Consider the following 57,671-nt stretch of genomic DNA (forward strand, 5'->3'; position numbering starts at 1 on the left):
CAACTGCTCGCGCGGACCGGCGTCACGCTCGACGAGATCGGCCTCTTCGAGCTGAACGAGCCGTTCGCGGTGCAGGTGCTCACCTGGTGCGACGGCGTCGGCGTCGCCCCGGACGACCCGCGGCTCAACCCCTACGGCGGCGCGATCGCCTGCGGCCACCCGCTCGCCGCGACCGGGGTCCGTCTGCTCGCGCAGCTCGCCTACGAGTTCGAGCGGCGGCCCGACGTCCGCTACGGGCTGACGGCGCTCTGCATCGGCCTCGGGATGGGCGCCGCGCTCCTCTGGGAGAACGCCCGCCATGGCTGAGGCGCCGGTTGCGCAGTTCCATCTCCAGCGGCTCGACAGCAGGGTCGGGCCGATCGCGCTCGTCACGATCGACAACGGCGCGGACTGGCGGAAGCCGACGACGCTCGGCGAGGACGCGCTCCGGTCGCTTGCGGAGGTCCTCGGCAGGCTGCGGACGCGCGACTGGCGCGGCCTCGTGCTCACCGGCAAGCCGCTGGTCTTCGCGGCGGGCGCCGACATCGCACAGTTCCCGGGGATCACTCCCGAGCGCGCACGCGAGGGCGGCAAGGCGGGCCACGAGCTCTTCGGGCGGCTCCGCGAGCTGCCGTTCCCGACGCTCGCCGCCGTGAACGGTGCGGCACTCGGTGGCGGGCTCGAGATCGCGCTCCACTGCGACGTCCGCACGCTCGCGGCGAACGTCCGGCACCTCGGCTTCCCGGAGGTCTTCCTCGGCCTCTTCCCCGCGTGGGGAGGGACGCAGCTCACCCCGCGCCTCGTCGGCGCGGCGGCGGCCGTGAAGCTGATCGTCGACAACCCTCTCGCGCAGAACCGGATGCTCTCCGCGCCCGACGCGCTCGAGCTCGGCCTCGTCGACCACGTGCTCGAGCCCGTCGAGTTCCTGGACGAGTCGATCGAGCTCCTCCTGCAGCATGTCGAGTCCGGCGACGGGAAGCGTCGGCTCGACGCGGACCTCTCCGACGCCGCCGAGGTGGTCCGGAAGGCCCGCGCGCGGGTCGACGACGCCGTCCACGGGCAGGCGCCGGCGCCGTACCGTGCGCTCGACCTGATCGAGGGCGCGGCGACGTGGAGCCTCGAGGAGGGATATGCCGCCGAGGAGGACGCGCTCGCGGAGCTGCTTCCGGGGCCGGAGGCCCAGGCCTCGATCTATGCGTTCGACGTCGTCGAGCGGCGGATCAAACGCCCGCAGGGTGTCCCGGATGCGACGCCGCGGAGGATCCAGCGGGTCGGCATCGTCGGTGCCGGCCTGATGGCGACGCAGCTCGCGACGCTCTTCCTGCGGCGGCTCGAGGTTCCGGTCGTCCTCACCGACGTCGACCGGGAGCGCGCCGGGAAGGCAGTCGAGTCGATCCGCGGGGACCTCGCCGGCCTCGTCGCCAAGGGCCGCCTCAGCGAGGGGAGAGCGCGGTTCCTCGGCTCGATCGCGACCGCGGGCGAGGCGATCGACGCGTACGCCGGCTGTGACCTCGTCCTCGAGGCGGTGTTCGAGGAGCTCCAGGTCAAGCGGGACGTCTTCTCCGCGCTCGAGCGAGTCGTCTCCCCCCAGTGTCTGCTCGTCACGAACACCTCGGCACTCTCGGTCGCCGCAATGGCGGAGGGCCTCGCTCATCCCGAGCGCGTGGTCGGGCTCCACTTCTTCAATCCCGTGGCGGTGCTGCCCCTCGTCGAGGTCGTCTCGACGCCGGCGACGGACGATGTGGCGCTCGCGACCGCGTGGGACGTCACCGGGAAGCTCGGGAAGCGCGGCGTGCTGGTGAAGGATGCCCCGGCGTTCGTCGTCAACCGGCTCCTGACACGCCAGTCGACGGTGCTGATGCAGGCGCTCGAGAGCGGCTCGACCTTCGAGGAGACCGACGAGGCGGCGCTGCGGCTCGGGATCCCGATGCCGCCGTCCGCCCTGCTCGCGATGGTCGGGCCGAAGGTCGCGAACCACGTGCTCGAGACGCTCCACGAGTCCTTCCCCGACCGGTTCCCGCTCTCGCCGACCCTCCAGGCACTCGCCGACGGCGAGTTTCCCGCGCTCGAGGCGAAGGACGACCGCCCGAGCGTCGACGAGATCCACGAGCGGATCCTCGAGGCGCTGGCCGACGAGGCGTGCCGGATTCTCGACGAGGGTGTCGTCGCCTCGGCGGCGGAGATCGACGCGTGCCTGATCCTCGGCGCCGGTTACCCGTTCTTCCGCGGCGGCATCACGAAGCACCTGGATCAGACCGGCGTCTCGCAACGCGCCTGCGGCCGGACGCTCGGCGAGGCCTGAGACCCTCCTCTCCGACCGCCGATTCCGCTAGTCTCCGGGGTGCAGCGACGCTGGCGCGGGAACGACGCCCGAGTGAGCTGCCTTCCTCGAACGGTTGCGTAGGGCAGGGCGGCGCGTTTCGAGGCTGCTGCGCACATGCAGGAATCCACGACCACTGAGAACGCGACGGCCGGGGAGCTCCCGGGCCTCGAACGAGCCGCGCATCGGGCCGAGCGCTGGTTCGGCGAGCCGTTCCTCCACCCGGGCGAGGACGCGGACGTCGCGCTCGCCCCGGGCGCGGCGCGGCGCCTCGCGCTCGACGACGCCATCGAGGAGATCGACGCCGGCAACCGCACGCCGTCGCCCGGCTGGAAGGTGCGCTACGGGCTGATGCTCGGCCTCGAACGCGTCCTCGCGGCCGAGAGCCCCTCGACCGCGGCGGGCACCGCACTCCGCCGGCACCAGATCGACGCGCTCGCTGGGATGCTCACCGAGCTGATCGCCGCGACGCAGAGGAGCGCCGAGGAGAACGGCAACGGCTCGAGCAACGGCAGCGTCGCCGAGCTCGTCGAGGAGAGCGAGCTCGAGGACGAGGAGGACGCCGAGCTCGTCGACGAGGAGCTCGACGAGCCGTCCTTCACGGGGGAGGATCCGGGCGCGTCGCGCCGCTACCGCTTCCGGCATCCGACCGCGTCCGGGAAGACCATCGCGGCGGCGGGGTTCGTCGAAGCCGCGCGTCACCTGGGCGTGCTGATCCTCACGCACCGCCGGCTGCTCGTCGACCAGTTCCGCCGCGACCTCACGACCGAGGGGTACGGCGACCGCCTCACCGAGACGATCGAGCGCGGCAAGGAGCCGCTGCGAGCTGACCCGATCACGATCCAGACGTATGCGTGGTTCGCCCGGCACGGCGACGAGCTCTCACGCACCGCGTACCAGCTCGTGATCTGCGACGAGGCGCACACCGCGCTCGGCGAGAAGACCTCGACCGCGATCCGCCGCTTCTCGGAGCCGCTCTACATCGGCATGACGGCGACGGAGCAGCTGATCGCGAAGCAGGTCTCCGACGTCTTCCCCGCTTCTGTCGACGACCTCCCGCTGACCGACGCCGCCCGTCGCGGCCTGATCGCGCCGCTCCGCTCTCTCCGCGTCCCACCGGTCGCCGCGATCAACTCCGTCCCGATCGTCGGCGGCGACTTCGAGGAGCGCGCGCTGGCCGCAGCACTCGACCACATCGCGCTCAACCAGGCGGCGGCCAGCCTCTACCGCGACCGCTTCGGCGCGACGCCGGGGATCGTCTACGCGGCCGGCGTCGACCACGCCTACAACCTCGCGCAGGAGTTCCGCGCAGCGGGGCTCAAGACCATGGCGGTCTCCGGCCGGACGCCACCACGCGAGCTGGCCGAGACGCTCGCCGCGTACGAGCGCGGCGAGATCAACGTCCTCATCAACGCCCAGCTCCTCGCCGAGGGCTGGAACTCTCCGCGCGCGACCGTCTGCATGCACCTCGCGCCGACCGCGTCGAAGCGCGTCTACCAGCAGCGCATCGGCCGGATCATGCGCACGCACCCACGCAAGGAAGCGGGGATCGTCGTGGACTTCGTGCCCAAGGGCGCGACACACTCGGAGCGGGTCGTGTCGCTCCACTCACTGCTCGACTCCGACTTCTACCGGGAGGGCGCCCGCGTCACCCCGGCCCCCCGCCGACGTTCCGCGCGACGCGCGCGCCGGCGCCTCTCGCCCGCTCCGTGGCTCGTCCCGGTCACGCAGGACGTCGCCCGCCGGCTCGCCGTCATCCAGCGCGAGTGGCAGCGCGTCGACCCGCGGTTCCTGGACGACGACGAGCAGCGGTTCTGGGCGACGATCGCCGGGCGCCAGATCCGGTTCGACCAGCGCGCGGAGTTCGCGCGAAAGTTTGCGGAGGGACGGGCCGACAAGGGCGCGCTCGAGACGTTTCTTTCCGTGTGCGCCGCCGAGAACCCGAACCGCCGCCTGCGGATGACCGCCCTCGCCGACCGGGTCGCGACCCGGGTCGAGCGCGCCGACTTCGACGATCTCGTCACTCTCGTCACGCAGGCGCCGCCGTGGGAGAAGGACCGCGCCGCGGGCGTCCGCATCCTCCTGCGGGCAATCGGAGACGGCAAGGCGGACGCGCCCGAGCAGATCCTCGGCCGCTGGACATGGCGGCTCGCGCGCTCGGTTCGCAAGACGCTCGATCGCAAGGCGAGCCAGGAGTTTCCGGAGGCGAAGCGGCTGCTCGGAGCGGTCGCGAACTCGCGTGGACACCGTCACGAGGACAACGTCGCGCAGCTCGTGCGGATCGCAGCCGCGCTCCCCTTGCCGGTCGGCGCGGCGCTGCTCGCCTCGGCCGAGGGATATACCCCGCGGGCCAACGGCGCGCTCGACCGTGCGCGCGAGGAGCTCGGCCCGATCCAGGAGATCGCGACGGCGCTCGCGGAGAGCCTGCCCGCCCCCAAGGCGCCCGCACGCAAGTCGCGTCGCCGCAGGCGCAAGCGGAAGCCCGCCGAGCCGAGCGCCGCTCAGGGCACGGCGCCGACGACGGAGCCGGCGAACGGCGGCGAGACGACGGAGCAGGCGCCCGAACCTCCGGTCGAGCCCGAGCGCGCCGCCTAGAGGCTTGATGCGGGTCGGAGGCGCGTGCGGGGAGGGCATGCGCCAAGCAGCGGCGTCGGCTCGGGCGACGTCGGGCCCCATCCGTGCGTGCCTGCAACCCGCATCAGGCCTCTAGCTCTGCTCGTCGGGCGGGTCGTCCTTCCGCCCGTGCTCACGCTCGCGCAGGAAGCGGGTCAGCTCGGCCGCGAGCGACTCCCCGCTCGGTAGCTCGCCGCCCTCGGCGAACGACTCGATCGTGTCCGCGCGCTGCTCGAGCTCCTCGACATAGGCCTGGGTGTCGGGGTCCGACGCGACCGCCTCGCTCACCTGGCTGGCGTAGTCCGCCTCCGCCTCGTCGAGCTCGGTCATGTCGATCGGCGTACCGAGGAGGTCGGCGAGACGCGTGCACAGGGCCTTCGCGGCCCGAGGGCTGGGGGCGAGGGAGACGTAGTGCGGAACGGCCGACCAGAGGCTGACGGAGCGCAGACCGGCAGCCCGGCAAGCGTCGTGGAGCACTCCGACGATCCCGGTCGGGCCTTCGTACCGTGAGAGCTGGAGGCCGAGCTCCTCGACCAGCTGGGGATCGGTCGCAGCACCCGTGACCGGCGCTGGCCGAGTGTGCGGCACGTCGGCGAGGAGGGCGCCGAGCGTGACCACGAGCTCGACGCCGACATCACGAGCGAGCCCGATCACGAGCTCGGTGAACGCGCGCCAGCGGTAGTTCGGCTCGACGCCGAGCAGGATCAGAGCATCGCGGTCGGCTCCCGGGATCGCCGCGTGGTAGAAGGCGTTCTCGGGCCACTCGATCCGGCGCGTCAGGCCTTCGTCGAGCGCCACGGTCGGCCGGACTGCCTGGAAGTCCATGAACGCCTCCGGATCGACATCCGCGAAGCGGGTCGCGTCCCACTGCTGGACGAGGTAACCGGCGGCAACGGTCGCAGCCTGGCCACCGTCGTTCCAGCCGCGGAACGCGGTGATCATCACCGGGCGGCGCAGCGTGGGCAGCTCGCCGATGCGGAGGTCGTCGGGGGCCATCGCGACAGCGTAACTGCGGTCAGCGAGAGCGCACCGGCTCGCCGAGCGCCTCGACCCGCGAGGCCGAGCGGGCGACGAGGGCGAGTGGCGGCCGCCAGAGTGTGTACGCCACCCCGATCGTGAGGGCCCAGAGCGTCGCCGCGAGCGTCACGTGCACGAGGACGAGGCCCCACGGGAGCGCGTTCCGGTACTGGATCTCACCGACGAGCATCTGCACGAGCAGCACGCCGAGCAACGCGAGCGCCAGGCGCACGACGCCGGGCGCAATCCTCCGCGCCCGAAGCAGCTGCCAGCCGACGAGCAGGAGGCCGATCCCGAAGACCGCCGTGGCGCGCACGTGGACGTAGACGGTGTCCCGGATCCCGAGCCCGAGCCGGTGGACGTCCTGGTCGGCGCCCGGATGCGGCCCGGACGCCGTGGCCACGGCGCCCGTCACGACCATCGCCGCGCAGGCGACGACACCGACGACCGCCACGAGCCGCAGCCAGCGCGGAACGACCGGCGGCGCGAGCCCCGTCGCGTTGCTCCACGCCTCGAACGCCACCACGACGGAGAGGGCGACGACGACGAGCGCGAGCAGGAAGTGCGACATCACGGCGAGCGGGTGGAGGTCGAGGATCACCGTCACCCCCCCGAGCGGGATCTGCGCGACCGTCCCGAGGAACGCCGCAAGCGCCACGTGCGCGACCCAACGCGGAAGGCCGGCGACGCGACGCCCGGCATGCCAGGTGGCGAGCGACGCGAGGATCCCACCCACCGCGATCACGCGGTTGCCGAACTCCACCATCGGGTGGAAGTCCATCGCGGGGAACGGCGTCGAGCCGCAGCGCGGCCAGTTGTCACAGCCGAGCCCCGAGCCGGTGAGCCGGACGAACGCGCCCGACGCGACGACGAGGCCGAGCATGGCGACGGTCCCGACGGCGAGCTGCAGGAAGCGGCGCGAGGAGACCGGCTCACGAAGGCGTTCGCGCACCCTCATCCGAGGCTCACTCCGCTTCCCGGCTCGACGTTGCCGACGACGTGAAGCGGGAGGCCGGCGCCCGCGAAGGTCGCCTCCAGCACGACTCGCTTGTCGCGCGGAAGCGTGACGAGCAGGCCCCCGGCCGTCTGCGGGTCGTAGGCGAGCGCCTCGACGGCCTCCGACGCCGTGCTCCGGACGTGGTCGCCCGCGAAGTCCCGGTTCCTGCGGTCGCCGCCCGTCCGCACGCCGGCCTCGGCGAGCTCCAGCGCCGCGGGCAGCGCGGGCAGCAGGTCCGCCTCGAGCGAGATGTGCACACCCGAGCGCTCGGCGGTCTCGTGTGCGTGCCCGAGCAACCCGAAGCCCGTCACATCCGTCACGGCGTGCGGCGTAAAGGGCCGCAGAACGTCCGCCGCCTGCTCGTTGAGCTCCGTCATCGCGGCGACGGCGGCGTCGAGCGCCCCGTCCGGCGCGCGGCCGTCACGCACGGCCTGCAGTACGAGCCCCGTCCCGAGCGGTTTCGTCAGCGCCACGAGGTCGCCCGCCTGCGCGCCGCTCTTTCGCCAGACACCGTCCGGGTGCACGGTCCCGACGACGGCGAGCCCGTACTTCGGCTCCTCGTCGCGGATCGTGTGACCGCCGGCAAGAATCGCCCCCGCGTCCCTCGTCGCCGCCCCCGCCCCGGCGAGGATCTCGCCGAGCACGCTGGTCGGCAGCTCTTCGGGAAAGGCCGTGACCGAGAGCGCGAGGAGCGGTCGGCCGCCCATCGCGTACACGTCGTTGAGGGCGTTCGTCGCGGCGATCCGCCCGAACGTCCACGGGTCGTCGACAACCGGTGGGAAGAAGTCGACCGTGAAGACGAGCGCCGTCGTGTCATCCAGCCGGTAGACCGCCGCGTCGTCGGCCGGATCGAGGCCGACGAGCAGGTCTGCCGTGTCCGCCGGGACGATGCCCGAGAGCAGCTCCTCGAGTCGCGCGGCCGAGTACTTCGCCGCGCACCCGCCGGCCTTCGCGAGGCTCGTCAGCGTCGGCTGGGTCACGTCCCGAGTGTAGAGACGACCTCGCGGGGCGACCGTCGGAAGGGCCCGGAAGGAGACGCCGCCGGAGGGCCGAACTGATCGGCCAGACGGAGTGGATCTCCCCCTTCCCCTCCCTCGTGCTCCGCGGAGGCCGCCGGACGTCTGGCGGCCTCCGTCTATGAAAGGATCGCCACGTGCGGAGCGCCCTCGTCACCGGCGGGTCGTCCGGCATCGGGCTCGCGATCGCGCGCATCCTCCGCGAGGAGGGCTACGCCCTCACGCTGGCCGCCAGAAACGTCGAGCGGCTCGAGACGGCCGCGCACGAGCTCGAGGCGAGGACGTTCGGCCTCGACGTCCGCGACGAGGAGCAATGCCGCCGTCTCGTGGCAGCGCACCTGGAGACCCACTCCGGACTCGACGTGCTCGTCAACTCGGCCGGCGTCGGCATCGCGGGGAGAATCGGGGACACGTCGACGAAGCACTTCGACCTTCAACAGTCCGTCAACCTGCGCGGTGCCTTCCTCGTCACGCGAGAGGCGCTCCCGGCGCTCCGCGAATCGCGGGGCTACGTCGTCAACCTCGCTTCGATCGCCGGGACGATCCCCACACCGGGGCTCGCGACGTACGGAGCCGCGAAGGCGGCGTTGATCGCGCTCACCCGCTCGCTCGTCAGGGAGGAGCGCGAGACGGGCGTGCGCGCGACGGCGCTCTGCCCAGCGTTCGTGGACACGCCCATGACGACGTGGACCGGCCTCGAGGGAGCCGAGATGATCCAGCCCGAGGACTGCGCCGAGGTCGTCCGCTCGCTGCTCCGGCTCAGCCCCGCCGCGCGCGTCCCGCTCGTCGTGATCGAGCGCGCGGGCGACGACGTCGTGTAGCCCGCAACCTGCCCTGCTCGCAAGCGGGGCGCCCGCTCGGTCAGTCGTCGCCCGGCGCGAGCCCGCCTGGCTGCGCGTCGTCACCGACCGCCAGCGCATCGAGTGAGCCGTCGCCGCCCGTCAGTCCGAGCCGGCCGTAGAGCGCCAGCTTGCCACGCGAGTCCTCGATGTCCAGGAGACGCATCGTGAGTTGCCCGATCCGGTCGAGCGGCCCGAAGGCGGCGTCCTCGACGCGTTCCATGGAAAGCCGCTCGGGGTGGTACGTCGCGTTCTCCGACACCGTGTCGAGGATCGTGTAGTCGTCTCCGCGACGGAGCTCGACCGTCACCTCGCCGGTCACCGCGCTGCCGATCCACCTCGACAGTCCCTCCCGCAGCATCAGCGCCTGCGGGTCGAACCACCGGCCCTCGTAGAGCAGGCGCCCGAGCCGTCGACCACCGGTGCGATACTCGTCGATCGTCGCCTCGTTGTGGATCGCGTTGACGAGCCGCTCGTAGGCGAGCCAGAGGAGCGCCATCCCCGGCGCCTCGTAGATGCCGCGGCTCTTGGCCTCGATGATCCGGTTCTCGATCTGATCGGACATGCCCAGCCCGTGCCGGCCGCCGATCGAGTTGGCCTCGAGAACGAGCTCCACCCGATCCTCGAAGCGGCGGCCGTTGAGCGAGACCGGCCACCCCTCCTCGAACCGCACGGTCGCCGTCTCGGGCGCGATCTCCAGAGCGGGGTCGCAGTGCGCGACCCCCATGATCGGGCTCACGATCGACATCGGCCGCGCGAGCTGCTCGAGCTCCTTGGCCTCGTGCGTCGCGCCCCAGATATTCGCGTCCGTGGAGTACGCGTGCTCGACCCCCGCCCGGTACGGCAGCCCTCGTTCGAGCAGCCACTCGCTCATCTCCTTCCGGCCGCCGAGCTCCTCGACGAACACGGGGTCGAGCCAGGGCTTGTAGATCCGAAGCGCCGGGTTGACGAGTAGGCCGTAACGAAAGAACCGTTCGACGTCGTTGCCCTTGTACGTCGAGCCGTCGCCCCAGATGTCGACGCCGTGCTCGTGCATCTCGTGGACGAGCATCGTCCCGGTGACCGCGCGGCCGAGGGGCGTGGTGTTGAAGTAGGTCTTGCCACCCGACGAGACGTGGAACGCCCCGCACCGGAGCGCGACGAGGCCTTCGTGCACGAGGTGCTGCCTGCAATCGACGAGCACGGCCTCTTCTGCGCCGACCTCGGCCGCGCGAGCGGGAATGCCGGCGACGTCGTGCTCGTCGTACTGGCCGAGGTCGGCCGTGAACGCGTACGGAATCGCGCCCTTCTCACGGATCCACGCGACGGCGACCGTCGTGTCGAGACCGCCGGAGAACGCGATTCCGACGCGTTCGCCGACGGGCAGCGACGTGAGGACGTGCGACACCCGGCGGCCCGGCTACCGCACCTTCGCGACGGCCCGCGCGAGCTCGTCGACCGAGAAGGCGCCCTCGAGTCTCGTCCGGATGATGCCGTCGCGGTCGACCACGAACGTGAACGGCTCGGTGGGCAGCCGCCACTGCGAGACCCACTGGTTCACGCCCTTCGCGGGATCGTTGTCCTTGTAGATCTCGACGTGGATGAAGCGCACCCCCGTCGACGCGGGTCGTCTCCGCACGGCCGAGACGGTGTCCACCACGGGGCCGCACGTCCGCGACTGGCAGTACTGCGGGGTCGCGAACGCGAGCACGAAGGGCTCGTGCGCGGCGAGCGCCTGGGCGACGGACGTGGTGTAGAGCGCACGGTCGGGCCGGCGCGACGTCGTCAGCGCAGAGAGGTCTCCGCCGGTGCTCGCGAGCGTCGGCGTCTTCGAGGCGATCGCCCGGCCGCCGACTCCGGGAGCCGCAGTGCGCTTGCGCACGACCATGTTCCCGAGCGCCTGGATCTTCCGACCGCCGACCGGCTCGGCGAGGTACCAGTACGTCCCCGCCGTCGGAGCGGTGACCGTGGCGACGTAGATGCCGTCGGCACCGGCGGAATCGCCGCCGGGGATGCCGATGGGCTCGAGCCGCGCCGTGGTCTCGGCGTACGGCGCCTGCTTGAGCCCGCGCGAGACCCACACGCGGGCGGTTGGGCGTTCGATCAACTTCGACTGCTTGTCGACGATCAAGAACGAGATGCGGTTGCTGCCGACCGCGTTGTCCGACGTTCCGGGCACGGCGGCGACGTCCTCGCCGGGGGCGCGCCAGAGCTCCTCGATCGTCGGCTCGGACGTCGACATGGTCTCCGCGCCGGTCGTGTCTCCGGCCGCCGCGCCGTCCGAGCTCCCCCCGCAGGACGCGGCGAGGAGCCCGGTGCCGAGCGCGACGACGATTGCAGCGGCAAGCGGGCGGCCCACGCCGCCCAATCTAGCCGCAGGACGCCGGCGTCAGTCGCCGTCCGAGAAGGTGCGGTTCGGCCTGAACTGACCGAGCCAGGCTGCGACCAGCGCAAGGTTGACGAGAGCCAGGATCACACGCGCTCTGCTCACCTCGATCCTCCTTTCTCAGAAGCGGACGACCCGAAGCGCTTCGGCAGCGTTCCGGTACAAGCGCGCCGCCTCGCGTGCGTCTCCCCGACGCTCCGCGAGGTCTCCAAGCGCGACCCACGCCCCCGTCCGGTGCGCGATGGACGCCATCTGCTCGAACGCAGCGTCCGCGGCCCGGAAGCACTCCTCCGCCTCGTCGAGACGGCCCCGCTCCAGCAACGAGCGGCCCAGCACCAGGTTGGACTGACCGATCTCGTCGAGGAAGTCCTCGCGCCCGTCGAGGAGCGCGAGCGCCTTACGTGCGTGCTCGTCGGCCGCGTCGTGCTCGCCCAGGTGCTCGTGGACGGCTGCCAGGCTCCCCAGGGCCTGAGCGGCGTCCGGCTGCGAGCCGGCCTCGACGGCGAGTGCGAACGACGTCGTGAGATGCTCGATCGCCTGCTCGGGATGGCCGAGCAGGAGCTGCAGGCCGCCGAGGTTGAGCATGAGGCGGCCCGTATTGCGTGCGTCGTTGAGCTCGGAGTAGATCTCTCTCGCCTGCATGGCGTACTGGCGGGCGAGGACCCAGTGCCCTGTCTTCTCCGCGACCCACGAGGCCTGGAAGTACGCCCCCGCGACGACGCGAGGATCGTCGACGGCGAGTGCAAGCTCGAGCGCGCGCTCGGCGTCCTCACGCGCGGCCTCGTAGTCGGCCTGACGCCGGCGGCAACGCGACCGCCACGCGAGTATCCGTGCCCGCAGCACGTCGCAGGGCAGGCCCGACCGCTCCGCCAGGTCGAGCGCCTCGTCGAGCAGCCCGATCGCCGAAGGAATGCTCGAGATGCGATAGCGACAGCACCCGAGCCGGAACAGCACGTCGGCGCGGTCGATGTCCGAGAACTCGGGCAACTCGGTCAGCTCGCGCGCCTGCTGCAGGACCGCGATCGCGTCATGTGCCGCGCCCAGCTCCTGGAGGGCCCAACCTTCGCCGGCGAGCGCGCGGAGCTCGAGCTCCGCCGAGCCGAGCGCGCGGATCTCCTCCCGCGCCGTCCGGAACGCCTCGACCGCCTCCTCGTCACGGTGGGCCTCCGAGAGCGCCTCGGCCTGCGCGAGCCTCGTCTCGACACGGCTCCGCGCGTCGGCGGAGACCCCGTGGCGGAGGAACTGCTCGTCGACGCCCAGGCGGTCTGCGAGCCAGGCAATCGTGTCGGCCGTCGGCCGGGTCTTCCCGCGCTCGATCTGGCTGACGTACTCCTTCGAGAAGCGATCGCCCGCCAGCTCGGTCTGCGTCAGGCCGGCCGCGACGCGCAACGCACGCACGCGCTCGCCGACGCTCCGGCTGCCGGCGTGCGTCGTCGACCGGAGAGTGGCGGCCGCATCGCGCATTCCGCTCGCACTGAACCCGCCACTCCCGCGGCCGCCCTCCCCCGATGGGGTGAATCGATCTTCGAAGCCGGGACCCATAGTGAAGTGAAGGATAGCGTGGATCACTTGACCGAGCTACTTGACTTTTTGGGACATGCCCCCTACAGTCAGGTCACCACGCACCTTCCAGACGCCAGGAAGGTGCACGGGGCGTTACCAGCGGGAACGGCGCGAGCACCGGAGAACAGCGTGACTGGGCCGCAGAGTCACGAGCTCCGCTCGAGCCTCCCACCAAGGGTCGCCTCCTTCTGAAACGCCCCCGGAAGCCGCAGCCGGGGGCGTTTCTCTTTGTGCGGGAACCCACGGTTCCCTACGACCCCCCTCCTTCTCGCTTGCAGCAAGACCAAGCGTTGACTGCGCTCCCGGCCGGCAAAGCCGGCCTCCGGCCGCGGAGCACAGCCCGCCGAGCATCGTTCGAACCCCCGCGCGCGGGTGAGGCCGGCGGCGACGCCGGGTGGTAGGGTCGCGGCGCATGGCAGCGGTCGACTACTTCATCAAGTTCGACGGCATCAAGGGCGAGAGCGCCGACGTCAAGCACAAGGACGAGATCGACGTCGAGTCCTGGAGCTGGGGCGAGACGAACGCCGCCGGCGGCGGTAGCGGTGGTGGCGCCGGGGCCGGCAAGGCCCAGGTGCAGGACTTCCAGTTCGTCATGCGCCTGAACAGGGCGAGCCCGTCGCTCATGAAGGCGTGCGCCACCGGCCAGCACATCAAGGTGGCGACGCTCTCGGCCCGCAAGGCCGGCAAGGGCCAGCAGGAGTACCTCACCTTCAAGTTTCGCGACGTCGTCATCAGCTCGTTCCAGACGGGCGGCTCTGAGGAGACGCCCGTCCCGACCGACGCCGTGTCGTTCTCCTTCGCCAAGCTCGAGGTCGAGTACAAGCCCGAGAAGTCCGACGGCTCGTTGGGAGCGGCTGTCGACTTCAGGTACGACCTGAAGACGAACAAGACGTTCTAGGGTCCCCCGGTCGGCCATCGAGCCGTGGAGCCCGTCCGCCCCGTCCCTCCCCCGCGGCGCCCCGATCCTCCGCGGGCCGAGAGCACCAAGGCGGCGGTCGAGCTCGCCTCGCTCCTGCGCGATGCCGGCTACGAGTCGCCGCGGATCCAGCAGCGCCTGGCAACGGGTGACGAGCTCCTTGCGCGCTCGCCCGAGCTGCCGTCCTACCTGCGCCGGCTGGGCGATGGGGACGAGCTCGCAGTGCTGTTGCGTCTGTTTCTCCTCGGCGTGCCGGTCGAACGGGCCCGCCTCGAGCTGCTCGTGCCCGAACGGCTCCGACAACGCCTCGCCGGCGCGGAGCTCCTCGTCGACGACGCCGGGCTCGTCCACGGGACGGCCCGCCTCGTCCCGCACGACGACCTGCTGATCGCCTCCGACCCCGCAGGTGCGGCGGAGGGGCACGCGGACCACGTCGCCGGCGTGCACCGCCCCTCCGTGGCCCTCGCGCACCTGACGGTCCGCGGCGAGGAGGAGCGCGCCCTCGACCTCTGCGCCGGGAACGGCATCCAGGCGATCCTCCTCGCCGCGCATGCGAGTCACGTCGTGGCGACGGACGTGAACACGAGGGCGCTCGCGTATGCGACGTTCAACGCGGCGCTCAACGACGTCGCCAACGTCGAGGTCCGGGCCGGCAGCTTCTTCGAGCCGGTAGAGGGAGAGCGGTTCGACCTCGTCGTCGCGAACCCGCCGTACGTCGTCTCGCCCGAGAGCGCCTACCTCTTCCGTGACAGTGGTCTGCGCGGCGACGCCGTGTCGGAGCTCGTCGTCCGAGGCACGCCCGCCCTCCTTGCTCCGGGCGCGTTCGCCTCCGTCCTGATCGCCTGGGCGCTCGATCCGGACGATCCGGCGGCGCGTCCCCGGCAGTGGCTGGAGGGCTCGGGGTGCGACGCGTTCCTGCTGCACACGTCGACGGACGACCCGCTCGAGACCGCGACCGTCTGGAATCGCGACCTTCTCGACCGGCCCGACGCCTACTCCGGGGCACTCGATCGCTGGCTCGCGTACTACCACGAGCTCGGGATCGAGCAGCTCGGCTACGCCTGCCTCGTGCTGCGCAAGCGCAACGACAGCCGTGACTCGTCAGCGGCGGGGTGGATGGAAGCGCTGCAGCTGCCGCGCGCGGCCCTCCGCCCCGCCGGCCGGCACGTGCGGCGGCTCTTCGAGACGCATGACCGGCTCGACGAGCTGGATTCCGACGCTGCGCTCCTCGGCCGCCGACTGCGCGTCGTCGACGACGCCGTCGTGAGCCAGGACACCCGCTTCAGCGGAGGTCGTTGGCAGTCCGAGCAGCTGACGCTCCGGCTCGAGCACGGGCTTCCGTTCTCCGCCGAGCTCGACCCGTCCACGGCGCGGCTCGTCCGTGAGCTCGACGGCTCGCGGACACTCGCGGAGGCGCTGGCGACCGCCGTCGGCGGCGACGCCGCAGGAGAGGGCCTCGGCCTCGCCCGCCGGATGCTCGAGGTCGGCTTTCTCGAGCTCGACTGAGGGCGGTCGTCGTCGGCGCCCGGGCTACGCCGTCGGCCCGCTCGTGGCGGGAGGCGGCACGGGGACCTGCACCCAGGCGACGATCTTGCCGTGACGCACGCGGAACACGGCGGCAGCCTTCTGCCCCGGCGCGTCGCAGTGGCGGTGCTTCCCGTTCGCGAGGCGAAACACGGCGGTCGCCAGCTCACCGTCGACGTCGATCGAGACGATCCGCCCGGCGCACGGAAGCAGGCGGTGCCAGAGGGCGATCTGCGCGGGGGTCTCGAGCCGGAGCGCCGAGCCGCCCTGCACGAACACCGCCGGGTGGGCAAAGAGTCGCGCGACGCCCGCGTTGTCGTACGCGTTGAGGCGGGCGCTCCACGCCCGCACGACCCGCTTCGTCGCCGTGGGCGAATCGGTCGCCTCCGCCGAGGCGACGGGAATCGCCAGCAAACCGACGGACACGACCAGGGCGAGCGTGCGCACGAGAACCACGATACGCCCACCAAGGTGGGATCGAAGATGGCGGCCCCGAGGACTAGTCGTCGTCCGCGGGATCGCCGAGCAGCCAGCGCATGCGCTCGTGCTGGATCGCGACGAGGTCGTCCTCGGAGAGGAGCCCGCCGACCCGGTGGGCGACGGAGCGCAGCAGGCCGCCCGCGATCATCACCCACGCTTCGGCGTCCGGGTCACGATCGGACGGGATCACACCGCTCTCCTGTCCGCGGCGAATCGCACCGGCGACGTGGTCGTGCACGACGCGCATGTGGCGCGCGACATGCCGGCGGATCTCGCGGTCCTCTCCGGCCTCGGTGATTCCCTGGATCCAGAGGTTCGGCATCAGGGCCTTCTTCCACCGCGAGGCCGACGGTGGGAGCGGGAGCCGAGCGCCCGGACCGCCCTGCGCCTCGCTTCCCGCGAACCAACTGCCGACGGCGCGGTCGAAGCCGTCACGGAAGTCTTCCCACGCCGCGTCGAGGCAGGCCGCCCAGAGATCCCGCTTCGAGGCGAAGTGGCGGTAGAGGACGGGCTCGCTCACGCCCGCCTCGCGTGCGATCTCGGCGGTGGTCGACCCCGCGTAGCTGCCTGCGGAGAAGACCCGCAGCGCGGCCTCGACGATCGCCCTCCGGCGCTCCTCGGCGGGAAGCCGTCGCGGTCGCGCAACCTCGGTCATGCCGCTTCGGCGGCCGGGAGCTGTTCCTCCTCGCCGCGCGTCCGGTCGTGCGGACGGATGAGGAGGGCGGCGACGACCGCGCCGACGAGGGCGATCGCCGAGGCCACGAGCAGCGCGTTCTCGAAACCGGCCATGAACGACGCCGGAGTCGGCGGCTCCGTGAGCTTCGCCGCCATGATCGCCCCCATCAGAGCGATCCCGGTCGAGCCACCCACCTGGCGGAAGGCGTTGAGCACGGCGGCGCCGACGCCCGCCTTCTCCACGGGCACGGCTCGGGTCGCGGCGGCCGTGCCCGGCGTCATCGTCATCGACATCCCGATGCCTCCGAGGGCAAGGCCCGGCAGCAGCGTCCAGAACGTCGAATCGGTGCCGAGCTGGCTGAAGTAGAGAAGCTGCGCCGCGAGGAGGAGCATTCCGGCCGTGATCAGGCCCCGTGACCCGAGGCGGTCGGAGAGACGCCCCGCGAGCGGCGCCACGATGATCACGAGGATGGTCATCGGCAGGAAGGCCGCGCCGGTCTCGACCGCGGAGTAGTGGAGGATGTTCTGCATGTACAGCGACATGAAGAAGAAGACGCCGAACATCGCGAGCGAGACGAGCAGGATCGCGAGGTTCGCGCCGACGTAGGTGCGGTTCCGGAACAGCGACAGGTCGAGCATCGGCGCCCGTTGGCGACGTTCCAGCACCACGAACGCCCCGAGCGCGACCACCGCGACGGCGAACGCCCCGACGATGCGAGGGGAGGTCCAGCCGTACGTGTTCGCCTCGATCAGGCCGTAGGTGAGCGCAAAGAGGCCGAGCGACGACGTCGCGAGCCCCGGCACGTCGAGCCGCTCGTGCGTCGGGTCGTGCGACTCGTCGATCAAGAGGAAGCTGGCGAACACGCCGAGGATCCCGAACGGGACGTTGACGAAGAAGATCCAGTTCCAGCTCGCGTGCTCGGTGAGCAGTCCCCCGACGAGCGGGCCGATCGCGAGCGCGAGCGCCGACACACCGGCCCAGATCCCGATCGCGGTCCCGCGCTGCCGCGGCGGGAAGGTCGCGGCGATGATCGAGAGCGTTGCGGGGTTCATCATCGCGGCGCCGGCGCCCTGGAGGACGCGCGACGCGATGAGCATGTCGCCGCTCGTCGACAGCCCGCACAGGAGCGAGGCCACGGTGAAGACGACGATCCCGATGACGAACACGAGCCGTCGCCCGTAGGCGTCCGCGAGCTTGCCGCCGATCAGCATCAGGGCCGCGAAGGTGAGCGCGTACCCGGAGACGATCCACTCGAGCTCCGACAGGCCGACGCCGAGGTCACGCTGGATCGAGGGCAGCGCGACGTTCACGACCGTGTTGTCGAGCATGATCATGAACAGCCCGAACGACACCGCCGCGAGCGTCCACCACTTCTTGTTCTCAGCGGTCATCAGCCGTGTCGGCATCTCTGCACCTCCTCGAAGTTAGCGTGGACTACGCTAGCTGCCGCGGCGAACCGGTTAACCGGCGGGCAACGTCCTCGCGCGTACGATCTCGCGGTGCCCGTCTACATCTGCCCCAACTGCCGTGAGCGCTCGATCGACACCGACGGCGTCGAGGGGTTCTCGATGCACGCGCCGCAGTGCCGCAGCTGTGGCTTCGGCTTTCTCTTCCAGCTGCTGGAGGACTACTACCCGGCACCGTCGACCGGCTTCGTCGTCTGCGACCAGGACGCGCGCGTGCTCGCCGTCGGCCGCGGTGTCTTCGAGCTGACCGGCTACCGCGAGACGGACCTGATCGGACGGGACGTCGCCGATGCGCTCGCCCTCTCGGACACGGCTCCCCTGCAGCTCGTGCGCGAGTGGGGCGTGCGGCGGCTCGGGGAGCAGCTCGAGCTCCGCACGCGGGCAGGGTTGACGAAGCCCGTGCTGGTCGACCTGTTCCCGGCGTACGACGACGACGGGGGCGTGCTCGTCGCGCTCTCGTCCCGCTGAGCCGCGGCCGTGGCCGTTTCGCTCTGGCTCGTTCGCCACGGCGAGACGAAGTGGAGCCGCGAGCGCCTCCACACCTCCGTCACGGACGTGCCGCTGACGGCGGCGGGTGCGGAGGCGGCACGCGGCGTGGGCGAGCGCCTCGTGGGCCGCTCGTTCTCGCTGGTCCTGACGAGCCCGCGTCAACGTGCACGTCGCAGCGCGGAGCTCGCCGGCTTCCCCGACGCCGAAGTCGACGACGACCTGGCCGAGTGGGGCTACGGACACTACGAGGGCGTCAGCACGGCCCAGATCCGGGAGACGGACCCCGACTGGACGGTGTGGTCCCACCCCGCTCCGGGAGGCGAGACCGCGGAGCAGGTCCGCACGCGCGTCGACCGGGTGCTCGCGCGCTGTGCGGGCGTCGAAGGCGACGTTCTGCTCTTCGGGCACGCGCACTGCCTGCGCGCGCTGACCGCGCGGTGGCTCGGCCAGTCCGTCGTCGACGGAAGGCTCTACCGGCTCGACACCGGGTCACTCTCCGTCCTCGCCTACGAGCGCGAGACGCCGGTGATCGTGCACTGGAACGCGACCGGCTCCGAGCCGCTCACGACGTAGCTGCCGAGGCTTCCGGCCGCGGAGCCGCCGTTCGCCGAGTGAAGCGGCCCGCGGTACGCCGGTCGGTGGTGACGCTGGGCGGGGGGCTGGGTTAGAGTGATGTTTGTGACCCAGAGGCGAAAACCTCCGGAACGTGTCTCTCCCGCCGGAGCGGCGAGGATGTGCCGGTGAGGATCGCGCTGGCCCAGCTGAACGTCGTCGTGGGCGATCTCGACGGGAACGTCGAACGCATCCTCGGCGCCCTCGGCGAGGCGAAGCGGACGTCATCGGACATCGTCGTCCTTCCAGAGCTCGCCGTGACCGGCTATCCGCCCGAGGACCTCCTGCTCCGGCCCGGGTTCGTCCGGGCCGCGCGCGACGCCGTCGACGAGGTGGCCCGCGCCTGCACGGACATCACGGCGCTGGTGGGCGGCCCGGCGTTCGACCGCGATCTGACCAATGCGGCCTTCGTCTGCGCGAACGGCGCGGTGCAGGGCATCTACCGCAAGCACTTCCTCCCGAACTACGGCGTGTTCGACGAGCACCGGTACTTCGCCCGCGGCCGCGACCTCCTCCTCCTCGAGCTGGGAGACGTGCTCGTCGCGCCGACGATCTGCGAGGACGTCTGGCAGCCCGGGCCGCCGGCGACCGACCTTGCCCTCGCGGGGGCGACGCTGCTCGTCAACCTCTCGGCCTCGCCCTTCCACGTCGGCAAGGCGGAGGACCGCGAGGAGATGCTCGTGACACGGGCGCGCGACAATGCCATCTACGTCGCGTTCTGCAACCTCGTCGGCGGACAGGACGAGCTCGTCTTCGACGGGCACTCGGTCGTCCTCGACGACGAGGGCGAGGTGGTCGCCCGCGCGCCGGGGTTCGAGGAGGCGTTGCTCGTCGTCGACGTCGACCCGACCGAGGCGATCGGCCGACGGCTCCGGGATGTGCGTCGGCGCGAGCTGGAGCGCTCGCGACCGTCGCCTCCTGTTGCGGCGACGATCCGACTTGCTGCGCCGCGCGAGGCCGGCGAGGCGCTCGCGCCGACGGTCGTGCCCTTCGCGGGTGAGCTCGAGCAGATGCGGCTCGGGCTCGGGCTGGGCCTCGGTGACTACGTCCGCAAGAACGGCTTCGCCGACGTCGTCATCGGCATCTCCGGCGGGATCGACTCGGCCCTCACGGCGGCCATCGCCGCCGACACGCTCGGCCCAGACCACGTGCATACGGTGTCGATGCCCTCACGGTTCTCCTCCGAGGGGACGCGCGACGACGCGCGAGAGGTGAGCGAGAACCTCGGCGCCGACTTCCGCGAGATCCCGATCGAAGGCGTCGTGGGCGCGTTCCAGGAGGCACTCGGCGCGCTCGACGGGCTTGCGGCGGAGAACCTCCAGGCGCGGATCCGCGGTGTGATGCTGATGGCGCTGTCGAACACGCACGGGTGGCTGGTGCTGGCGACTGGCAACAAGTCGGAGATGGCAGTCGGCTATTCGACGATCTACGGCGACATGGTGGGCGGGTACGCGCTGCTCAAGGACGTGTTCAAGACGGACGTCTTCCGCCTCGCCCGTCACCTGAACGAGCGCGCGGGCCGAGAGCTGATCCCCGTCACGACCATCGAGCGCCCGCCGAGCGCCGAGCTCCGCGCCGGGCAGCGCGACGACCAGTCGCTGCCGCCGTACGACGTCCTCGATCCGATCCTCGAGGCCTACGTCGAGCTCGACCGCTCGCGCGAGGAGCTCGAGGAGCAGTTCGACCCCGAGGTCGTCGCACGCACGCTCCGCCTCGTCGACGGCGCCGAGTACAAGCGCCGCCAGGCAGCGCCGGGGGTGAAGCTCCGGCCGCGCGCGTTCGGCCGCGACTGGCGGACGCCCATCACGAACCGCTGGCGGGGCTAGACCCCCGGGGCGTAACTTCAGCCTCGCCCCTCTTTCTTGCAGAGCTCGGCCAACGCCGTCACCGTCCGCCAGTTGCGCACGGTGAGCGTCGTCCGCAGCCGTCGCTTGACGAGCGCGTCCATCAGCTTCGACCGGCCCTGCCCGTTCGGCACGCTGACGTACACCTCCCGCCCGGCGACCGTGAGCTCGTCGGGCAGATAGCCGGAGAGGTCGCCGAGCTCCAGGTCGGCCAGCTCGACCGCGTCCGCGAGAAAGCCGACGACGACCTTGGTCGGGTCTCCAACGGGGTACGGGTTCGCCTCGACGACCCTGGCGAGCTCGTCGCCGGTCCGCGTGACCACGGCGATCTCGTGTCCTGTCGTCTTCTCGATCGCCGCCGCGAGCACGGGACCGGGATCCGTCCGTCCGCGCCGCGTGAAAACGACGTTCCCGGTCTGCAGGTACGTCTCGACGTCCGTGTGCCCGAGCGACTCGACGATCCCGCGCAGCGCCGGCATCGCGATGCGCTTGTGAGGACCGATGTTGATTCCGCGCAGGAGGGCGGCGACGCGCATCCGGGTAGTTTGACGCAGCCCGTCACGCTGTGAGCGCCCGGAGGGCGCGAAACCACCGCAGGCGCTCCTCCCATGGCACGGCCGCGTTCGCCGGGGAGGTCGACGGCAGCACGAAGAGGAGCGTCTCGCCGAGGCGGCGCTCCTGGAGGCCATGCTGTGGCCGACCGCCGAACGGGCCACGGTACGCCTCCTTGCCGACGAAGCCGATCGCGCCGGGACGGAGCTCCGAGGCAAGCCGCTCGAGCCGTGCGGCGCTGCCCGCGAAGTCGGGCTTTCGCAGGTCGGACGAGCCGCGCGTCGTCCGGTACGCCGCGTTCGTGATCCCGATCCCGTAGGCCAGCACGTCGGCCTGCTCGGACGGGTCGACGAGCCGTGGCGTGAACCCGGCGGCATGGAGCAGCCGCCAGAAGTCGTTTCGCGGGTTGGCGAAGTGGGCGGCCTTCGCGTCGGAATGAAAGCCGGGGTTGATGCCGCAGAAGACGACGTCGAGCCCCGGCGCGAGGACGTCGGGGACGGCGCTCGGCGTCGCCACGACCCGAGGCTACCCGCGGCTATGCCGCTTCGGGCTCGCGCTCCTCGAGCCGCGCCTCGAAGGCGAGACGGATCCGCTCCGTCAGTACCGATGTCGCCTCGGGGGCGTCCTCGCCGGGTCGCATGACCCGGACGGCGTCGTCGTCGCCCACCCAGCCGTAGCACCGGAGGTAGCACTCCTGCTCGTTCAACGGCCGCAACCGCTGCATGGGCCCCAACCGTAGGCCACGGACCGGACGGCGGCGCTTCTCTAAGCTCAGCCCGTGTCCACCAGGACGAAGTCCTTCGACTACGCGGTCTCCGTCGACGAGACGTGGGATGCGCGGTCGGACCGGGGCGGCGGCGTGCTGCCCGGTGCCGAGGAGGCGTCGTGGACGCCGGAGCACCTCCTGCTCGCGGCGCTCGTGCGCTGCACTCTCACGAGCCTCCGCCACCACTGCGTGCGGGCAGGGATCGTGCTGACGGCGAGCGCGTCCGCGCACGGGGTCGTCACCCGGCGCGAGGTCGACGGGAGGTACGCGTTCGTCCTCGTCTCGGTGGAGGCGAACGTGTCGTTCGACCCGAAGCCGGACGAGGCGGCGGTCGCGGAGCTGCTCGAGAAAGGCGAGCGCGACTGCTTCATCGGCGCTTCGCTGCTCCCGAGCCCGATCTACGCGTGGCGGGTGGCATGACGAGCGCGGCGGAGCCGACACCTCGCACGCTCGACGTCCCGGCCGTCCGCGCACGCTTCACCGCGCTCGATCGGCCGCTCGCCTTCTTCGACGGGCCCGGGGGGACGCAGTGCCCGGACGAGGTGATCGACGCGATCGCTGCGTACCTCCGCAGCTCGAACGCGAACGTCGGCGCGCCGTACGAGACGTCTCGGCGGACGGACGAGCTCGTGGCGGCCGCGCACGAGCGCGCCGCGTCGTTCCTCGGGTGCGACGCCGGCGAGGTCGCGTTCGGGCAGAGCATGACCGCCCTCAACTTCCTTTTCACGCGCGCGCTCGCGCGCGAGCTCGAGCCGGGGGACGAGGTGCTCGTCACGCGCCTCGACCACGATGCGAACGTTGCGCCCTGGCTGGCGCTCGCCGACGATCTCGGCATCGTCGTGCGCTTCGTCGACGTCACGGACGAGCTGGCGCTCGATCTCGACGACCTCGAGCGGAACCTTTCCGGCAGGACGAAGGTCGTGGCCTTCCCTGCCGCGGCGAACTCGGTCGGCACCGCCCCGGACGTCAGCCGCGTCGTCGAGCTCGCGCACGGCGCGGGCGCGCTCGCCTGGGTCGACGCGGTTCACTACGGTCCGCACGGGCCGATCGACGTCGCCGCCTGGGGGTGCGACGTGCTGATCTGCTCGCCGTACAAGTTCTTCGGGCCGCACATGGGTCTGGCGTTCGGCCGCGAGGAGCTTCTCCGGAGCTGGCGCCCCTACAAGGTCCGGCCCGCCGCCGACGAGCCGGTCGGGCACCGGTTCGAGCTCGGCACGAGCCAGCACGAGCTCCTGGCCGGATTCGTCGCCGCCGTCGACTACGTGGGCTCGGTCGGCTGGGAGGCGATCGTCTCGCACGAGCGAGAGCTCGGCGAGCGGTTCCTTGCCGGCCTCCCCGGCGAGGTGACGCTCCACGGGCTGCCGACGATGACGGGCCGCGTTCCGACGTTCTGCTTCAGCGTCGCGGGACACAGCGCACAGTCCGTGGCTGAGCACCTCGCGACCCGCGACGTGGCCGTCTGGTGGGGCAACTACTACGCCCTCGAGACGATGCGCCGGCTCGGCCTCGACGAGGTCGACGGCGCGGTCCGCGCAGGGATCGTTCACTACAACACCGCCGAGGAGGTCGACCGGCTTCTTGCGGGGATCGCGGAGCTGGCGTGAAGCTGCTCCTGCTCGGAGGCCCGAGGTTCGTCGGCAGGGCGGTGATCGACGCTGCGCTCGCGCGCGATCACGAGATCACGCTCTTCAACCGCGGAACGACCGGCGCCGATCTCTACCCCGAGCTCGAGCGGATCGTCGGCGATCGCGACGGCGGGCTCGAGGGCCTGCTCGGCCGCGACTGGGACGCCGTCGTCGACACGTCGGGATATGTGCCGCGCATCGTCGGCGCGAGCGCGAACCTGCTCGCCGCCGCGGTGGGCCACTACGTCTTCGTGTCGAGCATCTCCGTCTACGCGTCGTTCGCGGAGGTCGTGGACGAGGAGTCGCCGCTCGAGACGCTCGCCGAGCCCGGGTCCGAGGAGGTGAGCAAGCACTACGGCGCGCTCAAGGCGCTGTGCGAGCGGGAGGTCACGAGCGCGTTTCCGGGACACTCCGCACTGGTCCGTGCCGGCCTGATCGTCGGCCCGCACGACCCGACGGGCCGGTTCACGTACTGGCCGCACCGCATCGCGCGCGGCGGGGACGTCCTCGTCCCCGGTCCCGCGTGGCGCCAGGTGCAGTTCGTCGACGTCCGGGACCTCGCCGAGTGGATGGTGACCGCGGCCGAGACGGGTCTGCACGGCGCATTCAACGCCACGGGCCCGTCGACGATGGGAGCGGTCGTCGACGCCTCTCGCCGTGCGTCGGGCTCCACGGCGCGTGCGGTCGAGGTGGACGACGCGTTCCTCACCGCCCAGGGCGTCGGCGAGTGGATGGAGCTCCCGCTGTGGCTCGACCCTGGCAACGAGGAGACGCGTCACCTCCACGAGGTCGACACGAGCCGCGCGACGGCCGCTGGGCTCACGTTCCGACCGCTCGACGACACCGTCGCGGCAACGCTCGCCGACGCCGAGCTCGTCGACGGCGTCGGCCTTGCGCCCGAGCGCGAGCGCGAGCTGCTCGAAGCGTGGTGGTCGCGCGGCGCAACCGGCGACCCGGCCGCCTAGAAGAGCTCCCCCGGACGAGGGCCGGAATCACCCTGAGGAGGGGTTCCGCGACAACTGTCATGGGTGGTATCCACCCGGGACGCACCCGCGCGGGCAGGCCGCGCAGGCCTTTCGACCAGAGGGGGAGCACATGCACCGGATCGCGCGCCGCGTGATCATCGTCGTCGCGGCGACGGCCGCGCTGATGGCTGTCCAACCCGCGTTCGCAGGCACGGCGAGCTGCGGCGGGGACGCCAGGAGCACGCTCGCGTCGCGGAGCGGCCTTTCGCCGAGCGACATCGCGAAGCACGGCGGGACGAATGCGGGGGACGTCAACAAGCTCATCGCCGCCGTCTGCGACGACACGCACTCGGCGCCGACGGCCGCCGCTGCCGCGATGCAGGCCGCGAACTACACCCCGACCGAGATCGGCGACGTCCTCGTCGGCGGCTTCGAGCAAACCGTGCTCGAGAGCGCGGGGATCTTCGCCTACCTCGGCTTCGACGCGAGCGAGATCGCGTCGATGCTCCTCGGGTCGTACGCGCAGACACCGCTCGAGGGCGCACAGATCCTGAAGAGCCTCGGCTTCGGCGCCGTCGAAGTCGGCGTCGCGCTGAAGGACGTGTTCGGCCAGACGGCCTTCCAGGCGGCGGGAATCCTCAAGCAGGTCGTCTACACGGCCGTCGAAGTCGGCGAGGCGCTTCGCGACGCGTTCCTCCAGGGAGCCCAGGGCGCGGCGCAGATCCTGAAGGACGTCGCGTTCGGCGCCGTCGACGTGGGCCTCGCCTTGAAGAACGCCTTCCTCCAGAACGCCCAACAGGCGGCACAGATCCTGAAGACGATCGCGTTCGGCGTGGTCGACGTCGGCCTCGCGCTCAAGAACGCCTTCCTCCAAGGGGCGCAGGATGCCGCCCAGATCCTGAAGGCGATCGCCTACACGGCGCTCGACGTCGGCATGGCGCTGCGTGACGCCTTCCTGCAGACCGCGGAGCAGGCGGCACAGGTCCTGAAGACGGTCGCGTTCACCGTGGTCCAGGTCGCGGGGGCGCTGAAGGACGCCTTCCTCCAGTCGGCGCAGCAGGCGGCGCAGATCCTGAAGACGGTGGCGTACGGCGTCGTCGATGTCGCGAATGCGCTGAAGGACGCGTTCCTCCAGACGGCGCAGGACGCGGCCGCGATCCTGAAGGCGATCCTGTTCAGCCCGCTCGACGTAGGCACCGCGCTGCGCGACGCGTTCTTCCGCAGCGCCGAGCAGGCCGCGGCGATCATGAAGGCGGTGCTCTTCGCGGCCGCCGACGTGGCGGTTGCGTTGAAGGATGCGTTCCTCAAGGGCGCACAGGCGGCCGGCCAGATCCTCAAGGACATCGCCTTCGGCGTCGTCCAGGTCGCGGACGCGCTGAAGACCGCCTTCCTCCAGAGCGCGCAGGCGGCGGCGCAGATCCTGAAGGACATCGCCTACGGCGTCGTCGAGGTGGCGAACGCCCTGAAGAACGCGTTCTTCCAGGCAGCGCAGGACGCCGCTGCGGTGCTGAAGGCGATCGGCTACGCGGTCAACGAGGTGGCCCAGGCGCTCGAGACGGCGTTCTCGATGCTTGCGAACGAGGTCGGCAGCGTCCTCAAGGCGATCGGCTACGCGCTGGAGGACGTCGCGAAGGCGCTCGGCGCCGTGTTCGGGCTCGTCGAGGACGGCCTCAAGAGCGTCCTCGTGGGTATCGGGTTCGATCCCGGCGACGTGGACGACATCCTCGACACGATCGCCTGTCTCGTGTTCCCGCCGTCCTGCTTCTTCTGAGAGCTGATGGGCCGGGGGCGAACGGCGCGCCCCCGGCCCTCGACTACCATCGCGGCGTGGCGACCTTCCAGCGCACGACGCTCTCCAACGGCACCCGGGTGCTGACCGCGCCGATGTCGCACGCACAGTCGGTCTCCTGCTTCGTGATGTTCGCGGCCGGCTCGCGCTACGAACGGCGCGACGAGAGCGGGGTCGCGCACTTCGCCGAGCACATGTTCTTCAAGGGCACCGAACGGCGCCCGACCGCGCGGGACATAGCGACCGAGATCGATGCGATCGGCGGCGAGTTCAACGCCTTCACCGGCAAGGAGCTCACGGGCTACTACGTCAAGTGCGCCGCCGAGACGCGCGACGTCGCGCTCGATGTGCTCGTCGACATGCTGCGCAACTCGCGCTTCGACGCCGACGAGATCGAGCGCGAGAAGGGCGTGATCGTCGAGGAGATGAACATGTACGCCGACACGCCCCGCTCCTACGTCGGCAACGTCTGGGAGCGGCACGTCTACGGCGACCAGCCGCTCGGCTGGGACATCATCGGCACCGAGGAGACCGTCCGCGGAGCGACCCGCGAGACGTTCTTCGAGTACATCGACCGCTGGTACCGGCCCGAGCGTACGGTCGTCGGGCTGGGCGGGAAGGTCGGCGACGACGTGATCGAGCGGCTCGAGGAGCTCCTCGGCTCCGTCGCCGCCGCGCCGACCGGAGCACCGGAAGCCGTGGTCCTCCCCGAGAACGGCAGTCCGGTACGCCTGCACACGAAGCAGTCCGACCAGGCGCACGTCGTCGTCGGCGCGCGAAGCTATCCGCACGGGCATCCGGACCGGTACGTGGTGCAACTCCTCTCCACGGTGCTCGGCGGCGGCATGTCGTCGCGTCTCTTCACCGAGGTGCGGGAGCGCCGCGGGCTCGCCTACTACGTCTTCTGCGCGAACAACTCGTACGCCGATGCCGGCACGCTCTCGGCGCAGGGCGGCGTCGACCTCAACCGGATCGACGAGGCCGTCGAGACGATCGTCGCCGAGCTCCGGCGCGTCGTCGACGAGCCCGTACCGGCCGAGGAGCTCGAGAAGGCGCGCGCGTTCGCAAAGGGCCGCTTCGTGCTCGGCCTCGAGAGCCCGCACGCGACGATCATGTTCGGCCTCCGCCGCGAGCTCCTCGAAGGCCGCGCCGTCGAGCCCGAGGAGGTCATGGCCGGCCTCGACGCCGTCACCGTCGAGGACGTGCAGCGGGTCGCGGCCGACATCCTCGGCAGCGGGCTTCGCCTCGCCCTGATCGGGCCGTTCGACGATCCGGCGCGATTCGAGCCGCTGCTGGCTGCCTGACGCCGACTCGCTTCGACCGCACCGGTTAGGTCGTCGTGCTGACAAACGCACTGTCGGCCTGCTGACAGACGACCGTCGATGCGCGGCATAGCGTCACGGTCCGACAGCCGGGATCCGCGCCGTGCCGTGTCGCCCTCGACGCGGCCATCGGCCGGGGACGGGCAACGCACCTGCGGCGAGAAAAGGGGGAATCGAGATGGCGAGGTCGATCGATCCGAGCGGTGGGACGCCCGCTGGGCGGGGAACGCGACGATCCGGTGCGAGTCACCCGGGCTCGCGGCGACTGCTCGGGGCCGCGTTCGTCGCGGCGCTGCTCGCATTGACAGTGATTTCAGGCGCCTCGGCGGCGTCGATCGGGTCCGCCGGGCCCCTCACGGCAATCACCATCAGCACCGACCTGAACTGCGACGTCCGCCACGCCGGCGACACGGCCCCGGAGTGGTACGGCACCACGGCGTGCGGGACGTTCGCGGTCGACCAGTCGACGTCCACGCTCTACGGCCCGGCAACCATTCCGGCAGGCGGCTCGGCGAGCCCGAAGACCGCCTTCACGCCCGTCAGCCAGACTGGGCCGACGGGGTCCGGCACGAGTGCCGACCCGTACACGATCGTGACGGTGGTCACGCTCGGGACGAGCGGACTGACGATCACGCAGACGGACTCCTACGTCGTCGGTCAGGAGTCGTACCGCACCGACGTGCAGATCGCGAACGCAAACGCGTCGGCGCGGGCGGTGCGGCTGTACGCCGCCGGCGACTGCTTCCTCCAGAACTCCGACTACGGATACGGACGCGTCGACGGGTCGGCGGTCGCCTGCACGGCCACCCAGGACCCCGCGAGCCGCATCGAGCAGCTCTACCCGCTGACTGCAGGCAGCAGCTACATGGAGGCCGGCTACAACACCATCTGGGCGCGGATCGGCAGCCAGCTCGCCGGCCCGAACACCTGCGACTGCGCGATCAACGAGGACAACGGGATCCTCCTCAGCTGGGACGTCACCGTTCCGGCCGGGGGATCGACCGTCGTCTCGCATCTGACGACCTTCTCGCCGCTCGGCGTCGCGCCGCTCGCGACCACGAAGACCGCGGACTCGGCAGCGGTCGCTCCGGGCGGCGGCGACGGCTACACGATCACGATCCACAACCCGAACGCGGGCGCGGCGACGGTCACCTCGATCACCGACACGTTGCCGGCGGGCTTTGCGTACGTCGCGGGATCGACGACCGGCGCAACGACGTCGAACCCGTCGATCTCGGGTCAGACCCTCACCTGGAGCGGCTCGTTCGTCGCCGCGGGCGGCGGGGACGTCACCCTGCACTTCAACGTGACGGCCTCGAGCACGCCCGGGACGTACACGAACAACGCAGGTGGAGAGGCGGGTGCAGTGACGGTCGCACCGACGGGCGCCACGGCCCCGGTCACCGTGCAGGCGGTCGCTCGCCAGGCGACGTCGCTCACGGTGGCAGCGGCGACCGGCGACTTCGCGGACGCCACGACCGTGTCGGCGGTCCTCACGGTGTCGAGCACCTCGACGCCGATCCCGGGCAAGTCGGTGACGCTGACGCTGAACGGCGTGGAATCCTGCACCGCTACGACGGACGCGACCGGCAAGGCGTCGTGCGCCGTCACGCCCGGTGAGCCGGCGGGGTCGTACCCGCTGGCAGCCTCGTTCGCCGGCGACTCTGCCTACGAGGCGAGCACCGGATCGTCGACGTTCGTCGTCACCCTCGAGGAGACCGCGTTGTCCTACACGGGCGACGTGTCGGCGGTGAACGGCCTGCCCGCGACGCTGTCCGGCGTCCTGACGACGGACGACCCGGCCGCCGGCACGCCGATGGCAGGGCGAACGGTCACGTTCACGCTGGGTTCGGGAGCCACCGCCCAGTCGTGCTCGGGCACGACGAACGCGTCGGGTTCGGCATCGTGCTCCATCGCGTCGGTCGCTCAGACCCCGGGGGCGGTCGGGGTGGCCGGCCGGTTCGCGGGCGACACGTTCTACGAGGCGGCGAGCGTGTCCGCGAGCGTCAACGTGTTCCCGCCCCCGGCCACCGGCGCCTTCGTGATCGGGGACCGGTCTGCAGGGTCGCCGACCGTCGGCAATGCGGTGTACTTCTGGGGCTCTCAGTGGGCCAAGAAGAACTCGTTCAGCGGCGGTGCGCCGTCCGAGATGAAGGGCTTCGCGGACAGCCCGACGAGCGTCACGTGCGGCTCGCGGTGGGAGACGCGACCGGGCAACAGCTCGGCGCCACCGTCCACGCTTCCCGGACGGATCAACGTGATCGTGTCGACCAACGTGCAGAAGAACGGGTCGACGATCAGCGGCACGATCGAGCACATCGTCGTCGTCGAGGTCGCTCCCGGCTACGGCCCGGATCCAGGCCACGCCGGCACGGGCACGATCGTCGGGATCGTCTGCTAGGGCGGTCTGGGTGAGACGCGCGCCGTGGGGGTGGGACCACCCCACGGCGCCGTCGTCTCGGTGGGGCGTCTGCCGCGGGCTGACCGTGCCCCGTTGCAACCACTGCCGCGCGAGACGACAATCCGCGCGTGGCTGCGGCACAGCCGTCGGGGACGGTGACGCTGGTCTTCACGGACATCGAGGGGTCGACGCGACTGCTCGAGCGGCTCGGCCTGGTGCGATACCGGGCCGCGCTGGCCGAGCACCGCACGGCGATCCGGGACGCGTGCGGACGTCACGGGGGATACGAGGTCCACTACGAAGGCGACTCGTTCTTCTACGCGTTCGGGCAGGCGGCGGACGCCGTCACAGCCATGCGCGACGCCCTCGCCGCGCTCGACGAGGCCCCGGTGTCGGTCCGGGTCGGGATCCACACCGGCACACCGGCGCCCGACCCGCCGAAGTACGTCGGCATCGACGTCCACCGCGCGGCGCGGATCGTGGACTCGGCACACGGCGGGCAGATCGTCCTCTCGCGCGAGACGGTCGTCGCGCTCGACGGACACGGCGACCTCGAGCTCGTCGACCTGGGAGAGCATCGGTTCAAGGACATCCGACTTCCCGAGCGGCTCTACCAGCTCGGCTCCGCGAAGCATCCCCCGCTTCGATCTCTGTACCGGCTGACGCTCCCCGTCCCCGGAACGCCGTTCCTCGGCCGCGAAGCGGAGGTTGCGGAGGTCGTCGCGCGCCTCGCCGACCCGGACGTTCGGCTGCTCACCCTCACCGGCCCGGGCGGCACGGGCAAGACGCGTCTCGCGCTCCGCGCCGCCGAGGAGGCCTCGGCCCACTTCCCGGACGGGACGACGTGGACCGGCCTCGCGCCGCTCGGTGAGGCGGATCTCGTCCTCCCGGCGATCCTGCAGGGACTCGGAGCTCGCGACGAGCGGGGTGAGCCGCCGCTGACGGCGCTGACCGAGGCGCTGCTCGGCAGGCGCGCGCTGCTCGTGCTCGACAACGCGGAGCACCTCGTGGACGGCGTCGCCGATCTTGCGGCCGCGCTCATCGCCGCGTGCCCGACGATCGCGCTGCTCGTGACCAGCCGCGAGCGTCTCGAGCTCAGCGCTGAGACGGTCTGGCCCGTCCCGACCATGAGCGCGCGGGACGGCGAGGCGCTCTTCCTCGCCCGCGCCCGCGCCGCGGGCGTCTCGCTCGACGCCGACGACGCGATCTGCGAGCTCTGCGAACGGCTCGACCGCCTGCCTCTCGCAATCGAGCTCGCCGCGGCGCAGACACCCGTCCTCTCCCCGGACGAGATGCTCGACGAGCTCGCCGATCGGCTTCCGAGCCTCGCCACACGCGCGCGCGACGTCGACGAGCGCCAGCGGACGATCGAGTCCACCATCGCCTGGTCCTACGACCTGCTTGCGCCCGAGGAACAACGCGTCCTGCGCGCGCTCGGCGTCTTTGCGGGCGGGTGCACGACCGCCGCTGCCGTGGACGTCACCGGCGCCTCGGCGGATCTCCTCGAAGCGCTGGTCGCCAAGAGCCTTCTGGCGCGACGCACCGACGAGACCGGGACGGCGCGATACGCGATGCTCGAGACGATCCGGGACTTCGCGCGCCGCCGACTCGACGAGAGTGGCGACGCCGGAGAGGTCGCCGACCGGCACATCGACTGGCTGGAAGGCGTGGCGATGGCCCATGCGCGTGCCGCGCGGATCCGCGACGAGAATGCTCTGGCGGCGCTCCGCTCCGAATGGCCGAATGCGCGCGCCGCGCTCGTCCACTGCTCGGAGCGCGAGCGTCCAGCGCCCGCTCACCAGATCCTGTGCGGGTTCGCGTTCTCGTGGCTGACGGGCGGGGCGGTCGACGAGGGGGACAGCCTTGCCCGCATGGTCGTCGCCATCCCCTCGGAGCCGAGTCATGGGCTGGGCTGGTCGTATGCGCTTGCCGGGCAGTTCGCCCAGACGCGCGGCGAGCCGACGCGGGCGGCGGAGCTCGCCTGCAGAGCGGTCTCGATCCTCGAGGAGACGGGGCCGCCCGGCGACGTTGCCGCGGTGCACGCCGACCTGGGGATCCAGCTCGCCGATCTCGGTGACCTCGAATCGGCGGCACGCCACGCTCGTCGCGCGCTCGAGATCCGGCGGGAGGTGGGCGAGGAATCGGGGATCGGGCACGCACTGCAGACGGTTGCGTATGTCGAGAAGGCCGAGGGCGACCTCGCGGCATCCGTCGCCACGAATCACGAGGCCGTCGAGTACTGGGAGTCGAGCGGCTATCCGCTCGAGGCAATCTCCGCGCTGACGGAGGCGGGGCGGGCCGAGCGGCTTGTCGGCCACGCGGACGGCGCGGAAAGCACTCTCCGCATCGCACTCGGCCGCAGCCTTACGGCGCAGGACGGCCCGGTCACCGCTGCGATCGTGACCGAGCTCGGGCTCCTCGCGGCCGGACGCGGCGCTCACCGCCGCGCCGTCGAGCTGCTCGCGCACGGGACGACGCTCGCGGAGACGTCCGAGTCGGCAGCAGTCGACGTGACCGACGAGCTGGAGGCCCTTCGCGAGCTCCTTCCAGCCGACGAGTACGAGCGCGCCTGGGAGCGAGGGCGGGTCCGCACCATCGACGACGCGCGTGTGCTCCTCGGGGACGACCCGGCCGCGAGAGCGAACGACGAAGAAGTGTCAGCCGCCTGACCTTCGTCGTGTCGGCAGGCGGACAGACGCGCCGCGCCGGCCGTTCTACCGTCGTCCCACCTGTTCACGCGTCAGCGAGAGCAAGGAGCTGCGGTGGAGTTTCGGATTCTCGGCCCGATCGAGGTCGTCGGCGACGGCGGCGAAAGCCTCGCCCTCGGCGGCACCCGGTCGCGCGCGCTGCTCGCAGCGCTACTGCTCGAGCCGGGGCGGGCGGTTACGCGCGAGCGCCTCATCGACGGGCTGTGGGCCGCGCCGCCTGCCACTGCGTCGCACGCTCTCGAGGTATGTGCCTCCCGCCTCCGTCGGACGATCGGCCGCCAGCGGATCCGCTGCCAGGGTCACGCGTACCGCGCGGAGGTCGAGCCGGACGAGCTCGACCTCGTGCGGTTCCGGACGCTCGTGCGCATCGGACGCGACACAGCGGCGGCAGGAGACCTGGGAGGCGCCGCGATCGCACTCGCCGACGCGCTCGCGCTGTGGCGCGGCGAGCCCGTCGCATGCCTCAACGGCGAGCCTCTGGCCCGCGACGCGCGCAGCTTCCTCGAGGAGGAGCGTCTCACGGCCGTCGAGCAGGACCTCGACGTCCGACTCGCACTCGGCCGGCACGAGGAGCTCGTGCCGGAGCTGCGCAGGATCGCGGGCGCCCATCCGACACGCGAGCGGCTTTGGGCGCGGTTGATGCTGGCCCTCTACCGTTGCGACCGGCAGATCGATGCGCTCGACGTCTTCGCCGGCGTCCGCGCCCGGCTGCGGGACGAGCTGGGGATCGAGCCGGGCCTCGAGCTCCGTGCCATGCAGCGCCAGATTCTCGTCCACGATCCGTCGCTCGAGGTCTTCCGTCCCGCCGTCGTCGTCCGGTGAGCACGGCGTGAGTGGTTCGTGAGCCTGCGCTGCCACTGTCGCGCGTGATCAGGGGCGGGCAGGGCATTGGGGCGCTGCGGACAGGAGACGCGGATGAGGTCATCATCGAGATCTGGGCGCTTCGGGCGAGCGTCGACACGGACAGCCCGATCGACAAGGCGTCCGGCGACGTCGAGGGCGGCCCGGTCAAGATCCACCGCAGCTGACCGGCCGCACCCGACAAGGGGCGCGTCCGCGCGGGCGCGCCCCGGCATCCGATCCGACAGGAGAACGTCATGACAGGCATCGAAGGGACTCTCGTACGGACAGTGCGCGTCGGCGCCTTCGCCGCCGCGGTCGTCGCGCTCACCGCGTCGTCGGCGCCGGCCGCTCCGGAGCCCGACTGCCAGAACGACTCCAAGTCGCTCGGACGGATCGAGCTCTCGACGGCGGACACACCCGGAACGTGGTGGTACCTGACCCGCACCGGGCTCGACGCGGCGGGCGTCACCGACTACCTCGCCGCGGCAGAGGCCGCCTTCGGAGCCGACTTCGCCGATCTCGACGACGCGGTGGCGGCGATGATCGCGGCGGTCGAGCCCGTGGACAAGAACGGCAACGGCTTCGTCTGCGCGTCCGCCCTGCGCGGCACGAGAGCTGTCCTCGGCGATCCGCACTACGCCTACTACTACTTCGCGGCCACGGACGACAAGCACGACGCCGGGTAGCGGGGGGTGCGGCGCCGGGTGAACGCCCGGCCCCGGGCGGCTTGTTCGTCGCCGGGCGAGGATCTAGGCTCGCCGCCCATGGAGTGGCGTCTGCTCGAGGGCGTGCCGGGCGAGGACGTCCGGCGCCTCTTGTCGGTCGCCCGGCGGCGCGCGTTCCGCAAGGGCGAGGTCGTCTTCCACCAGGGCGACGCCGCCGACTCCCTCCACCTCGTCTCCAAGGGGCGGTTTGCCGTCCGTGTGCGGACTCCGCTCGGCGAGCACGCGACGATCGCGATTCGCGCACAGGGTGACAGCTTCGGCGAGATGGCCATCGTCGGCCGCGGCGCGAAGCGCTCCGCGACCGTCGAGGCGCTCGAGGAGAGCGAGACCTTCTGCGTGGGAGACACCGACTTCCACCGGCTACGGCGTGAGCATCCCGCGGTCGACGAGTTGCTGATCGACTTCCTCGCCGACGAGGTGCGGATGCTGAACGCGCGCCTGCTCGAAGCGCTCTACGTCCCGGTCGAACGTCGAGTGGTGCGCCGTCTCGCGGAGCTTGCACGGCTCTACGCCGAGGGCGAGGGCGAGGTGGTGATCCCGCTGACGCAGGAGGAGCTCGCGGGGCTCGCCGGAGCGACACGGGCGACGGTCAACCAGGTGCTGCGGGCGCAGCAGGAGCAGGGCCTCGTCGAGCTCCGGCGCGGGAAGACGATCGTGCTCGACCGGGCGGCGCTCGACGCGCGCGCCCGCTGAGCGCCCCATTGCGCCCGCGCCCGGCGGGCACGACAATCGGCGCGTGGCTGCGGCGCAACCGTCCGGGACGGTGACGTTGGTGTTCACCGACGTCGAGGGCTCGACGCGGCTGCTCGAGGAGCTCGGCGTGGTGGGGTATCGGGCGGCGTTGCATGAGCACCGGCGGGTGATGCGGGAGGCGTGTGCACGCGGCGACGGCTATGAGGTGGATTACGAGGGCGACGCCTTCTGCTACGCCTTCGCCTCCGCACAGGCAGCCGTCACCGCCGTGAGCGAGGCGGTGGCAGGCCTCGACGGAGGTCCGATCAGGATCCGGGTGGGGATACACACCGGCCGGCCGGAGCTCGACCCACCGAGGTACGTCGGCATCGACGTCCACCGCGGCGCCCGCATCATGGGCGCCGCGCATGGCGGCCAGGTCGTTCTCTCGCGCGAGACGGCGAGACTGCTCGACGACGGCCATCGGCTGAAGGACCTCGGCGACCACCACTTCGAGGGCCTCGCGGCACCCGAACGCGTCTTCCAGCTGGGTCTCGACGATCACCCGCGACTCCGGTCGCTGTACCGCGTCACCTTGCCCGTCCCCGGCACGCCGTTCCTCGGCCGCAAGGACGAGCTCACGGAGGTCGTCGAGCGCCTCAGGCACCCCGACACCCGCCTGCTCACGCTCACCGGGCCCGGCGGCTCGGGTAAGACGCGCCTTGCGCTCCAGGCCGCCTCGACGGCGGCCGACCACTACCCCGACGGGGTCGTCTGGATCGCCCTCGCACCACTCCGGGACCCCGCCCTTTTCGTGCCCGCGATCGCCCGCGCGCTCGAGATCCGGGACGTGCCCGGGCGGCCGCTGACCGAGACGGTGGCCGAAGGCATGCTCGGCAAGCGGGCCCTCGTGCTACTCGACAACGCCGAGCACCTCCTACCCGAGGCGGCGTACGCCCTCGCGGGACTCACCAGTGCGTGTCCGACCCTGCGGCTGCTCGCCACCAGCCGTGAGCGTCTGCGGATCCCCGCCGAGTCCACCTGGCCGGTGCCGCCACTCGTCGAGCGCGACGGAGAGGACCTCTTCGTCGCTCGCGCACGCGCGCAGGGCGCGAGAACCGACGCGGACGACACCGTCCGAGCGTTGTGCCGACGGCTCGACGGGCTCCCGCTCGCAATCGAGCTCGCGGCGGCCCGCGCACCCGAACTCTCTCCGGCCGCGATACTCGAGCGCCTCGACGAGCGGCTCGAAGTCCTCTCGACGCGGGCGCGCGACGTCGACGAGCGCCAGCGCACGCTGGACGCCACGATCTCGTGGTCGTACGAGCTTCTCGACGTCGAGGAGCAGCGCACGCTCCGCGCGCTCAGCGTCTTCGCGGGCGGCTGCACCCTGGAGGCGGCCGCACAGGTTGCCGCAACGGACCGGCAGGGGCTCGAGTCCCTGCGCGACAAGAGCCTCGTCCGTCATCGCGTGGACGGCGCCGGGAACGACCGCTATCGGATGCTCGAGACCATCCGCGAGTACACGGCGCGGCGCCTCGAAGAGCGCGGCGAGGAAGCCGCGATCCGTCGCGATCACGCACGGTTCTTCGGCGACCACCTGGCGGAGCTGTGGCGCGGCGCGCGCGCCTACGACGAGCCAGCGTCCAGTCTGCTGGAGGCGGACGTCGCGAACGGGCGACTGGCATTGGAGAACGCGCTCGACGACGGCGACGGCTGCACCAGCGCACGTCTGTTGTGGGGCCTGAGCACGTTCTGGTCACGGTACGGCCTGCTCCGCGAGGCGCTCGCGGCCGTCGAGCGCTACCTGCTGCTGGATCGAGCGGCGCTCGCGCCGACCGAGCGCCTGATCGGCGAGATGGTCGCCGCCGAAATGCTGCGCATCGGCGGTGAAACTGCTCGCGCTCGGGACATGTTCCTCTCGGCCGTCGACCTCACGCGGCGCTTCCCGGATGCCGAGGTTCCGAGCTCCGACGCGGCCGCGCGGCACTGGATCCTGCCTTTGCTCGCGGAGCTTTCCCGCGCGGAGCTCCGGCTCGGGCATCTGGAGGACGCACGGCGACACGCCGAGGAGTCGCTCGAGCTGTATCGCACATGGGACGAGCCGCTCGGCATCGCAAACGCGCTTGCCGCAGTCGCCAACGTCGCGCGCCGCGCCGGCGACCTCGACCGCTCGGCCGCGTGCTGGGCCGAGGCGGCCGACGTCGCGGACACCGCCCACCCGCCGACCGCGGCCGCGCTGAGGGTGCGTCGAGCGGAGATCGAGATCATGCGGAATCGGCTACCCGATGCCCTGGATCTCCTGGCGGGGAACCTTGCGGGCGTGTCGGTCGACCAGGACACCGACGATCTCGTCCGGTCCCTGCTCGTCGCAGCGAGTGCGCTCGACGCGTGCGGCAAGGGTGCGGAAGCGACCGCCGTCGCCCGGGCGGCGAGCGCACAGGCCACGAAGTCCGGAATCGGGCTCGACCCGTGGGAGCACGATGCGCTGGCGAGGCTCGCGGCTCGAGGGCCGACAAACGGGAACGGCGCCGCCGATGCCTCCCTCGTGCTCGAGCCCGGCGAGGCGCTCGGGCTGGCGGTGGACGCGATCGAGGCGCTTCTTCGACGACCATGACCACGTCGCAACCGTCGGGGACGGTGACGTTGGTGTTCACCGACATCGAGGGCTCGACACGGCTGCTCGACGAGCTCGGTGTCGACGGCTACCGGGCCGCGCTCGCAGAGCACCGCCGCATCGTGCGCGACGCCTGCGCGCGCCACGACGGGTACGAGGTCGACTACGAGGGCGACGCGTTCTTCTACGCCTTCGCCACCGCCCAGGCAGCCGTCGGCGCGGTGAGCGAAGCCATGATCGGACTCGACGGCGGCCCGATCCGGATCCGGGTCGGAATCCACACCGGCGCGCCAACCCCCGACCCACCGAAGTACGTTGGCATCGACGTCCATCGCGCGGCCCGCATCATGAGCGCCGCCCACGGCGGCCAGGTGGTGCTCTCTCCCTCCACCGTGGCGCTGCTCGACGGCGGCATCGAGCTGCACGACCTCGGCGAGCACCGCCTGAAGGACCTCAGCGCCTCCGTCCGCCTGCACCAACTGGCGATCGACGGGCTCCCCGATGAGTTTCCTCCGCTCAAGACGCTCTACCGCTCCAATCTCCCGGTCCCCGCCACTCCCTTCCTCGGCCGCGAGGAGGAGCTGGGCGCGGTCATCGAGCGCCTCCTCGACCCGGATACCCGGCTGCTCACCCTCACCGGCCCCGGAGGGACCGGCAAGACCCGCCTCGCCCTCCAGGCAGCCGCCCAGGCAGCCGACCACTACCCCGACGGCATCACCTGGGTCGCGCTCGCACCGCTCCGCCTCGCCGAGCTCGTGATCCCGACGATCGCGCAGGCATTCGACATCCGAGAGCAACCCGGACAACCACTCGCAGACACACTCGCCCAGACCCTCCTCCGCAAGCAGGCCCTGCTGCTTCTCGACAACCTCGAGCACCTCCTTCCTCGTGCCGCGAACGACCTCGCAGCCCTCACCCGCGCCTGCCCCACACTGCAGTTGCTCGTGACAAGCAGGGAGCGCTTGCGGGTCAGCGCCGAGACGGTGTACCCCGTGCCCACTCTCGCCGGCGACGAGGGTGCGCGGCTGTTCGTCGAGCGCGCACGAGCGCTCGGCGTCGACATCGCTGCCGACGACACCGTTCGCGCCGTGTGCGGCCGTCTCGACGAGCTGCCCTTGGCGATCGAGCTCGCCGCTGCTCGCACGCGCCTTCTCTCTCCCGCGACGATCTTGGAGCGACTCGACAAGCAGCTCGACCTTCTCACGACGCGCGACCACGACATCGAGGAACGACAGCGCACACTCGAGGCAGCGATCGCATGGTCGTACGACCTACTCGACCCCGAAGAACAGCGCGTGCTACGTGCGCTCAGCATCTTCGCGGGCGGCTCGACGATCGGGGCCGCAGAGCGCGTCGCCGATGCCGACGTCGAACAGGTCGAATCTCTGCTCGACAAGAGCCTCGTCCGCCACCGCGTCGACGAGACCGGCGACGACCGCTACTGGATGCTGGAGACGATTCGCGAGTACGCGCAACAGCGCCTTTCGGCGGACGCGCGAGAAGCGGACTCCATCCTGGAGGCGTTCCTCGACTGGCTGGACGACTTGGTGGGAGAGGTCGATCAGGACTGGGTCGACCGCGACCAACTCGACTGGTTTCTCGCGCTCGAGCGTGAGCGCGCAAATCTCATGCAGGCAATCGCGGCGTGTCAGACGAGCGGGAGGCACGACCGTGCACTTCGACTGGTGGTCGCCGCCGACCAGTTCCTCGACGCGCGTGGACCCTACGCCCCCTTTGCGGATCTCCTCGAGGGACTGCGCTCGAGCGACGCGCAGTTGAATCACAGAGCGCTCCTGCTGCGACTCCGGCTCCTGCTGAGGATGGGATGCCACGACGAGGTGGATGCCGTCGCGGAGGCGGCTGCAGCTTCGATGGACGCAGACCCGATCGCCGAAGGACGGCTCCTCTCGCTGCGGTCGTTCAACACCCTCTACAAGGGCGATGCGGAGGCCGCCGTCTCCCTGGCGGATCGGGCCGTCGGCCTGACTCGCCTCGCCGGCGATCGCAGGGGGCTCGCGGACGCACTCATCTCCCAAGCGATCGCGCACTCCCATCTCGTGACCCGCTCTCCGCCCGCCGATGGGATGGACACGTGCCTCGTCCAGCTCGACGAATCGCAGCGGCTGTCGGAGAGTCTGGGCGACCGACGCAACATCGAGACGGCTCGGTTGAACACAGCGATCGTCTTGCTGTCGGACCGGAAGCCCGCAGATGCGTGCGCCGTCCTCCAGGAATCGCTCGTGAACGTGCGTCAGCTCGCCGACCCGTACCTTCTCTCGGTGACACTGGGGAACCTCGCTATCGCCCTCGCAGCGGTCGAGAACTCCGGTGGTGCGCGAACGGCCCTCCGCGAGGCCTTTGCGCTCGAGCTTCCGCAGTTCGACGACGCGCTGCCGATCGAAGGACTCCTCACTCTCGCAATCGCGGCCAGGCACGCTCAGATGAGCGAGCGAGCCATTGCGTTGTGGGCCGCAGGGGAACGGCTGCGCGAGGCCGCGGGCTACCTGCTCGGCCCCGAGCTGCAGGTCTACGTCTCAGACCAGCTGGATCCGCTTCGTGGGAGGTCGGACTTCCAGCGGCATTGGGTGCAGGGCCTCACTCTCTCCCCCCACGAGGCGATCGCCCTCGGGGTCTGCGAGGACGTGAACTGACGGCGGTGCGTCCCGTCGGGGCTCCATGACCCGCTCCGACGACTTGTTGGCGCTCTGGGAGGTGCGGGACCGTTTCGTCGAGGGCGATCGTTGGTTCGAGCGAGCACTCGAGCTGCCGGGAGACTTCTGTCGGCCGAGAGCGGCGTCGCTCTCGATGCTCGGGCGTCACCGCCGAGGCTGTCACCCTCCTGACCAACTTCGCGGCCCGTTGCATTCTCGTGCGTGATGTTGCATAGTCCGCGACCACCGCCAGGGGATGAGGAGGGTGTGAGCGTCCGGTGAGGGGCACGCAGCATCCTCCTCCAGGCGGCGACAACCGAGACAGGAGGGGCTCCATGCGGCGGATCGTCTCTGCACTCTTCTTCCTCGTCGGAGCGGCGTTGCTCGCGTCCGCGTTCGTCGCGGCACCCGAGGGACGGTCGGCGACCGAGGAGCGCGTGCTTCGGCTCAACGTCAACTCGACCGACATCACGTACCTCGACCCTGCGCTCAACTACGACGCCTACGGGTGGCGGCTCGAGGCGGCGACGTGCGCGATGCTGCTCGGCTACAAGGACATACCGGGGCGTGCAAGCGCGAGGCTTTACCCCGAGGTCGCGACGGGGTTCCCGAAGGTTTCGGGGGGTGGCAAGACCTACACCTACACGCTCCGTAGCGGCTTCCGTTTCTCGGACGGCACGCCCGTGACTCCCGCGAGCTATGCGCGTGCGATCGACCGAGCGCTCGCGCCGAAGATGCAGTCCCCCGCGGCGACGTTCTTCAGCGACATCGTCGGCGCAGACAAGGTGCTGGCGGGAAAGGCGACTCGCCCCGCCGGTGTCACCGTGACCGGGAACAGGCTCACGATCCGTCTGACGAAGGTGGCACCCGACTTCGTCTCGCGGATGGCGATGAACTTCATGTGCGCCATCCCGCCGAACCTGCCGATCGATCCACACGGCGTCAACACGCCGCCCGGGGCTGGGCCCTACTACGTGTCGAGCAAGAACAAGGGCTCGCAGATCGTGCTGAGGAAGAACCCGTATTACGGGGGCAAGCGCCAGCAGAACTGGGATGTGATCCGCGTGCTCGTCGAGGTCGGCGAGCAGGCGAGCTACCTCCAGGTGCGGAAGGGCGAGGCCGACCTCGACCTCTACACGCTCCCGACCGCGGCGCACACGCAGCTGACCAACGAGTTCGGCATCAACAAGGGTCGCTATTTCGTGCATCCGTCGAACTCGATCAGCTACTTCGCGCTCAACACGTCGCGCGGGATCTTCAAGGATCCGAAGATCCGGAGAGCCGTTGCGTATGCAGTCGACCGACCCGGGCTCACGCGCCTCGGGGGGCTCAACGCCGGAACGCCGAACGAGCAGATCCTGCCGGCCGGGATCCCCGGCTACCGCGACGCGAACATCTATCCCGTCGGCAAGCCGGCGATCGGAAAGGCGAGGGCGCTACTCGGAGGCACGACCGGCAAGGTCGTGATGTACACGACCAACGACCAGCTCGGCGTCAACACCGGGCAGATGGTTCAGGCGAACCTCAAGGCGATCGGCCTCGACGTGGAGGTCAAGCCATACACGTTCGCCGTACTGATCGACAAGACGGGGACGCGGGGTGAGCCGTTCGACATGTATTCGATCGGCTGGTTCGCGGATTATCCGGACCCGTACGACTTCATCAACATCCTGCTCGACGGCCGGACGATCGTCGCCAAGAACAACATCAACACGTCGTACTTCAACGTGCCGGCCTACCAGAAGAAGATGGACGCGGCGGCACGGCTCACGGGCGACGCGCGGTACCGGGCCTACGGCAATCTCGACATCGACATCACGCGGAACCAGTCACCCCTCGTGATCACGGGCAACTCGAACATCCGCGAGTTCATCTCTTCCAAGGTCGGCTGCGCCAACTACTCGTACGCCTGGGGCGGCCTCAACCTCGTGATGCTCTGCCCGAAGCGGTAGACGCATCGCGCGACCCGGCGGCGCCGTCTCGGGGGAACGGCGCCGCCCGGCCGTCTCGTTACCCTCGAACGACATGAGGCGCGGTGGCGGCGCACCGCAGGGCGAGTCGCTCGCCACCTGGGCGATGTGGGCGGTCGTGCTCGCGATGATCCTCGTGACGTACCGGCGCCTCGATCCCGACACCCGCGCCGCGACCGACGACCTGTACCACGTCTCGGGGAACGGCCTCGCGGGTGGCCTCTCACGGGTGCTCGTGGAGCTGGACTTCCCCATCGCGATCGTGGCCGTGCTGCTGGCGCTCATCGCGATCGACGCGGTCCCGCGGCGGGCGTGGCTGGTCGCCGGGCCCGCGATCGCGCTCTGCGCGGTGGTCGCGTGGCCCGGGGTCGTCGACCAGGACGACCTCGACGCTCGCTGGGTCAACGTCGTTCCTGCGCTGGGCGTCGGGCTCGCGTTGGCGCTGACGATCGCCGCAGCGCAGCGCGCCGGAGGCGATGTCGCGGGCCGGCTTCCGCTCGACGCCGCACGGATCGTCGTCGCCGTGGCCGTGCTCCTCGTCTCGATCCCCTGGATCGCGGCCGAGCTCGGTTTCTTCCTGCCGGACGGCATCTTCATCATGCGCCGTGTCGCGCCCGACACCGACGGGTCGCCGATCGCTGCCGTGCACCTCGGGCACCATCACGGCTTCGACGGTTCGCTCGTCGCCTTGAGCGCCCTGTTGCTCTCGCGGCCGCGGCTGCGCGCCGGCCGGGCGGCGACGGTGACTCTCGTGTGCGTGGGAGTTGCCTTCGCGTACGGGATCGCCAACTGCGTCCAGGACACCTGGAACGAGCAGCTCGTGAAGCGCGGCACGCTCGACTGGAAGATCCCGTCGGCGATCTACCCGAAGCTCGCGTGGATCTGGCTCGTGATCATCCTGCTCGGAGCGGCGACGGCCCTGGTGCTGCGCCGCGAGGCACGCCGCGTAGACTCGCCCGCTTGACAGAGCCAGACGCTCTCGCAGGGCAGCCGAGCTCGCCGCCGACCATGTCGAGAGCCTCGACACCAGGGCCGTCGGCGCGAAGCGCGACTACCGCGCGATGCACGAGCTGCTCGACCGGCCGGCCCCGAAGCCAGGCTACGCGTCGTCCGCCGGCGAGCCGGCGGCGCGGTCGGCGATCTCGTTGACGACCGCCGGGTCGGCGAGCGTCGTGGTGTCACCGAGGGCACGGTGCTCGGCGACGTCGCGGAGCAGCCGGCGCATGATCTTCCCCGAGCGCGTCTTCGGGAGCTCGGGAGTGAAGACGATGTTGGCCGGCTTCGCGATTGCGCCGATCTTGTGGGCGACGTGGTTGCGGAGCACGTCGAGCATCTCGACGGAGCCCTCCTCGCTGCCCTTGAGGGTCACGTAGGCGACGATCGCCTGCCCGGTCGTCGCGTCCGAGCGCCCGCAGACCGCGGCCTCGGCGACCTTCGGGTGGTCGACGAGCGCCGACTCGACCTCGATCGTCGAGATCCTGTGGCCCGAGACATTCATCACGTCGTCGACGCGACCGAGCAGCCAGAAGTCGCCGTCGGCGTCGATCCGGGCTCCGTCGCCCGCGAAGTAGAAGCCGGGGAAGCGCTCCCAGTACGTGGCGCGGAAGCGTCCGTCGTCGCCGAAGATCCCCCGGGTGATCGCGGGCCAGGGCCGCTCGAGGACGAGGTAGCCGCCCCCCTGCTCGACACGCTCGCCCTGCTCGTTCAAGACGCCTGCCACGACGCCGGGGAACGGCTTCGTCGCGGAGCCCGGCTTCGTCGTCGTGACGCCGGGGAGCGGCGTGATGAGGATCATCCCGGTCTCGGTCTGCCACCAGGTGTCCACGACCGGGCAGCGGCCGCCGCCGATGTGCTGTTGGTACCAGATCCAGGCCTCGGGGTTGATCGGCTCGCCGACCGACCCGAGCAGCCGCAGCGACGAGAGGTCGTGCTTCGCCGCGTACTCGGGGCCCCACTTCATGTGGGCGCGGATGGCGGTCGGCGCCGTGTAGAGGATCGTCACGCCGTAGCGCTCGACGATCGACCACCAGCGAGCGTGGTCGGGGAAGTCGGGCGTCCCCTCGTAGAGCACCGACGTCGTGGCATTGCAGAGCGGGCCGTAGACGATGTAGCTGTGGCCGGTGATCCAGCCGATGTCGGCGGCGCACCAGTAGACGTCCGTCTCCGGCTTCAGGTCGAAGATGTAGTGGTGCGTCGCGGCGACGCCGACGAGGTAGCCGGCGGTGGTGTGGACGATCCCCTTCGGCTTCGCCGTGGTGCCGGATGTGTACATGAGGAACAGCAGGTCCTCTGAATCCATCGGCTCGCACGGGCACGACGTGGGGTCGTCCGACACCTCGAGCTCGTGGTACCAGCGGTCGCGACCCGCGGTCATCGGCACCTCGGCGCCGGTGCGCCGCACGACGAGGCAGGAGTGCACCCCCGGCGCGTCCGCCATCGCTTCGTCGGCGGTCTCCTTGAGCGGGACGGGCTTGCCGCGGCGCCAGGCCTCGTCCTGGGTGACGAGCACCTCGCACCCCATGTCGACCATGCGGCCCGAGAGCGAGTCGGCCGAGAAGCCGCCGAAGACGACGGTGTGCGGCGCCCCGAGGCGCGTGCACGCGAGCATCGCGACGGCGAGCTCGGGGATCATGCCCATGTAGATCGCGACGGGCGTCCCCTTGCGGACGCCGAGCTCCTTCAGCGCGTTCGCCATGCGAACGACGTCGCGCTGGAGGGCGGCGTAGGTGACCGTTCGCGTGTCGCCGGGCTCTCCCTCCCAGTGGTAGGCGACGCGGTCGCCGAGCCCTGCCTCGACGTGGCGGTCGACGCAGTTGTAGGCGACGTTGAGCGTGCCGCCGACGTACCACTTCGCGTACGGGAGCTCCCACTCGGAGAGTGTCGTGAAGGGCTCGAACCACGACACGCGCTCGCGACCCTCCGCCTCCCAGAACTCGTCGGGGTCGCGGTCGTAGATCTCGGGCTTCGCATTCGCCTGGGCGGCGAAGGCGGGGTCGGGCGGAAAGCGGCGGTCCTCGTCGAGCAGCGTCGAAATCGCGTGGTCGCTCATCGCGCCGTCTCCACTACGGCCGCGGCGGGGTCGAGCCCGTAGGGGAACTCGGTGATCGTCTCGCAGCCGTCGTCCGTTACGACGAGCGTGTCCTCGAGGCGGACGCCGCCGAAGCCGTGGCGGTAGAGCCCCGGCTCGAGCGTGATCACGTCGCCCGCGACGAGCTCGTGACCGACCTTGGAGAGCACAGGGGCCTCGTGCACCTCGAGGCCGACGCCGTGGCCGAGCCCGTGGTTGAACCCTTCACGCAGGACGGTTCCCTCCGGCTTCGACTGCCCTGTCGGATGGCCGAGCTCCTCGTAGAAGCTGCAGACCGCACGCCACAGCGCCGAGCCGTCCGCGCCGGGACGCACCAGGCCGCGGCAGAGCTCGAGCGCGTCCGCGGTCTGCGCGTGCCACGTCGCGATCTCCGGGTCCGGCGTCCCGACCGTGAAGGTTCGCGTCATGTCGGCGAAGCAGCCGCTCTCGACGTCCTGGGGAAACAGGTCGCAGACGATCACGTCGTCGTTCGCGACCCGGCCCGATCCGGCGGCATGGCCGTCGGCGGACTGCGGCCCCGCGGCCGCGATCAGGTCGTCGCCGCGGCATCCGGCGGCTGCGAACACGGCGATCGCCGCCTCGCGCAGCGCCTCGCAGGTCAGCGGCTCGCCGTCGACGACCCGTCCGCCGTCGCCCGGCTCAGAGCGGGCGAGCAGCGCCGCGATCGCGGCCGTCCCCGCCTCGGCGGCGCGGGACGCGCGGTGGATGCCCTCGAGCTCGAACGGCGTCTTCCGGCGGCGGCGGTCGTCGAACAGGCGCTGGTCGACGACGAGCTCGACGCCGGCCGCGCGCAGCGCATCGGCGAACCGGAGCGGGAACTCCCCCGGCACGCGGGCGCTCTGCAGACCGAGCGACTCGACCTGGCGAACGATGTTCGTCGCGCCGATCGCGTAGAAGTCGACGCCCTGGCGGAGGAGGTCGTCGACGGGGAACGTCTCCGAGTGGACGACCTCGATCGACGGGTCGACGGCCGCGATCCGATCGCCCTCGATGCTCCAGACGATCGTGATCCGCCGGCCCCCCACCTCCGCGTAGAGGAACGAGTCGACGATGTCGACCGGGATCTCGTGGCGGAGCTCGGCGCTCCGCTGCGTGTCGCCGATGATCAGGATGTCCGTCATCCGAACGAGCCTAGACGAACGTTCGTGCGGCGCGGCGCGACTGGGTTGCATGGGTAGGCTGGGACGAATGGCGGCGGCGCTCGACGAGCTCAGGACCCGGCTCGCCGAGGTCTCGGACCTGAGTCGCGCGGCGGGCGTGCTCGGTTGGGACCAGCGCGTGACGATGCCTCCGCGCGGCACCGAGTCGCGCGCCGAGCAGCTCTCGACGATCGGCCGCATCGCGCACGAGCGCTTCACCGACGACGAGATCGGCCGGCTGCTCGACGCGGCCGAGCCGGAGGTCGAGTCGCTGCCCTACGACTCGGACGGCCGGAGCCTCGTCCGCGTCACGCGCCGCGACTGGGAGAAGGCCCGGCGTGTCCCCTCCGAGCTCCGCGCCGAGATGACGCTGCAGGCCGCACGCGGCCACCACGCGTGGGTCGAGGCGCGACGGACGAGCGACTTCGCCTCGTTCCTTCCCTACCTGCGCACGAACGTCGAGCTGAAGCGCCGCTACGTCGAGTGCTTCGAGTGGTCGGACAGCCCGTACACGCCGCTGCTCGACGACTACGAGCCGGGGATGGTGACGAGCGAGGTGCAGGAGGTCTTCGCGACGCTCCGGCCGGCGCTGACGGAGCTCGTCGCCGCCGCACCCGAGGTCGACGCGTCGTTCCTCTCGGGCGACTTCGCGCCCGAGGCGCAACGCGCGTTCGCAGAGCGGATTCTCGCCACGATGGGCTTCGAGGAGGGCTCGTGGCGCCTCGATCCCACGGCGCATCCCTTCTGCACGTCGTTCTCGAACCGCGACGTCCGCCTCACGACCCGCTACCAACCGGACGACCTGGAGTCGATCTGGTCGACGCTGCACGAGGCGGGCCACGGCCTCTACGCCCACGGCATCGCCGACTCGTTGCTCCGCTCGCCGCTCGGCGCCGCGCCGTCGCTCGGGGTCAACGAGTCGCAGAGCCGGACGTGGGAGAACCTCGTCGGCCGCAGCCGCAGCTTCTGGGAGCACTGGTACGAGCCGCTCCAGGAGACGTTCCCCCGCCTGCGCGATGTCGACCTCGACCGGTTCGTCCGCGCGATCAACCGCGCCGAGCCGGGGCTCATCCGGGTCGACGCCGACGAGACGACCTACAGCCTCCACATCATCCTGCGCTTCGAGCTCGAGCAGGAGATCGTCGAGGGCACGGTGGCGCTCGAGGACCTGCCCGAGATCTGGAGCGCGCGGATGAGGGAGTTCCTCGGGATCGACGTGCCCGACGACGCGCGTGGCGTCCTCCAGGACGTCCACTGGTCGGGCGGAGGCATCGGGTACTTCCCGACGTACGCGCTCGGGAACGTGATCTCGCTGCAGATCTGGGACGTCGTGCGGCAGGCGCTGCCGGATCTCGACGCCCAACTCGAGGCGGGCGACCTCGAGCCGCTCTCGGGCTGGCTTCGCGACAACCTCTACTCGCTCGGGCGCAAGCTGACGCCGAAGGAGACGATCGAGCGGCTCACCGGCTCCCCGACGATCGATCCGGCGCCTTACCTCGCGTACCTCGGCGACAAGGTCGCCTCGCTGGAAAGTCGCTCGCCAAGTGGCATCCGGCAGGAGCCGAGTGCCACGGCTTGATCCCCGCCTTCGGCGGGTCAGATCCCTGAAGGCCGCCGCTTCGGGTCCGGCTGTCGCGGTCGTACCCGCATGAATACGAGGCCAGCACTCGGGGAGCGCGAGCAGGAGGCCGTGCGCTCGGTGCTCGAGGGGCTCGAGCGGGACGTCGAGGTCAAGCTCGAGCTCGGCCCCACTGCGACGCCGGTGACGCTGCTCGCGGCCGGCGGTCGCGAGATCGACTCGATCGGCCTGACGCGGGATCTCGTCGAGGCGGTCTGCGCTCTGTCGCAGCGTGTGTCGCTCACGGTCGTCGAGCACGACGACCCCGGCCCGTGGCCGCGGACGACGATCGGCGGCGGCCTCGAGTACCTGGGCATGCCGGCCGGCTACGAGCTGACGACGCTCGTCCACGGCATCGTCGAGGCTGGGCGAACAGAGCCGTCGGTCACCGAAGCGACGCTGGCGCGGCTCGAGGCGCTCGAGAACGACGTCACGATCGACGTCTACGTCACGCCGACCTGACCGCACTGCCCGCCGGCCGTGCTGCTGGCGTACCGACTCGCGCTCGCGTCGCCCCGCGTCACTGCCCGCGGGATCGAGGCGTCGGAGTTCGCGGTCGACGCCGACCGGCACGGGGTCCAGGCCGTCCCGGCGATCGTGGTGGACGACCGATACGCCTGGGCGGGCGCGGTCCCGGAGGCCGCGTTCGTCGACCGCGTGCTCGCCGCCGCGGCCTCCTGACCGTCCTTACACTCAACAGAGTGGACGCAATCGACCGCGCGAACGGGCTACTCGAGCACTACGCCGCTCTCGCGCGAGCCGAGCTGCCGCGCGACGCCCGCGTCTTCGACGCCCACACGCATCTCGGCGAGGACATCGACGGGATGACCGGCGACCGGGACGAGCTGCTCGCGATCCAGCGCGCGTACGGCATCGACCGCTCGTTCGTCTTCTGTCTCGACGAGCCCGACCGCCGGCCGGCGTTCACGGCGGCAAACGACCGGACACTCGCGCACGCCGCCGCGACGACGACCGAGCTCCTGCCGTTCGTGCGGCTCGATCTCGACGAAAGCCCCGTCGAGGAGGCGACACGCTGCATCGACCTCGGCGCCCGCGGCATCAAGCTCCACCCGCGCGCACAGCGGTTCCTCCCCGACGACCCACGCCTCGAGCCCGTGTTCGCGCTCGCAGCGGAGCGCCGGATCCCGATCCTGATCCACGGCGGCCGGGGGCTCCCCCCGATCGCCGACTCGCTCGCCCGACTGCTCGACCGGCACTGCCCGCCAGCGCTGATCGTCGCCCATGCGGGGATCGTCGACCTCGCGGCGATGGCCGAGAACTTCGCCGGCCGGCCGGGCGTCTTCTTCGACACCTCGGTGTGGAGCCCGCTCGACCTGCTCGACCTCTACCGGCTCGTGCCGCCCGAGCAGGTGGTCTACGCCTCGGACTACCCGTACGGTCGCCAGCCGAACTCGTTGCTGATGGCCGTCCGCACGGCTCGTGCCAGCGGGCTCGACGACGCGCAGTTGCGGGCCCTCCTCCACGACACGTCGGCGCGCATCGCCGACGGCCTCGACCCCGTCACGCCGGGCGCGCCGCAGGGAGCTACCGAGCTCTCGCACCCGGTCACCTTCCTGCGGATCCACCAGTACCTGACCATGGCCTCCGCGATGCTGTGGCTCCGGCACACGTCGGACACGTACGGCGTCGTCGGCCTCGCGATCAACGCCTGCGACGCGCGCTCCAACGGGTACCACGCCGAGACCGAGCAGATCCGCGAGCTGCTCGTCGCGACGCGCGACCTCTGGGACCTCGCGTCGCAGACGGAGGACGAGCGCGACCGCCGCCGCGCTCAGCGCGGCGCGTTCCGCCTCGTGCACCTCGCGAGCGTGCTCGCGGTCACGACCCCGGGCTGACGTCGGCGAGCGCTCGCTCGACCAGGGTCGCGAGGGCGCGGCGCTTCCAGGCCGACTGCGGGTTGCCGGGCAGCTCTGCGAGCGGGTCCGACGGGTCGAGCCTTCGCGGGACGTTCGCGACGCCCGCCGCGACGAGGGTCGTCTCTTCTCCGCGCCGCGCGGCCGCGACCGAGACGAGCGGGAACGAGAACGCGGCCCGCTCGCCGAGGCGCCGGTACGCCGAGGCGTCGGGCGGCGCCGGCAGCCGGACGGCGGCGGCGAGCTCGCCGGGCTCGAGCGTGAGGAGCGAGCGGTTCTCCGCGGTGGGTCGGCGGTAGAGGTCGAGCAGCTCGAGCTCGCGCGACCCGCCCGCCGAGCGGACGTCGACGAGCGCCCCGCAGGCCGCCAGCGCGGGCGCGAGGTCGGACGGGTGAGCCGAGATGCAGTCGCCGGGCTCGAGCCCGTGCTTGCGATGGTCGCCGATCTGCGCGTAGCACGTGTCGCCGCCGCCGAGCCAGCAGTGCCACTCCTCCCCGCGGTAGTACCAGCAGCGCGTGTGCTGGCAGAGGTTGCCGCCGACGGTGCCGACGTTCCGCAGGAGCGGAGAGGCCGCGAGCGACGCCGCTGCGGGCACCGCGGCGTACGGCTCGAGCAGCGGCGACGCGGCGAGCTCGGCGAGCGTCACGGCGGCCCCGATCCGGAGGCCGTCGCCGTCGAGCTCGACCGTCGCGAGGCCCACGTCGCGGAGGTCGACGAGCGTCAGCGGCTCGCGGATCCCGCGGTCGACCTGCCCGGCCAGGTCGGTGCCGCCGCCGAACGGCACGGCCCCGTCCGCGGCCAGCAGCTCGAGCGCCTCGTCGAGCGAAGCGGGGCGCGCGTAGGCGCTCATGCGAGGGTCTCCAGCACACGGGCCGGGGTCAGCGGCAGGGCGGCGGCACGGCGTCCCGTCGCGTGCGCGAACGCGTTCGCGATCGCCGCGGCCGTGGGCACGATCGGCGGCTCGCCGAGGCCTTTCGCCCCGAGGTTCGGCAGGTTCGGGTCGGCGAGGTTCGGGAAGTCGACGAGGATCTCCGGCACGTCGGCGATCGTGGGCACCTTGTAGTCGTCGAGGTGCCCGTTGACCGGCATCCCGGTCGTCGGGTCGACGACGAGCTCCTCGGAGAGCGCGTAGCCGATGCCCTGGATGACGCCGCCCTCCGCCTGGCTCGATGCCGCGAGCGGGTTGACGATGCGCCCGACGTCGTGCACCGCGACGACGCGCTCGACGGTGACGACGCCCGTCCCCGGGTCGACGGCGACCTGCGCGATCTGGCAGCCGAACGTGTTGACGCGGAACCCGTCGGGGTTCGGCCCGCGGGCGCCCGTGCCGTCGATCGTCGCGTTGCCGAGCTTGCCCGTCACCTCGACCACGTCCACGTCCAGTGCCCCGTCGCGCGAACGGATCCTGCCGTTCTCGATCGTCAGGTCGGCGGCTGCGATCTCGAGCACGTCGGCGGCGAGGCTCAGCAAGATGCGTCGGACCTTGCCCGCCGCGCTCCGCACCGCGGGCATCACCGCGGGCGTCGTCATCGAGCCGCCCGAGACCGGACCGTAGAGATTCGGTGCCGTGTCGCCGCCGCGGGCGACGACGTGCACGAGCGGAAGGCCCAGCTCCTCCGCCGCGACCATCCGCGCCGACGTCAGCGTGCCGGTGCCGATGTCCTGGATGCCCGTCGTCACGAGCGCGTGCGCCTCGGAGTCGAGGCGGACGGTGGCGTGCGCGGGCGGGCCGCCGCCGCCCCACCAGATCTGCGTCGCACAGCCCATGCCGCGGAGGAGACCGTCCGCCTGCGGCTGGCGGAGGGCGTCGCGGCCGTTCCAGCCCGCGAGCTCGGCCGCGCGGTCGTAGCAGGCAAGGAGCCGCTTGCTCGAGTACGGAAGGCCCGATCCCTGGTCGTGCTCGACGTGGTTCGCGCGGCGGAGCTCGAGCGGGTCCATCCCGAGCGCGTCCGCGAGCTCGTCCATCGCCTGCTCGAGCACGGTGACGCCCTCCACCACCCCGGGCGCGCGAAAGGCGTTCTGCGCGCGCAGGCTGGTCCTGACCGGGAAGACCATCGTGCGCACGTTGGGGCATGCGTAGACGGAGAGCGCGGGCTCGGCGACCGGGAAGATCCAGCCGCCGGCGCCCATCGCGACGACCGCCCCGAGCTCGATTCCGGTCAGCGTTCCGTCGCGTTTCGCGCCGAGTGTCACCGTCTGCCGCGTCCACGAGCGGCGGCCGCCGACGACCTGCTCTTCGTGGCGCCCGAGCGCGAGGCGCACCGGACGCCCCGTCGTGCGGGCGAGCTCCGCAGCGAGGAGCGCCTCGACGCCGGCTCCCTGCTTCGCGCCGAAGCCGCCGCCGATGTACTCGGAGAGCACCCGCACGCGCTCCGGCGGGAGGCCGAACCGCCTCGCGAGCTCCTGCCTCGCGTCGAACATCCCCTGGGTCGAGACCCAGGCCGTGAGCGAGTCGCCGTCCCAGCGCGCGACCGCAGCGTGGGGCTCGAGCGGGCTCTGCACGTGGGCGGGCGTCTCGCAGGTCAGCTCCACGCGCGAATCGGCGGCCGCGAGCCCCGCGTCCGGGTCGCCGCGGACGGTCTCGCGCGGCTCCTCGGTGAACCGCTGCTCCTCGAGGCCCCCGTCGACGTCGAGCGGGGCCAGCAGCTCGTACTCCGGGGCCAGCGCCTCGATGCCGGCTGCGGCCGCCTCCGGCGTGTCGGCCGCCACGGCGGCGACCGGCGCCCCGGCCCAGCCCGGCTCGGCGGTGAGGACGGGATCCCCGCCCATCGCCGTCGGGTCGCCCGGAGTGAGAACCGCGCGGACGCCGGGGGTCGCGCGCGCCACCTCGGCGTCGAGTCCGGCCAGGCGAGCGCGGGCGACCGGGGCCCGGAGCACGAGCGCGTGGAGCATCCCCGGCAGTGCGACGTCGACCGTGTACCGCGCTGCGCCGCTGGTTCGGATGGGCCCGTCGAGCCGGGTCGCAGGCTTCCCGACGACGTCGAGCTCGGCGTCCTCGGGCCACGACTCGACCTCGTCGTCCTCGTCGACGAGCACCCAGACGTCCTCGAAGCGCCCTTCCATCTCGCGCTGCGACTTGACGAGCCTCGGCTTCACCGGACCACCTGGCCGGACGCGCGGAGAATCGCCCGCTCGATCTTCGGGTAGGCGCCGCAACGGCAGATGTTCCCCGCCATCGCCGTCCGGATCTCTTCGCGATCCGGCCGGTCGACCGCTGCGAGCAGGGCCGACGCCGACACGATCTGGCCCGGCGTGCAGAAGCCGCACTGCAGCGCGTCCTCCTCGACGAACGCCTCCTGCAGCGCGGCCGCGGTCTCGCCGAGCCCCTCGATCGTCGTCAGCTCCCGGCCCTCGGCGGCCGCGACGGGAAGGAGGCAGGAGACGACTGCACGGCCGTCGAGCAGGACGGCGCACGCACCGCAGGCTCCTTCGCCGCAGCCGTGCTTGGCGCCCGTCAGCGCGAGGTCCTCGCGCAGCACCGCGAGCAGCCGTCGGGTCGGCGCGACGTCGACGAGGTGCTGCTCGCCGTTCACGTGGAGCGAGATCGGCACCCTGCAAGCAGTACAGGCGCCGCGAACGGCTCGTCAACTACCCTCGTTCCGTGACGCGGGCTGCCGTCCTCCTCGTCCTCGCGCTCGCGCTCCTCGTCGCCGGCTGCGGCGGCTCCGACTCGACGACCGAGACGTCAGCCTCCGAGACCACGACGCAGACGGGCGCAGGCCCGCCCGCATGCGCCGAGGTCGACGCCCCCGCCCCCCGCGAGGACGGCGGCGCGACGCAGCCGAGCGAGCGGCTCGACCCGGAAAAGACGTGGACGCTCGCGTTCGACACGTCCTGCGGATCGTTCGTCGTCACGCTCGACGTCGACGGTGCCCCGGCGACCGCCGCGTCGCTCGTCTCGCTCGCGCGATCCGGCTTCTACGACGACACCGTCTTCCACCGCATCGTCCCGGGCTTCGTGATCCAGGGAGGCGACCCGACCCAGAGCGGGGCGGGCGGCCCCGGCTACTCGACCGTCGACCGGCCGCAGTCCGACGCCGCCTACGTGAAGGGCGTGGTCGCAATGGCGAAGACGCAGGCGGAGCCGGCCGGCACCGCGGGGAGCCAGTTCTTCGTCGTCACCGGCGACGACGTCGGGCTGCCACCCGACTACGCGATCGTCGGAAAGGTGACGAAGGGGCTCGACGTCGTGCAGCTGATCGGCATGCAGGGCGATCCGGCGACGGAGCAGCCGCTGCGACCGGTCGTCGTGCGCTCCGTGACCGCCGCCTCGACGCCGTGAGCCGCATCGCCGCCGTGGTGCTCGCCGCGGGGGCCGCAACCCGCTTCGGCTCGCCGAAGCAGCACCAGCTGCTGCCCCGCGTGCTCGAGCGCGTCGCTGCAAGCCCGGTGGACGAGATCGTCGTCGTCGAGGGCGCGTACGAGCTTCGTGGTGAGTCGGTCGCGGGCGTCCGGGTCGTGCACTGCCCCGACTGGGAGGTCGGCGGCGGCGCGTCGCTCCGCTGCGGGCTCGCCGCGCTCGCGGAGGACGTCGAGGCTGCGGTCGTGATCCTCGCCGATGGGCCGCTGCTGGCCCCTCAAGCCGTCGCGCGGGTGATCGCGAGCTGGCGTGAGAAGGGCGGGGACGTCGTCGCCGCGTCCTACGGCGGCGTCCGGGGCCACCCCGTCCTCGCGGCACGCGCCGTTTGGGCCCACGTCCCCGACGAGGGCCTCCGCGCGCTCGAGCCGCGCCTCGTGCCCTGCGACGACCTCGGCGCGCCGGGGGACGTGGACACGCCCGAGGACCTGGCCTCGCTCGACGGCTGATACTGCGGGTATGGCTCGCGGTCTTCTCCTCGCGGCGTCCTTCGTCTCGGCACTCGTGGTCGCCGGTGGAACGGGCGCGCAGCCGGAGGCTGCGCCGGGCCCCGCGACGCTCCTGGCACGCCACGTCCCCGTGCTCGTCCTCCACCCGGCCGAGCAGGTTCGCCCGACCTCGGTGGACGGGTTCCTGGCCGACTCCGACCTCCAGCGCCGGACGGCATCGGGCTGGGAGCCGGCCGCCGGGCCGGTCGCGGCCGGCGGCGCCGACGGGCGGCTCGACCAGCGCACGTGCCGCGCGAGCGACGGCCCTGCGGCCACTCCCTGTTACGTGGCGAGCGAGGCCGCACATGGAGCTCGGCCGGTCGTCTACGGCGCGGCACTGCGACGCGGCAGTCGGATCGAGCTCCAGTACTGGGTCTGGTACCCGTGGGACGTCTACAGCCCGACGGTGCCGCCGGGCGAGCTCTGGCAGGTGCACGAGGGCGACTGGGAGTCCGTCGCGGTGGTCGTCGACCTGAAGGGCCGGCCGCTCGCGGTCGGCTACTCGGAGCACGGCAAGGGCGTCCGGCGCGACTGGGGAGCGGCACCGAAGCGCGGGACGCATCCACTCGCCTACGTCGCACTCGGCTCGCATGCGAACTACCCGACGGCCGGCACGCAGCGGCTCGACCCGCGGGTCGTCGATCCGCTCTTCGTCTCGGTGATCCGCCAGAACGGCCAGGCGCCGGTTGACCACACGGGGAACGGTCGCGTCGTCCACCCCGGCCTCGTCCGCGTCACGACGACGAGCCCGTCGTGGATGGCCTTCGCGGGCGGCTTCGGAGAGGAGAGCTACCTCCGCGCGCCCGGCGGGCAGCCGCAGGCCTATTCGGCCACCGGGCCGAAGGGCCCGGCGTTCCACGCGCAGTGGCGCAGGCCGATCGCCGAGGTGATGAGCTGGCCGCGCGACTGATCGCCGAGGGCGACCGCGGGAGCCCTGTCAGGGTCGGCGCCGTGGGGCGCATGGCGGCCGGCTGGCATCTCGCGGAGCGAAGCCTCGGCGTTGTGTGGCGACGTTCCTGGTCGTTCCGATCCTCGCGTTCGAGGGCCTTGGCCCGCGCGGGGCGCTCGACCTTCTCGGCCCGTTCACCGCGGCCGACCTCGAGAGCGCGGTCGCGCGGAAGGACTAGATCGGCGAGGTGCCCGGCCCCGTCGTGCGGAGCTGGGCGAGCTTCTCGAGCAGTCCCGGCGGCATCCGTTCCGCCGCCGACGTCCGCACGTAGGTGCGGAGCGACTCCTCGAAGCGATAGCGGCGCCGACAGTAGTCGCAGCCGTCGAGGTGCCGCTCCGCCTGCGCCACCTCGTCGTCCGAGAGCTCACGGTCGAGGTAGCCCTGCAGGAGCTGCTCGCACTTGCCGCAGTCGTCCATGCTCACGTGATCGCCTCCTCGGCGAGCGTTGCCTTCAGGAGGCGGCGGCCTCGGTGGAGCCGGGACATGACCGTCCCGATCGGGATGTCGAGGATCTGCGCTGCGTCCGCATAGCTGAAGTCGCCGATGTCGACGAGGACCACGACGTCGCGGAAGTCGTCCGGCAGCGAAGAAAGGGCCGTCACGATCGAGTCCTGGGAGAGCCGCTCGACGACGCGGTCCTGGTCGAGCACCTGCTCGCCGCCCGTTTCGGCGACCCTGTTGGCGAGGTAGTAGTCGTGCTCCTCGAGCGGAAGCTCGTCGGGCCGGCGCTGGATCCGACGGCCGCGGTCGACGTTGAGGTTCGTGAGGATGCGAAGCAGCCAGGCACGAAGGTTCGTGCCCGGGGTGTACGACTGCCAGCTTCTGAACGCTCTCGCATAGGTGTCCTGGACCAGATCTTCCGCTTCTTCTCGGCTGGAGACGAACCGTCGGGCGACCCGGTAGACCTGATCGGCGAGCGCAAGAGCCTCCTCCTCGAAGCGAACCCGATCGCGTGCTTCCGTCGCGATCCGGCGCGCCTCGTCCGGCTCGGCCGTGTCCGGCTCGCCCACGGGCCTACCGTATCAACGTCGTTCCACGATGGTGAACGGCCGGTGAAGCCTCGCTATTCCCGACGGGTCTCAGACGGACGCGCGCTCGTGGAACCCCGCGCCGGCGAGCACCTGTGTCAGCGCGGTGCGCGAGGTGAGCTCGTCGTCCCAGGTGAGCGTCACCTCGCCCATCAGGTTCGCATGCGCGCCCTCGAGGCCGGGTTGCCCCTCGAGGGCGGTCGCGAGGCGCATCACGCAGCGCTCGCAGCGGATGCCGCTCACGTGGAAGGTGTCGGTGGCGGTCGCCATCGGGCTTCGAGTCTAGTTGCGGTGCGGCGGAGCGCGACCTCGGCACCGGACAGCGTGACGAGAAGCGGATCGTGCGTCGCACAGATCACTGTCGTGCCGTGCTCGCGCGCGAGGTCGGCAAGGAGCCCGCCGATCGCGAGCGTCGTGGCGCTGTCGAGGCGGGCTGTCGGCTCGTCGGCGACGAGCAACCCCGGGCCGCTCGCGATCGACCGCGCAAGGGCCACGCGCTCGCGCTCGCCGGCCGAGAGCCGGTCGACCCGGCGGGCGGCGTGGTCGGCGAGGCCGACGATCGCCAGCGCGTCCATCGCCCGCTCGTGGGCCTCGACGCCGTCGATGCCCCGCAGCCCGAGGACGAGCTCCACGTTCTCGCGCGCGCTCAGCATCCCGGAGAGGCCGGGCGTCTGGCCGACGACGCCGATGTGCTCGCGCCGGAACACGGCTCGCGCGTCGCGGTCGAACGCGGAGAGCACGAGGCCGTCGACGACGATCTCGCCCTCGTCGGGCGTGTCGAGCCCCGCGAGCAGCGCCAGGAGCGTCG

51 protein-coding genes and 2 pseudogenes (1 of these 53 running past the window's edge) are annotated in these 57,671 nt (G+C 71.5%); 32 read left to right on the forward strand and 21 right to left on the reverse strand.

What is annotated here, in order from left to right:
- The 3 genes and pseudogenes from VNM44_RS05140 to VNM44_RS05150 form a co-directional block, all read left to right on the forward strand.
- Nucleotides 1-306, forward strand: a pseudogene (locus VNM44_RS05140) (acetyl-CoA C-acyltransferase); the annotation flags it as partial.
- Nucleotides 299-2,281, forward strand: a complete 1,983-nt coding sequence (locus VNM44_RS05145) for a 3-hydroxyacyl-CoA dehydrogenase NAD-binding domain-containing protein (protein WP_325623362.1) — start codon at nt 299-301, stop codon at nt 2,279-2,281. The pseudogene VNM44_RS05140 and the gene VNM44_RS05145, both read left to right, overlap by 8 nt.
- 135 nt (nt 2,282-2,416) lie before the next feature.
- The gene (locus tag VNM44_RS05150) at nt 2,417-4,894 is read left to right on the forward strand and encodes a DEAD/DEAH box helicase (protein WP_325623364.1); all 2,478 of its coding nucleotides are present in this window, start codon (nt 2,417-2,419) and stop codon (nt 4,892-4,894) included.
- A gap of 111 nt (nt 4,895-5,005) precedes the next feature.
- Here VNM44_RS05150 and VNM44_RS05155 read toward each other — a convergent pair whose 3' ends face one another.
- From VNM44_RS05155 to selD, 3 genes are read right to left on the reverse strand one after another with little or no spacing between them, the layout of a single operon-like run.
- The gene (locus VNM44_RS05155) at nt 5,006-5,908 is read right to left on the reverse strand and encodes a PAC2 family protein (RefSeq protein WP_325623366.1); all 903 of its coding nucleotides are present in this window, start codon (nt 5,906-5,908) and stop codon (nt 5,006-5,008) included.
- A gap of 19 nt (nt 5,909-5,927) precedes the next feature.
- Nucleotides 5,928-6,881 carry a COX15/CtaA family protein gene (locus VNM44_RS05160; RefSeq protein ID WP_325623368.1) on the reverse strand — a complete coding sequence of 318 codons (954 nt, stop codon included), beginning with the start codon at nt 6,879-6,881 and terminating at the stop codon, nt 5,928-5,930.
- 2 nt (nt 6,882-6,883) lie between these two features.
- Entirely contained in the window at nt 6,884-7,906 is a 1,023-nt protein-coding gene (gene selD, locus VNM44_RS05165) for a selenide, water dikinase SelD (RefSeq protein WP_325623370.1), read from the reverse strand.
- A gap of 173 nt (nt 7,907-8,079) precedes the next feature.
- Between selD and VNM44_RS05170 the strand changes: the two genes are divergently transcribed.
- A complete protein-coding gene (locus VNM44_RS05170; RefSeq protein ID WP_325623372.1) occupies nt 8,080-8,763 on the forward strand; it encodes an SDR family oxidoreductase in 684 nt (227 codons plus the stop codon).
- A gap of 40 nt (nt 8,764-8,803) precedes the next feature.
- Here the strand turns inward: VNM44_RS05170 and argG are convergent, their stop codons facing one another.
- From argG to VNM44_RS05185, 3 genes are all read right to left on the reverse strand, one after another.
- Complete coding sequence (gene argG, locus VNM44_RS05175) at nt 8,804-10,168, reverse strand: argininosuccinate synthase (protein WP_325623374.1); 1,365 nt, start codon at nt 10,166-10,168, stop codon at nt 8,804-8,806.
- A gap of 12 nt (nt 10,169-10,180) precedes the next feature.
- The gene (locus tag VNM44_RS05180; protein WP_325623376.1) at nt 10,181-11,119 is read right to left on the reverse strand and encodes a hypothetical protein; all 939 of its coding nucleotides are present in this window, start codon (nt 11,117-11,119) and stop codon (nt 10,181-10,183) included.
- 147 nt (nt 11,120-11,266) lie between these two features.
- Entirely contained in the window at nt 11,267-12,610 is a 1,344-nt protein-coding gene (locus VNM44_RS05185) for a helix-turn-helix transcriptional regulator (RefSeq protein ID WP_325623378.1), read from the reverse strand.
- A gap of 511 nt (nt 12,611-13,121) precedes the next feature.
- Between VNM44_RS05185 and VNM44_RS05190 the strand changes: the two genes are divergently transcribed.
- Both VNM44_RS05190 and VNM44_RS05195 read left to right on the forward strand, forming a co-directional pair.
- Nucleotides 13,122-13,607: a type VI secretion system tube protein Hcp gene (locus VNM44_RS05190; protein ID WP_325623380.1), complete on the forward strand. Its 486-nt coding sequence runs from the start codon at nt 13,122-13,124 to the stop codon at nt 13,605-13,607.
- A 24-nt stretch (nt 13,608-13,631) separates the two neighbouring features.
- Entirely contained in the window at nt 13,632-15,131 is a 1,500-nt protein-coding gene (locus VNM44_RS05195; protein ID WP_325623382.1) for a class I SAM-dependent methyltransferase, read from the forward strand.
- Nucleotides 15,132-15,155: 24 nt separating this feature from the next.
- On the opposite strand, the gene VNM44_RS05200 is transcribed toward VNM44_RS05195, so the two are convergent.
- The 3 genes from VNM44_RS05200 to VNM44_RS05210 are packed head-to-tail and all read right to left on the reverse strand — an operon-like array spanning nt 15,156 to nt 17,711.
- On the reverse strand, nt 15,156-15,596 hold the full coding sequence (locus VNM44_RS05200) for a nuclear transport factor 2 family protein (RefSeq protein WP_325623384.1): 441 nt from the start codon (nt 15,594-15,596) through the stop codon (nt 15,156-15,158).
- Between the two features lie 52 nt (nt 15,597-15,648).
- Nucleotides 15,649-16,284, reverse strand: coding sequence for a helix-turn-helix domain-containing protein (locus VNM44_RS05205; RefSeq protein WP_325623386.1), 636 nt, complete (start codon nt 16,282-16,284; stop codon nt 15,649-15,651).
- On the reverse strand, nt 16,281-17,711 hold the full coding sequence (locus VNM44_RS05210) for an MFS transporter (protein ID WP_325623388.1): 1,431 nt from the start codon (nt 17,709-17,711) through the stop codon (nt 16,281-16,283). Before VNM44_RS05210 ends, VNM44_RS05205 begins: the two co-directional genes overlap by 4 nt.
- A 93-nt stretch (nt 17,712-17,804) precedes the next feature.
- Here VNM44_RS05210 and VNM44_RS05215 point away from each other — a divergent pair, with 93 nt between their 5' ends.
- From VNM44_RS05215 to VNM44_RS05225, 3 genes are all read left to right on the forward strand, one after another.
- Nucleotides 17,805-18,239 carry a PAS domain-containing protein gene (locus VNM44_RS05215; RefSeq protein ID WP_325623390.1) on the forward strand — a complete coding sequence of 145 codons (435 nt, stop codon included), beginning with the start codon at nt 17,805-17,807 and terminating at the stop codon, nt 18,237-18,239.
- Nucleotides 18,240-18,248: 9 nt separating this feature from the next.
- Nucleotides 18,249-18,833 (forward strand): histidine phosphatase family protein, encoded by a 585-nt coding sequence (locus VNM44_RS05220; protein ID WP_325623392.1) that lies wholly within the window; start codon nt 18,249-18,251, stop codon nt 18,831-18,833.
- 167 nt (nt 18,834-19,000) lie between these two features.
- On the forward strand, nt 19,001-20,698 hold the full coding sequence (locus VNM44_RS05225; RefSeq protein WP_325623395.1) for an NAD+ synthase: 1,698 nt from the start codon (nt 19,001-19,003) through the stop codon (nt 20,696-20,698).
- A 17-nt stretch (nt 20,699-20,715) separates the two neighbouring features.
- Here VNM44_RS05225 and VNM44_RS05230 read toward each other — a convergent pair whose 3' ends face one another.
- From VNM44_RS05230 to VNM44_RS05240, 3 genes are read right to left on the reverse strand one after another with little or no spacing between them, the layout of a single operon-like run.
- Nucleotides 20,716-21,252 (reverse strand): DUF1697 domain-containing protein, encoded by a 537-nt coding sequence (locus tag VNM44_RS05230; RefSeq protein ID WP_325623397.1) that lies wholly within the window; start codon nt 21,250-21,252, stop codon nt 20,716-20,718.
- A gap of 22 nt (nt 21,253-21,274) precedes the next feature.
- Nucleotides 21,275-21,784 (reverse strand): mismatch-specific DNA-glycosylase, encoded by a 510-nt coding sequence (locus tag VNM44_RS05235; RefSeq protein ID WP_325623399.1) that lies wholly within the window; start codon nt 21,782-21,784, stop codon nt 21,275-21,277.
- A gap of 19 nt (nt 21,785-21,803) precedes the next feature.
- A complete protein-coding gene (locus VNM44_RS05240) occupies nt 21,804-21,992 on the reverse strand; it encodes a hypothetical protein (RefSeq protein WP_325623401.1) in 189 nt (62 codons plus the stop codon).
- A 54-nt stretch (nt 21,993-22,046) separates the two neighbouring features.
- On the opposite strand from VNM44_RS05240, the gene VNM44_RS05245 reads away from it, so the two are divergent.
- The 15 genes from VNM44_RS05245 (at nt 22,047) to VNM44_RS05315 (ending at nt 43,286) form a co-directional block, all read left to right on the forward strand.
- Entirely contained in the window at nt 22,047-22,454 is a 408-nt protein-coding gene (locus tag VNM44_RS05245; RefSeq protein WP_325623403.1) for an OsmC family protein, read from the forward strand.
- Complete coding sequence (locus tag VNM44_RS05250; protein ID WP_325623405.1) at nt 22,451-23,638, forward strand: cysteine desulfurase-like protein; 1,188 nt, start codon at nt 22,451-22,453, stop codon at nt 23,636-23,638. The genes VNM44_RS05245 and VNM44_RS05250 overlap by 4 nt, the downstream gene beginning before the upstream one ends.
- Nucleotides 23,635-24,624 (forward strand): NAD-dependent epimerase/dehydratase family protein, encoded by a 990-nt coding sequence (locus tag VNM44_RS05255; RefSeq protein WP_325623407.1) that lies wholly within the window; start codon nt 23,635-23,637, stop codon nt 24,622-24,624. The genes VNM44_RS05250 and VNM44_RS05255 overlap by 4 nt, the downstream gene beginning before the upstream one ends.
- A 130-nt stretch (nt 24,625-24,754) precedes the next feature.
- Complete coding sequence (locus VNM44_RS05260) at nt 24,755-26,395, forward strand: hypothetical protein (RefSeq protein ID WP_325623409.1); 1,641 nt, start codon at nt 24,755-24,757, stop codon at nt 26,393-26,395.
- A gap of 56 nt (nt 26,396-26,451) precedes the next feature.
- A complete protein-coding gene (locus VNM44_RS05265; RefSeq protein ID WP_325623411.1) occupies nt 26,452-27,717 on the forward strand; it encodes a pitrilysin family protein in 1,266 nt (421 codons plus the stop codon).
- Nucleotides 27,718-27,913: 196 nt separating this feature from the next.
- The gene (locus VNM44_RS05270; protein WP_325623413.1) at nt 27,914-30,136 is read left to right on the forward strand and encodes an Ig-like domain repeat protein; all 2,223 of its coding nucleotides are present in this window, start codon (nt 27,914-27,916) and stop codon (nt 30,134-30,136) included.
- Nucleotides 30,137-30,264: 128 nt separating this feature from the next.
- A complete protein-coding gene (locus tag VNM44_RS05275) occupies nt 30,265-32,805 on the forward strand; it encodes an ATP-binding protein (RefSeq protein ID WP_325623416.1) in 2,541 nt (846 codons plus the stop codon).
- A 93-nt stretch (nt 32,806-32,898) separates the two neighbouring features.
- Nucleotides 32,899-33,666, forward strand: a complete 768-nt coding sequence (locus VNM44_RS05280; RefSeq protein WP_325623418.1) for an AfsR/SARP family transcriptional regulator — start codon at nt 32,899-32,901, stop codon at nt 33,664-33,666.
- Between the two features lie 44 nt (nt 33,667-33,710).
- Nucleotides 33,711-33,872, forward strand: coding sequence for a hypothetical protein (locus tag VNM44_RS05285; protein WP_325623420.1), 162 nt, complete (start codon nt 33,711-33,713; stop codon nt 33,870-33,872).
- A 69-nt stretch (nt 33,873-33,941) separates the two neighbouring features.
- Nucleotides 33,942-34,373: a hypothetical protein gene (locus VNM44_RS05290; RefSeq protein ID WP_325623422.1), complete on the forward strand. Its 432-nt coding sequence runs from the start codon at nt 33,942-33,944 to the stop codon at nt 34,371-34,373.
- Nucleotides 34,374-34,451: 78 nt separating this feature from the next.
- On the forward strand, nt 34,452-35,105 hold the full coding sequence (locus tag VNM44_RS05295) for a Crp/Fnr family transcriptional regulator (RefSeq protein WP_325623424.1): 654 nt from the start codon (nt 34,452-34,454) through the stop codon (nt 35,103-35,105).
- A 43-nt stretch (nt 35,106-35,148) separates the two neighbouring features.
- Nucleotides 35,149-37,701 carry an ATP-binding protein gene (locus VNM44_RS05300; protein ID WP_325623427.1) on the forward strand — a complete coding sequence of 851 codons (2,553 nt, stop codon included), beginning with the start codon at nt 35,149-35,151 and terminating at the stop codon, nt 37,699-37,701.
- Nucleotides 37,698-40,352: an ATP-binding protein gene (locus VNM44_RS05305; RefSeq protein WP_325623429.1), complete on the forward strand. Its 2,655-nt coding sequence runs from the start codon at nt 37,698-37,700 to the stop codon at nt 40,350-40,352. Before VNM44_RS05300 ends, VNM44_RS05305 begins: the two co-directional genes overlap by 4 nt.
- Before the next feature lie 335 nt (nt 40,353-40,687).
- Complete coding sequence (locus VNM44_RS05310; RefSeq protein WP_325623431.1) at nt 40,688-42,304, forward strand: ABC transporter substrate-binding protein; 1,617 nt, start codon at nt 40,688-40,690, stop codon at nt 42,302-42,304.
- A gap of 73 nt (nt 42,305-42,377) precedes the next feature.
- Nucleotides 42,378-43,286 carry a hypothetical protein gene (locus VNM44_RS05315; RefSeq protein ID WP_325623433.1) on the forward strand — a complete coding sequence of 303 codons (909 nt, stop codon included), beginning with the start codon at nt 42,378-42,380 and terminating at the stop codon, nt 43,284-43,286.
- A gap of 135 nt (nt 43,287-43,421) precedes the next feature.
- On the opposite strand, the gene acs is transcribed toward VNM44_RS05315, so the two are convergent.
- Nucleotides 43,422-45,371, reverse strand: coding sequence for an acetate--CoA ligase (acs, locus tag VNM44_RS05320; protein WP_325623435.1), 1,950 nt, complete (start codon nt 45,369-45,371; stop codon nt 43,422-43,424).
- Nucleotides 45,368-46,531, reverse strand: coding sequence for a M24 family metallopeptidase (locus VNM44_RS05325; RefSeq protein WP_325623437.1), 1,164 nt, complete (start codon nt 46,529-46,531; stop codon nt 45,368-45,370). The genes acs and VNM44_RS05325 overlap by 4 nt, the downstream gene beginning before the upstream one ends.
- Before the next feature lie 67 nt (nt 46,532-46,598).
- On the opposite strand from VNM44_RS05325, the gene VNM44_RS05330 reads away from it, so the two are divergent.
- From VNM44_RS05330 to VNM44_RS05345, 4 genes and pseudogenes are all read left to right on the forward strand, one after another.
- On the forward strand, nt 46,599-48,128 hold the full coding sequence (locus VNM44_RS05330) for a carboxypeptidase M32 (protein ID WP_325623439.1): 1,530 nt from the start codon (nt 46,599-46,601) through the stop codon (nt 48,126-48,128).
- A 69-nt stretch (nt 48,129-48,197) separates the two neighbouring features.
- Nucleotides 48,198-48,629 carry a hypothetical protein gene (locus tag VNM44_RS05335; protein WP_325623441.1) on the forward strand — a complete coding sequence of 144 codons (432 nt, stop codon included), beginning with the start codon at nt 48,198-48,200 and terminating at the stop codon, nt 48,627-48,629.
- Between the two features lie 12 nt (nt 48,630-48,641).
- A pseudogene (locus VNM44_RS05340) lies at nt 48,642-48,848 on the forward strand (thioredoxin family protein); the annotation flags it as partial.
- A 20-nt stretch (nt 48,849-48,868) separates the two neighbouring features.
- Entirely contained in the window at nt 48,869-50,023 is a 1,155-nt protein-coding gene (locus tag VNM44_RS05345; RefSeq protein ID WP_325623443.1) for an amidohydrolase family protein, read from the forward strand.
- Here VNM44_RS05345 and VNM44_RS05350 read toward each other — a convergent pair.
- From VNM44_RS05350 to VNM44_RS05360, 3 genes are read right to left on the reverse strand one after another with little or no spacing between them, the layout of a single operon-like run.
- A complete protein-coding gene (locus VNM44_RS05350) occupies nt 50,007-50,891 on the reverse strand; it encodes an FAD binding domain-containing protein (protein WP_325623445.1) in 885 nt (294 codons plus the stop codon). The two genes, VNM44_RS05345 and VNM44_RS05350, sit on opposite strands and share 17 nt — an antisense overlap.
- Nucleotides 50,888-53,137 (reverse strand): xanthine dehydrogenase family protein molybdopterin-binding subunit, encoded by a 2,250-nt coding sequence (locus VNM44_RS05355; protein WP_325623447.1) that lies wholly within the window; start codon nt 53,135-53,137, stop codon nt 50,888-50,890. Before VNM44_RS05355 ends, VNM44_RS05350 begins: the two co-directional genes overlap by 4 nt.
- Entirely contained in the window at nt 53,134-53,592 is a 459-nt protein-coding gene (locus VNM44_RS05360) for a (2Fe-2S)-binding protein (RefSeq protein WP_325623449.1), read from the reverse strand. The genes VNM44_RS05355 and VNM44_RS05360 overlap by 4 nt, the downstream gene beginning before the upstream one ends.
- 50 nt (nt 53,593-53,642) lie before the next feature.
- On the opposite strand from VNM44_RS05360, the gene VNM44_RS05365 reads away from it, so the two are divergent.
- From VNM44_RS05365 to VNM44_RS05380, 4 genes are all read left to right on the forward strand, one after another.
- Entirely contained in the window at nt 53,643-54,323 is a 681-nt protein-coding gene (locus VNM44_RS05365) for a peptidylprolyl isomerase (protein ID WP_325623451.1), read from the forward strand.
- Nucleotides 54,320-54,847 (forward strand): nucleotidyltransferase family protein, encoded by a 528-nt coding sequence (locus VNM44_RS05370; protein WP_325623454.1) that lies wholly within the window; start codon nt 54,320-54,322, stop codon nt 54,845-54,847. The genes VNM44_RS05365 and VNM44_RS05370 overlap by 4 nt, the downstream gene beginning before the upstream one ends.
- A gap of 10 nt (nt 54,848-54,857) precedes the next feature.
- Nucleotides 54,858-55,796 (forward strand): hypothetical protein, encoded by a 939-nt coding sequence (locus VNM44_RS05375; protein WP_325623456.1) that lies wholly within the window; start codon nt 54,858-54,860, stop codon nt 55,794-55,796.
- A gap of 94 nt (nt 55,797-55,890) precedes the next feature.
- Nucleotides 55,891-56,013, forward strand: coding sequence for a hypothetical protein (locus VNM44_RS05380; RefSeq protein ID WP_325623458.1), 123 nt, complete (start codon nt 55,891-55,893; stop codon nt 56,011-56,013).
- Here the strand turns inward: VNM44_RS05380 and VNM44_RS05385 are convergent.
- The 4 genes from VNM44_RS05385 to VNM44_RS05400 form a co-directional block, all read right to left on the reverse strand.
- Nucleotides 56,010-56,252 carry an anti-sigma factor family protein gene (locus VNM44_RS05385; RefSeq protein WP_325623465.1) on the reverse strand — a complete coding sequence of 81 codons (243 nt, stop codon included), beginning with the start codon at nt 56,250-56,252 and terminating at the stop codon, nt 56,010-56,012. The two genes, VNM44_RS05380 and VNM44_RS05385, sit on opposite strands and share 4 nt — an antisense overlap.
- Nucleotides 56,253-56,254: 2 nt before the next feature.
- Entirely contained in the window at nt 56,255-56,845 is a 591-nt protein-coding gene (locus VNM44_RS05390; RefSeq protein WP_325623459.1) for a sigma-70 family RNA polymerase sigma factor, read from the reverse strand.
- Between the two features lie 69 nt (nt 56,846-56,914).
- Nucleotides 56,915-57,133, reverse strand: a complete 219-nt coding sequence (locus VNM44_RS05395) for a heavy-metal-associated domain-containing protein (RefSeq protein ID WP_325623461.1) — start codon at nt 57,131-57,133, stop codon at nt 56,915-56,917.
- On the reverse strand, nt 57,103-57,671 hold part of the coding region annotated (locus tag VNM44_RS05400; protein ID WP_325623463.1) for an ATP-binding cassette domain-containing protein (this coding region is incomplete at its 5' end). The annotated region continues 757 nt past the right edge of the window; 569 of 1,326 annotated nt are visible. The genes VNM44_RS05400 and VNM44_RS05395, both read right to left, overlap by 31 nt.

The organism is Gaiella sp. (assembly GCF_035558935.1).
In the GTDB taxonomy this organism is placed as follows: Bacteria; Actinomycetota; Thermoleophilia; order Gaiellales; family Gaiellaceae; genus Gaiella.

Coding starts and splice junctions, on each gene's coding strand:
- acs (WP_325623435.1), bottom strand. CDS start 45,371: ATGAGCGACCACGCGATTTCGACGCTGCTCGACGAGGACCGCCGCTTT.
- VNM44_RS05330 (WP_325623439.1), top strand. CDS start 46,599: ATGGCGGCGGCGCTCGACGAGCTCAGGACCCGGCTCGCCGAGGTCTCG.
- VNM44_RS05385 (WP_325623465.1), bottom strand. CDS start 56,252: ATGGACGACTGCGGCAAGTGCGAGCAGCTCCTGCAGGGCTACCTCGAC.
- VNM44_RS05315 (WP_325623433.1), top strand. CDS start 42,378: ATGAGGCGCGGTGGCGGCGCACCGCAGGGCGAGTCGCTCGCCACCTGG.
- VNM44_RS05190 (WP_325623380.1), top strand. CDS start 13,122: ATGGCAGCGGTCGACTACTTCATCAAGTTCGACGGCATCAAGGGCGAG.
- VNM44_RS05335 (WP_325623441.1), top strand. CDS start 48,198: ATGAATACGAGGCCAGCACTCGGGGAGCGCGAGCAGGAGGCCGTGCGC.
- VNM44_RS05310 (WP_325623431.1), top strand. CDS start 40,688: ATGCGGCGGATCGTCTCTGCACTCTTCTTCCTCGTCGGAGCGGCGTTG.
- VNM44_RS05290 (WP_325623422.1), top strand. CDS start 33,942: ATGACAGGCATCGAAGGGACTCTCGTACGGACAGTGCGCGTCGGCGCC.
- VNM44_RS05260 (WP_325623409.1), top strand. CDS start 24,755: ATGCACCGGATCGCGCGCCGCGTGATCATCGTCGTCGCGGCGACGGCC.
- VNM44_RS05350 (WP_325623445.1), bottom strand. CDS start 50,891: ATGAGCGCCTACGCGCGCCCCGCTTCGCTCGACGAGGCGCTCGAGCTG.
- VNM44_RS05305 (WP_325623429.1), top strand. CDS start 37,698: ATGACCACGTCGCAACCGTCGGGGACGGTGACGTTGGTGTTCACCGAC.
- VNM44_RS05210 (WP_325623388.1), bottom strand. CDS start 17,711: ATGCCGACACGGCTGATGACCGCTGAGAACAAGAAGTGGTGGACGCTC.
- VNM44_RS05205 (WP_325623386.1), bottom strand. CDS start 16,284: ATGACCGAGGTTGCGCGACCGCGACGGCTTCCCGCCGAGGAGCGCCGG.
- VNM44_RS05295 (WP_325623424.1), top strand. CDS start 34,452: ATGGAGTGGCGTCTGCTCGAGGGCGTGCCGGGCGAGGACGTCCGGCGC.
- VNM44_RS05240 (WP_325623401.1), bottom strand. CDS start 21,992: ATGCAGCGGTTGCGGCCGTTGAACGAGCAGGAGTGCTACCTCCGGTGC.
- VNM44_RS05145 (WP_325623362.1), top strand. CDS start 299: ATGGCTGAGGCGCCGGTTGCGCAGTTCCATCTCCAGCGGCTCGACAGC.
- VNM44_RS05375 (WP_325623456.1), top strand. CDS start 54,858: ATGGCTCGCGGTCTTCTCCTCGCGGCGTCCTTCGTCTCGGCACTCGTG.
- VNM44_RS05395 (WP_325623461.1), bottom strand. CDS start 57,133: ATGGCGACCGCCACCGACACCTTCCACGTGAGCGGCATCCGCTGCGAG.
- VNM44_RS05325 (WP_325623437.1), bottom strand. CDS start 46,531: ATGACGGACATCCTGATCATCGGCGACACGCAGCGGAGCGCCGAGCTC.
- VNM44_RS05155 (WP_325623366.1), bottom strand. CDS start 5,908: ATGGCCCCCGACGACCTCCGCATCGGCGAGCTGCCCACGCTGCGCCGC.
- VNM44_RS05150 (WP_325623364.1), top strand. CDS start 2,417: ATGCAGGAATCCACGACCACTGAGAACGCGACGGCCGGGGAGCTCCCG.
- VNM44_RS05185 (WP_325623378.1), bottom strand. CDS start 12,610: ATGCGCGATGCGGCCGCCACTCTCCGGTCGACGACGCACGCCGGCAGC.
- VNM44_RS05250 (WP_325623405.1), top strand. CDS start 22,451: ATGACGAGCGCGGCGGAGCCGACACCTCGCACGCTCGACGTCCCGGCC.
- VNM44_RS05230 (WP_325623397.1), bottom strand. CDS start 21,252: ATGCGCGTCGCCGCCCTCCTGCGCGGAATCAACATCGGTCCTCACAAG.
- VNM44_RS05270 (WP_325623413.1), top strand. CDS start 27,914: ATGGCGAGGTCGATCGATCCGAGCGGTGGGACGCCCGCTGGGCGGGGA.